Raw genomic sequence first — 57,671 nt, forward strand, 5'->3', positions numbered from 1 at the left:
ATGCTATTTTCTTCATCTATTCGATTTAATAGTTCTCTTTTTACTTTCGCTTTGTTCTTCACAGTCACCACCCCCCTAACGTGCGTAATTTTGAAAAAAACCTGACAGTTAACCCCCTCCTCCGGTGCCCCTTAGAGCATTTTTTGATGAAATATTTTAAGGGGGGGGTGTTATTATCGAATCATTTTTACCACTTTTCATCGTGTTCCCATTTGTTGATTTTCTTTTTGAATGTTCTACCGTGTTCTTTATTGTGGCAATCCACACAGACTGTTTCTAAATTATCTATTTCTAATGCAAGTGCTGGATGATGCTCAAGCTCTTTGATATGATGGACAACGAGTTGAATCTTCTTACGCTTTGCACTCTCACTGTATTCATTGGTGTCCACACGAACGCTACCATTGCGCTTACACTCTTGGCATTCATAGTTGTCTCTCTTCTTTACTTGTTCACGTATGCTCTTCCACTCACCACTGTCATAGAACTTACGCTTTTGTTGTTTTGTTTTATATTCTTTCATTCCCCTTTTACCACTCTACTTTCGAACTACTCCTCTGAACAACCATCTATCAACCCTTCTTTTTAATCTTATAAAAAAAGAAGGATTGAATTGCTTTTGATTCTTTTCATCATTCTTTACTAATTCTTCGATTGTCGAATCCGCAAGATGAGTCATTGAATAGAACATAGGTTGTTGCCCATACATTTTATAATATTTAAACTGAAGTTCATCCATTTCTACTACAGTTCGATTTTTAAAATATCTATGATAAATTATATCGTCCAAAGGACTTAGACCGAGCGCATCAATCTTCTTTTGTACCTCTGTTTCAATATTTTTCATCTTCTCCACTCCTCGTCTTATCTGTTCTCATTCACATACCATTTGGGCATTTGCTAATTTATATTCATTTTTATTGGTATATAAAACCAAAATTAACAAATAATAAAAGCGGATGAAGGACTTTCACTACGGCTTTGTACATTGAATGACCCCAACTAGCTATTCTACATCTTTGAAATGTATGAATATGTATGTGCTTCATCCTTTCAGTCACTTCATGAAGGATAAGGAACGTACTGTGTAATTCACATTAAAACTAAACCATATTTTCTTTTGTTACAATTATACAGTCGTTCTTTATTCCTTTTCCATTCTTTACATATTTAGGTTTCCTAACAGGAAATAGACTTCCATCCATACTGTAGTATCTTCTCTCATGTTGTCCTTGCCAAGGACATTTTTGTCAATTCCATTGTATATTCCTCATGTTATAATAATAATCTCTTAATCATATTTGATATCACATACAAGTTATATCAAACCTTCCTGTTTCTCTATTTGCACAGTTACTTATCATCCACAATTGATACGGTAACTGTGCTTTTTTTATTATTCCTTCAGAAGTTCATCTATAGTTTTATCTAACAAACTAACCATCGCTTCTCTTCTTTGCTTTGGTGTTGTGTTATCTTCCAATTCATTAAAAATGGGAATTACACTCTCTAGTTTCCGTTTATCAATACGCTCATTTACAAGCTCTTGCCCTAACAGTGAAATGAATGTACCAATCGCAACCGCCTGTTCCTGTTTAGTTAGTTTCATTTGTTCTCACTCCTTATCCAAAATAAAGCACCCGAATGGATGCTTTAACTCGTATACTTAATTGGTATAAAAACCCAAACCACTTCCTATACTAAGAGTACGAATGAAAAACATATGTAAAGATACTCTCTTTTTCATATTTCATTCTTACAACACCCTATGGCATCAAATACATATGTTCCCCTTCAGCTTTTCCATTTAGATGGATGACGAGCGTGCTTGTATCTCAATTCATAAAGTTCCTCTTTATCATCATACAGTCGCTCTTCATCCAACTTTATTTTACCCTTATTACATGCCATTTCTTAGATTACTTTATTAACAAATCCATGCTAGTATAAAATTACAGTCAAACATAATCCTTCCCCCTACGAAGGCATTTATGTTTTTCACTATCTATTCACACACTGAACAGCCAAATTATGTATCACAACATAATTTGGCTGTTCTTTTATTTTCCATACTCCATCCAAAATGAGCATGAATCTATTTAATTTAAAGAAAAAGAGAGCTACCAAAGAATGGCCGCTCTTACATAATCTATATCGAAAGGAAGGTTTCTAGAAAAAGCACCATCAATAGGTGTTGTCCTACACTTTAATATATGCTTATCCCTTTAAAAAGTTCTATATTTTTGGTAAATAAATAAAAAAATAAACGTGCAATTAACGTCATATGATAAGAATATCGATATTTTTTGGTTTTAAAAACCATATTTGTTTTGTCCTTTAGTTCCATTCCCAACTCATTTACATATATTATCTTGAACCCTTACTTTTCGAACTATTATTTGTTCATGACTCACACACATAACAGTAATAGTGACTGTAAATTCAAAAAAATGGGTACGCTGGCACACGTACTCGTTTTTTTACATAACCAAGGTTATAATATAGTATATGAACACGCTCTATTGCATTTCTTGGTACCCATGTAAAGAAGAAGCGATTTCATTCGCCTTTTTTTTATTGATTCATTTTTATTGGTATTAAAAACCCATTCAAAGTCCATAATACAAATGGAGGAAGAACCTACCATCAAATTGGTGCACTGCATGTGCTTATACCCACTCGTGTATCGTACCAAATGATATCCGTCATTCTTCCTCCCATTTCTATTCCGAAGGTTGAAGAATGCACAGGATACCTTACATCTAGATAGAATAAACCCACCACACTTTTTATTCTGGCATTCTTCATTCCTTCACCCGTTTTTACTTTTACAATTCATCATCCAGTCTTCAGACTTATTTCTTCTTTTGCTTCCATACCCCATTCTTTTTATAATACGTATCTTCTCTATTCATACAGTCAGCTGTACGACCCGAAATATTATATTTTTTATTCTTTTTCTTCCTTCTTTTTTCCTCTTGAATAGCCTGAAAATCTGCTTTCCATTGTGTTAACATATCCTTTTTCACTCGCATCAACTTCTGCCTCTCTTATACACATATACATAGAATTACTCTAACTGAAAAAAGAAAGAACAAGAATCATATATATTACCTGTACCAAGAGATAAATTCAGATGTACTAAAAAAGAGTAACTATACATCAGTTACTCTCTCGTCAAAATCTTATGTTATTACTATAATTCATATTTTCAATGGTTTATATAATGATACCTTACCTTAAGTAAATGTTAAGTTCTATTTGAGTACTCAACCTTCTCTCTCATAGCAGCATGTTTATTATAGATATATTGCGAACTGTAATTTAGATGTTCAGCAATCTTTTCTAATGTCATACCTTCCACATACTTATAATATGCAATTTTATTTTCCAATCCTTTAAATGTACGAATTAACTTTTTCAATGTATACATATCGTTCATCTTATGTGCTAGCTCATATTCAATTGATTCAATACGTTCCTCAACCTTTGCACCTTCCGATTCAGCAGTTAAACGTACTTCTCGCAAATCACCACTGATCCAGCGTTTTAATTCAGCTTTTGTTTTATCTAAGTTGTAATCTAAGTATGCGATTCGTTCCTCTAATTTCTGATAATCTTTCAGCCAGTCAAAAATGATGATTCACCTACTTTCCTTCAGCATTCCACAATCTATTTCAAAATACCAGCTTGTACAAAGATGTTTCTCCAAGCTTTATTAGTTCTGGATTTATCAAACTCTTTTGCACGTCTAGCAAGACGTTTCTTTAATTTCTTTTTCTTATGATTGTTCATCGCTATCACCATGCACTTTCAAATAGTTTTGAGCAAATCATAATTGTTGGCCAATATATTCATCATCCTCATTACCACCACTTACAATCCAATCTCTTATACGATTATTGATATCTTCCAGTACTGGTAAAGGTAATTTAGATGCTATTTCGTTAATTTGTTGTAAATAACTCACTTTATCGTCCCTCATTTCTACTAAGAAACTCTAAATCTCGTAAAACACGTTTATTTTCCTTTATAAGACGTTTTGCCATCTACCTGACCAAATATATTAAGAAAGAAAAACAACTTAGTTTTTTCTCAATCTGAAAAGCCGTTTTTTCGGCGAAATGAAAATTTTATTAATATCCAACCGCTAATCTATTAAAATTCTCTTCATTCTTTTCCTTATACATTCGAATCACGTCATCCCATGTAAACCCAGCAAATATAATTGTTTTATAGAATAAATCCATAATTCCTAATAACGGACCCTTTGCACCAGCTTTATCTTTGAACTCCACTTTTCCAATTAGATAATTAACGTTCTTATCCATATGGAAGAAAGCTTTATTAAAACCGTTAATTTTACTGCCTGTAATTCGAACTCTGTACATTATTTTTTCCAGTTTGAAATCCATTACAACAGATAACCAGAAATGAAGGATATCAACCATTTCTTCTAATAATGATTCTTTCGGCTGTTCAAATTTTGTTGACCACATCTTGAAAGCATTTGTTACGTTCCATGCTTCATTTACTTCATTTTTTAATGCATAAGCTTTATTAAACATCATGTCATAGCGAAGATAGTTCTTTTTATGTTTTGATTTAATATCATCATCAAGTGCCTTTTGCATTGTAAATAATTCAGTTAGATCCACCACAGTATTAGCCATTTTTAATTACATCCTTTCAATTTATAAGTGATATCCTGAGCCGAAGCCCAGGACAGTTATTTATTCAGCAACTTTTTCATCATCAACAATCTTCAACTGACCAGAAGCAACTTCCGTTGTTCCATCTGGTTTAACACTGTACTCTACGCCTTCATGTGGCTCTTCAAAACTCATTTGTCCTTCTGGAACATCATCACTTTGTGGACGACTCTCCATTACTTCTTTAGGAGTTTGATAAGCGAAAGTTAAATCAATCAAGAAATACTGACCGTATTTGTTAAATTTCTCTGCGATTTTGTGCATTTGAAGGTTGTCATTTTCTTTAGCAGTTGAAATAATTTCCTCCGCCTCTTCACGTGTATCTGCACAATGTTGTTCCTTTTGATTAAGTTGTACTTTTGCCATTGATAAATCCCCCTATTAATAATCGTTTTTTGTTGTTCAGTTTAAAATAAACCAATTAGACCTTATTGAATGTTCAATGTTATTTTTCGTTATTAATTACAGCGTTTCTAGCCTTAGAAAGTCTTTCAGCCGCTTTCTGTCTTTGTTCTTCTGTCATCACTCGTAAATTTTTCATTGCTACTTGTTTTTCTTGAAGAACACCTTTTACAGCCGTTGGCCTTCCATCCTCTTCTTCTAAGGTTTGTAATTCACATAGATTACTAAGTTTTCGAATGTGTTTAGAAACAGTAGAGTAAACGTTCCACTGACCTGTGCTATAGTCAAAAACCAATATGGTTTCTTGTTCTTCACGAGAATAAATCATTATTTATATGACTCCCTTCTTCAGATACTCACGAGCCATATATAAGAAATGATGATATATGTAGTTACCGGTTGTAGCAGGCTCAATAAACACTGTTGAAAAGCCATATCGCACTTCAAATGTTTTTAAACTACCAAGCAAGGCTTCTGGTTTGTATTGACTTATATACTCACCCTTCAATATTTTCTGGTATCCTTGTAAATCTTCCACAAGTAGAACAAATGGATGTTTAGCGGCACGAATCAATTCATTTTCAAATCTTGTACGATCTTTAATTGATTGAATTAATTCATCTATAACATTTTTACGCTCTACCCCAGCACTTAAATAAATATCTCGTGTAATGCCCATCTCAGGGTTCTTAGGAATTACCGCTGAATAGTCGGCAGTATCAATTTTTCTAAGTCTGAATGGAACATTCTTTTTGCGGAAATAATCAAGTACGTGTTGGTTTTTCTGTTCTCTTGTATCTACCATGATTTCCAATGTATCCAATATTTCCTTCAATTCTTTTTCTGAATATCGATAATGAATTGCTGGCATTTATTTCACCTTCCTAGAATGCAACATTGCACGATTGAATATTGCTTGTGAAAGCTCGTCCGTTACTTTATTTTCATAGTTGGCCACAGATTCTTTTACATATAACCAACCATTAAGCGAAAAGTTTAACGTTAACTCCATGACTAACCTTGCAGCCGCTTCATCATGATTGAACCAATCATTTATTTTTGGGTTCATGTCTTGCTCAACACCGATAAAAAAATTAATAAGTTTATCTATCGTTTGTTTTACTGCATAATCTTGGTCCGAATAATTACCTTGTAAATATTTAATAATCCGTAGCTTATATTCTTTAATAACTGATTCAATTTCAGGAGCAACCTTTTCATGGTTCTCAATATATAAATCATTCCCATCAAGAACGAGCTTCGCTCCCATCGATTGAACATCAGCACATATTTGTTTTGGATGCATATTACACCTCTTTTTTAACAAGTTACTAAATAGTTACTAAGTTATTTAAAAAGTAACTCGCTTAAATCCAGTCGTATCAAGGGTTTAAGCGTTATTTAGTTATCAAAGTTACTAAAGTTACCCGTTTTTCTATTAAAGTCCTATATATATATTATTTTTTTATTTATTTATTTTCTTAAGAGCCGATATAGGAAACTCAGTAACTTAAGTAACTATTTATCTACAAACATTGTTATATCAACGTTTATACGAGTTACTAAAAAAATAATTAAGTAACTCTTTAGTAACTCTGACTTAAAGTTTTTTCCTATTTATAGGAGTTACGTTGTTTTTATCTTCATTCTCAGTTGAAAATAAATTTGAACCAGCAAGTTTATTTAATGTAATTCCAATAATGAAGTTTTTATTTCCTGTACCTTTTTCTTTTTTAAACCCACGAACTTCTAATTGACGATAAAAAGCACGGTTTTTTAATTCCAATTCGTTATTTTGATAGCACCACTTGGTATAACTTTCATAAAGTGATTTCGCTTCAATTTGCGCCGTAGAATGAACCGTACAATTTTCATCAATAAATGGTCCTAATATATCCATGTCTTCACGATATTCAGCTGTTGCTGCCTTCACGGCTTCAGGAGCGCGCAACCCTTCAGCCTGCCACTTCATGCATCCTTCCACAGCCCACCGTAAAACGCCTGGCATTTCTTTTGCTAATTTATCAGGCAGATCATAATCAATCTTGTCTTTTGGTATCGTTACGGTAAATGGAATAAGCATAATCCTTCTCCATATACCTTCATCTGAACCTTTTACAATTGGTTTATGATTGGTAGTGAAAAACACTTTAAACTCTGGTGTAAATTCAAAGTATTCCTGACGTAAGAAGCGAGCTGACATTTTCTCTCCACCAGTGATTTGTTTAACCAGGGCTTCAGATAATTGTTGTCCCTCTTCACTTTCAACCGCTGATACAAAACGTGCTCCATCTAATCTAGCCACATCGTTATTGATTCCTGAATCATTTCTCTTTTTTAAGAAAGTGTCACTGTTTGTCTGTCTTCCATAATCACCAAGTAGATCCTGAATGATATTAATAAAAGTAGACTTACCATTACGGCCATTACCGAATAAGAAAAACATTACTTGCTCTTTCGTTACACCAGTTAATGAATAACCAATTGCTTTCTGCAGGTAATTAATTAATTCTTGATCCAGTTCACCTGCAGGTGTTTTAAAAATACTTTCCAAGAAAGCTTTCCAGTTTGGACACTCAGAATTTCTTTCATACTTGATTGGAGAAATCTTTGTTAATAACAAGTCACGGTCATGTGGTAATAATTCACCGGTCTTTAAATCGACAACTCCGTTATCACAGTTAAATAAAAAGTTATGAGCATCTAATTCTTTCTTTTTCACTGACACCATCGGTCTTACATCCAATATGCTATTTATTCTAATTGACCGTCTTTCACATTTCTTTGCCCAATCATGTAGTAACTTTGATTGATATTTATCTTCTGTAGCCTTTGCTTCCCCATATATGGCTCTCAACGTTTTGGCTGTGATAGCTTCAATTTGTCTCTTACTATCCTCATGCCAATGCTTACCGTTCCATATAAGCCATTCCAATTCATTACAATAGCGAACATTCTCGCCGTGATAATATGCAATACGTTCTGCGTTTCCTAACTCAGTTAAATGAAACTTTGGTACTTCATCGATAATTTCCTCAGTATCTTCAATTGAATTATCGGAAATATAAACCTCATACTTTTTCTCTTCGGGCGGTTCATAATCAGCTATTGTGGAAGGCGTAGAAAGAATTGCTGTATCAATTGTCATTTGACCATATGTACGACCATCACTTGAATGTGGTTTATCCCACTTCTCACGAAGTAAGGAAGACTCTCTAAACATTGAATCCATCTTTGTAGCATCTTTATCCGTCCAAAATGCTAAATGATTACATAAGGCCATATCAGTTGAAGAGTGGCCACCATTTATCAAAATCCCCTGGAATAAATCTTTAATAGCTGCACCGCTTTTACTATCAAACATTCGCTCCCATAATTCTGTATTCGATAAACTAGTAATATTTTCTCGTTCAAATGAAGTAGTACTTTGTTTCTTTTCAGGCTTTGGCTTTTCTTTCAAATACTTCTCAAATAAAACTTTTAATTCATCCGTTCTATCCTCCACAGGGACTTGATCCAGGCAATCACCGGTGAAAGTAAAATACCTTCCATGCCTGTATACTTCTAATCCGAGATCAACATTTTTCCGCCCTGTACCTGGTCCTTTTAATGGCAGCTTACCTTTTGCAATGATGTGGATACCATCACCACTTGGTGAGTATTCCGTGTAACTATTTACAATTTCAATAACATCCTCAGCTAAACTTGTAAGAGCACCTTCCTGCATACAATGGTCAATATCTATTCCAATGAATGGATCGTCCTTTGAAAACATGAATCCAATTCCATCATAATCTCCTTGTTCATAGAATTTTATGATCGTCGGAAACGTTGACCAGCTCCGTTTATTATTTGATTGAGCCATTTCCCCATTGATTTGATAAGGAACTTTTGTTTTCTTACCATTTCTTACTTCTGACCGCCATAAGATCCAATGAGGAGTGTTTTTAAGCTCTGCCGGTATTTGATTAAATTTATATCTCATTTGATTTTCTCCCTTTGGAAAAGGGAGCCGTTAGTAGCTCCCTCCTATTTGAATCTTGTTAATTAACTTTTAGAATGGGACATCCTCATTCGTAATTGTAAATGCAGTATTTGGAGCCGATGCTTCTGATTCTTTAAATCCATTTACTTGCGGATATTTTTTACCGTTATATTCACGCTCACCTACTACTACACGAAGATGTTTAGTTAAAAGTGTATCTGCCCATTCTTTATAAGAAGCAAATTTCATTCCTGTTGGAAAAGCTGCAGCTTTAGAAATCGCTTGTAATCTCCACATTGATTTTTCAGTTACAACAAAATTATCGAATAAGAGCTTTTGTCCTTGGAATTCTTGGTCTACATCACTACGAATTTCATAATCCACAACAATCATGTTGTTTCCTGATTCAGCTTTTTTTAATTCATAATTAACAACTGTTACCTCATATTCTCCTGGCTTAACTTGTTCAAATCCTTTAGCTTGTTCATGATCTACTGTAAACATTATTTTTCCTCCTTGTTGTTAAAAACTTGTAATCTATCTAAAGCAGCATTTAAATATTTAAGATTGAAATCTTGGAGTTTTTGTTTTGTTTTAAACTCAATTTCATCTAGCATCTTCGCTGCTTCATCACTGGATTCAACAATTTCTATAATTTTTGCAATAAGAGCATTTCTTTCATTCTCTTGTTCCGCTCTCACATCCACACCAAGTTCTAACCATTTATAAATGATTGCACCATGCTCTGGCTTAATTAATTCACCATTTTCATTTATTAAATTAGAATTATCCTTAGTTGGTGTAGCTGTATGATTTTGCTCCATACGTAGAACAATCATGAATTCGTACTCCAAATCATCTTTCTGAATTGGTTTTAATCCTAACTTACGAATTTGAAGCTTATCATTATCATCACGCTCAGCTTGATATTCTTGCTTAGTACGTAACGTAGCGATAATATGAACATCATTTTCTGTAAGTGATTTAATAAACTCTTTAATAACCGGCTTCATTGTTTTCCAATCTTGAAAACGGCCACCTAAATCTTGCTGCTGGTCCAAGATACCTCCGATACCTTCCCAAGCATGTGAAAGACTATCTGCAATAACAACCTCACAACCACTTTTCTTTAATAATTCAATCGCTTGTTGGTATCGCACTGTAGAATATGGTGCATCAAGTTCAACATATTTAAAGCTACCAATCTTGTAACCTTTAATTGTATTGTTTGCATAAAGAAGCGAACGTTTATGTTCCGTATCGATAACTCCAATCTTCTTCCACAATTCTTCTTCTGGTAACTCAGGATAAGCTTCTTTCATCATTCCATATGCCAGGATTAAAGAAGTTAATGTTTTACCTCCGCCACTTGCACCGAATAATGCTATACAAGCTTTCAGCTTTTCACGTTGTGCGTCTGTTACTTGCAACATATTTATACCTCCACACTATAAGAAATGGACTCAGGCTTAATCGTCACCCCTGGGACAATTTGTCCATCACCATCTACAACAACTTTTTCATCACCGATTTGAACAATTTTCAATGTCTTCTTTAAATCGGCCCATTTCACACTATTTTTGATGAACTCAGCAAGGTCATTTTGAATGACATAATCTAAAAGTAATGCTTCATCACCTTTATCCGGCGTTTCCTTACTCTTACGAGTTTTAGATTTACCATAAGGCGTACTAATCGTTTTCTGCTTTGGATCCGCTGCAAGTTGTTCCGCATGATAACGTTGAACATGGCTTTCAAAGAAGGTGATACTATTATGGACGGAAATTAATTCGCCTTTTTCCCATTCAGCAATACGATCACGTTCAACATTTGCTAATTGGTTAATTTCCTTTTCCTTTGATTTAAGAGCAGATAGTTTACGGAATGCCCAGTTCAGGCCATTAATATCCGTAATTTCAAATGGTTGCTCCGCATCTTGCAATTGGTCCACTTCTAATAATTCATTTTGTTGTAATGCATTCATCGATATTACCTCCAAATTTATTTTTCTTTTCCTGTGCGCTATACAGCGAATAATATGTAAAACCGTTATTATCAAAAGAAACTTCAAAAGGATAATCCTTAGATACGCGACTTACTATCATAGGTTGTACTTCCGCTTCCTGTAGCAAGAATTCAAATACCTTGTGAGTTACATGTACTTGCTTATCACGAACACTGATAATTCCTTTGTCATATGCATTGTGGATGGCTTGCACACTTTCAGTGATTATTTTAATATCCATCAATAAAACGCTCCTTTACATGAAATCAATTCATGCTATAATGACTGTGAATTTTGTTTTTCTAAATCACCTGTTGGCGCAGGTGGTTTTTCTTTTTATACAGCTCGAAAGCATTCAACATTTTGTTCCGCAATTAAGTAGTTTGTTAGATTCCCTTCAAGTACGGCATTCTGTCCGAACATAAAATACCTATCATCTTGCTTAATTTCACAACCATAGAAATCTTCAACTGGATGATCAGTTTTCTTAATCGATTCCTTTTTGGCGATGTCTTCCACAAATATTGCATCGATATTACTCACACTAATGTGTAATGGTACTGTCGGAGTTGCACCTTCATATTCAATTCCTGATAAAAATCCAAAGCTATTTTTAAATGTTTTAAATTGCTCTACTGTAAAACTTGCTTTGGCACCTGATTTAAAAACTAACGTTACTTCTTTCATTTAACTCACCTCCCTTCATATGCATCATTTAAACTGCTTACGTTCTCCCATTTTGCTGTAAATCTCAGCGATGATTAAACCTGTTTTAGTTAGTTCAGCATCGTTTGATATTAAATGATTCTGATTCATTCGAGTCAGTTGGGCCCTAGTAATTAATTGCAAGTTATCCAATATAATATTTTGTTTATTGCTGTCTAAAAAAATAAGGCAATGTTCTTTTGGTATGGGACCATGTTCCTTTTCCCACAAGACTCTGTGTTTGTGCCTCCACCGTTTGTGCCAAGGTCCTTTATCTGAAACCTTGACTAGTACATAACCATCACGATCGATTCGTTCACTACCGACTGGTTTATAATTTGTTGCTTGTTGTCCTTTTTTAAATTGCGTCTCAACTCCACCCCTCGTAAGGCCTTTTTTACCCTTATTAAAAGGAACATGACCTTTTTCAAAGTGGCCAGTTAAACTGCTGGAAATTTTATTATTTTCTTAAATGTTTTTATTTGTTTTATTGAAATACTCAAATCAAATTCTTTATTTATTAAGTTCGTTAGAGCCTGATTAGACAATCCTTTTGCATTTTCTCGAATAAAAGCCACTTGTTCATCGTTAAAAAGTTTCGCCATCCTTTAACCCTCCAACATTTTTGGTTTGGTAAGATCCTTTGATTTGTATTCTGTATGAAACTTTTGAGCGTTTAACACTAAAGTTCCATTCGAAATGATTTGATTAGCTACGCTTGTTATAGAACGAGCCCTTTCTATTTCCTCGACTAATTTATCTCCCACTAAGTCCTCATCACTTAAACGCTCGAGTTGAGCAAATAAATGATTATTCAAGTCACCTAGCGTATTTCTCATTTAACTCACATCCCTTCGAATTGAAGCCTTACGGTTCATTTCCCTTAGCTCACACTTTGCTTCTAATTCAGTAATAAGTAATAACGCTGGACTATTTCTCATTTCTGCACATCTTTTTACAACATCTGATGCTTTCATTAATTTACTTGAGGATAATACTCCGTTCATGATTGGTCACCTTCCTTTTTCTCTTGTTCAGCCTTACGAGCTGCTAAAATACGAGGGACTGAAGTTTTCATAAAAAACTCGGCCATCTTTAACGCCGTTTCTTCACTTGGCGGATTATCCAATATAGTTCGTTCCATTTATCTCACCATCCACTTCAAAAACTTCATGTTTTATGAAGTTAGTTGGTAAAAAAATTTCTTCAATTCCTTTTCCAAACTTTTGAGCGATTAAAAACATTTCATTCGCTTTAAATTGAGTAACTCCATGTTCCTTGTTGATATATGTTCTTTTATCAACTCCTATTAAATTTGCCATATCCTGTTGATTTAGCATATTATACATACGTAGCCTTACTAGTTTGTCTTGCAATGTTCCCACCTCCTCGCTAACGATTTTCATATTACATGAAGTTTTGACATAATTCAACATATTTTTTCATGTTTTATGAAATTTATTTATTTTTTCTTGTTTCATGAAACTTCCAGTTTAAAACTTCATGAAATATGATATAATAGAACCAGAAAGGAGATGAAACTTCATGAAACAAGATATCTCTAAATATGTTGGTCAACAAATTAAAAACTTTAGGAAACTAAAGAAAATGACCCAAAAAGAATTAGGATTACGAATAGGAAAAAAACATAATACAATTTCATCTTATGAAAATGGGACAAACGAACCTGAACAAGATGTATTATTTGCAATAGCACAAGCATTGGATATATCAATTAATGATTTGTTCCCACCAACAAATGAAGTGTATAAGCCAAATACTCCAACTATTTCTTTAGTACGTGAATCTTCATATACTTATGTTCCAACTGCAATTTCAGCTGGTTTACCTCTAGAAATTGATGGAATGACAGAAATGGATTTGGAAACTATACATATTCCTGATTCATTAATGGGGAAGTGGGCAGGCAGAGAAGATATTTTTATGACCCGTGTTAATGGTGACTCGATGAATAAAGTTATACCACATACCTCTTTGATTGCCGTAAAAGAAGTTACTTTAGAGGAACTTTATGATAATGACATAGTTGTTTTTAGTAATGGCTGTGATTATTCTGTAAAACGTTTCTTTAATGATAAGCAAAATAAACGATTAATATTCCGACCGGATTCATATGACAATCGTTTCTTTGATTACACAGTTCCTTATGAAGATGCTGCGAATATAAAAATACATGGTAAAGTAGTAATGTACGTAGCTACATTAAACTAATACCTATATCAATTAAATCTTTAGCGCTAGGAATTTAATGGACAGCCCGTACAGCTGTCCTCTTTTTAAAAGGAGAGATAAATAGTGACTGTTGGAATTTATATAAGAGTAAGCACTGAAGAACAAGTACGAGATGGTTTCTCGATTTCAGCTCAACGTGAAAAGCTAAAAGCATATTGCGTGGCACAAGACTGGGATAATTTTAAATTTTATGTAGATGAAGGCGTATCAGCAAAGGATACGAATCGCCCACAATTAAGCATAATGTTAGAACATATCAAAAAAGGATTAATTAATACTGTTTTAGTTTATCGTCTAGATCGTCTAACACGTTCTGTTATGGACCTATACAAACTACTAGATACATTTGATAAATACAATTGTGCTTTTAAATCAGCAACAGAAGTTTATGATACTTCCACGGCTATGGGGAGAATGTTTATTACAATTGTAGCTGCATTAGCTCAATGGGAAAGAGAAAATTTAGGTGAACGTGTAAGAATGGGACAATTAGAAAAGGCTCGCCAAGGAGAATATTCAGCAAAGGCCCCATTTGGATTTGATAAAAATGAGTATAGCAAATTAATTATAAATCTAGAAGAAAGCAAAGTAGTTTTAGATATGGTAAGAAAAATTGAAGAGGGTTATTCCATCAGACAACTCGCCGACCATTTAGACGGCTATATTAAGCCCATAAGAGGTTATAAATGGCATATACGCAACCATATTAGATATTCTCTCTAATCACGCCATGTACGGAGCGATAAGGTGGTCTAATGAGATAATAGAGAATGCTCACCAAGGAATTATTACGAAAGATAGATTTATGAAGGTTCAACAACTACTATCTAGTCGCCAAAATTTTAAAAAACGTAAAACCACTTCTATCTTCATTTTTCAAATGAAATTACTTTGCCCCAATTGCGGAAATCATTTAACTTGTGAAAGAGTAATGTATCATAGAAAAAAAGATAATCAAGATATTGAGCATAATCGATATCGTTGTCAGGCTTGTGTTCTAAATAAGAAAAAGGCTACCTCTATTTTTTCCTCTAGTGAGAAAAAAATAGAGGTAGCCTTTTTAGATTACATTGAAAAATATAGATTCAAACAGGTACCGAAATTCCAAACAGAAGACAATGAAATTGATATCTTAAAGAAACAATTATCTAAAGTAGAACGACAAAGAGAAAAGTTTCAAAAAGCATGGTCAAACGATCTACTGACAGATGAAGAGTTTGCCAATCGAATGAAAGAAACGAAACAAGAGCTAGAATCGATAAAAGAAAAGTTGAAATCTTTAAGTTCCAATGAAAACGAAAATATAGATGATAATGCTATAAAAGAAATTATAAATAATATTAAAAGTAATTGGTCATATTTATCATCTAATGAGAAAAAACAATTTATGAATATGTTCATAGAGAATATCAAAATTGATAAAAAAGGCGGAGTTACAGAAGTATTAGATATAGAATTTTATTAGTGTTTATGTTACATTTACACAAACAAAATGCTCTTGTTGTAAAAAGCGCATTTCTTCCATCATGTATTTTGCACAATCTTCTGGACTTCGAATACTATATCTATTTTGATATTCTAAACGTACCATTCTTCTGCCTAGCTCAAAGGCTGCCATAAGTTGCGATGCCTTTGAAATCCCAATACCATGTATACTAATTAGCTCTTCTAATGTTGCATCTTTCAACATACGTAAGCCATCAAATTGGTGTAAAATTTTATCTGACAACTTTAAAACTGTTTCTTCTTTAGAACCTGTTCTGAGTAACACTGCGAGGAGCTCTCGATTTGATAAACTTCCAGCACCTTCTAACAATAAACGCTCCCGTGGTTGTTCTTCTCTTACAACATCACGAATACCGTTCATCTCTCCACCCCTTTATTTGTTCTCTCAAAGAAAACCCCATGCAATTTTACGCATGGGTTACATCAATATCAAATTGTTTTAATTCTCGAACGAGACGTGCAATTGGTAAGCCAACTACACTATAGTAGTCCCCTTGAATATGTTGAACGAAAATAGACCCTTTACCTTGAATCCCATAACTACCTGCTTTATCAAGAGGTTCTTTTGACGCGACGTATGTATCAATTTCCTCTTCTGTTAATTCCCAAAACGTAACTTCTGTACGCTCATAAAAAGTAACCGTTTTTTCTTTTGATATAATCGCAACACCTGTATACACTTCATGTGTTTTCCCAGATAGTAATTGTAACATCTCTTTCGCCTCATCCTTATTAGAAGGCTTACCAAGGATACGCGACTCATATGTAACAATTGTATCTGCACCTAACACAATGTAATCACTATTGTTTTCTGCAACCGCTGATGCTTTTTGCAAGGCAAGCGACATTACAATATCAGAAGGCGATGAATATGCACCAATTGTTTCCTCTACTTCACTTACAACGATTTCAAATGGTACGCTAGCTAACTCAAGCAATTCCTTCCTCCGAGGTGACCCTGAAGCTAAAATTATTTTTTTCATATTTTCTCCTTCCTTTCTCACATGAAGCAGAACAATTTATATCAATCGTATCAAAGGAATAGTTTGCCCACAAATGAAAGAAATATTAATTTCTCTAACTAAAAATAACACTTCTTTATTGCATACGATTATATTCCTGTCATAGAGAAAGCACTTTGCTCTAAATTCAAAAGAAAAGAAAGAAGTACATGTACTTCTTTCTTACTCATTTTATTATCCTATCATTTCACTTTCTACGAAACAATTTTTTCATACGAGAGTAAGCCATCAATAATAACTTGATTTAATTTCGCCAAAGATTCCTTATCCATTTTCCCATCTTTTACTGTTTGTACAGCTACCGACGTATACATATACAGTTTCTTTGCTTCTTCTCGCTTCATACTTTTCCCTTCTTTTTCAATCGCTTTCCATTCTTTTTCAATCACTTCTATATCTTTTGCGCTGCTTTTTCCACCAACTTGTACGCTAGAAGCATATTTTGCTAAATGAGTATATAATGGCTGCACTTTTGTTAAAAATGTTCCTACTTCTTTATCATCTTTCAGCAATGCTTTATCTGTTATATCCCAGTTCTTTTTTAAAACGGAGACACCATCATTTTTATATTTAGTCATTAATTGATTTATAGCCTGTTCATCGCTAGCAATACCAACAACTATTGCATACTTATCCCCGCTCGGTCTCAAAGCACCAATGCCCCCATTGCCTTTCCATTCTTCAAGAGCTGCCTGTCCCTTTTCTTCAGAAGAATAAAGCCCCCCTTGAACAAAAAATAATTTCATCGGATCCAATGACGTTCCTGTCTGCGCCTTTTGTTTTTCTTCTTTCGGTGCTGGTGTTTGTTCTGCCGTTCCACCCACCTTTGATTCTCCATTTCCAGTCGGCCTTGAAGCAGTTACTTCACTTCCTCCTGTTGTTCCTTGTCCAGTAAGTAAATGAAGCATCCCCATTCCAAACGCCGTACCGATAATAATTGCGGTTGCAACGATTGCAATTAATGTATTACTCCACTTCTTTCGGTATTTTTCCACAGACACTGATTTCGCTTTTTGAAACGGAACAACATTTTTAGGTCGTTCACTTTCTACTACCATCCATTCAAATTCATCTTTCTTCTTTTCCTCATACTTCGCTTCTGTTCCATTCACTTTCACTGAGATCGTTCGTGATTGCTTGTCCATACACTCACACCTCACCTCTTATCGTTGTCCGCATCATATCATATTCATTTCACAAAAAAACGAGATATTTGTCAGAGGAATTCGTCAAATAACCCTATATATTTATCTTATATGTATGCATTTGACTTCATTTGTAGAACAAAAAAACTAGATAGTAAAGACTATCTAGTTTTTCTCTCGAATATATTTTCGAACTTCAGAAATGAAATAAAGAGAACCTGTTATGATAAAAACATCATTTTCCCCTATCATTTCAACTTTTGTATCAATTGCCTCTTTCCAATTTTCAAAAACTAATTTTGATTCTTTTTGTGAATATGATGCAAGCTTGTCTGCAGAAATAGCACGATCAAAGGCGAATGTTGTAAAAATCATTTCATCTGCAATGGTTTCTAATCGGCCTACCATGTTATGCAATTGTTTATCACCAAGGGCAGTAAATAAAACTATTACATTTTTATCTTTGTAATGCGCTTCTACTGTCTTCACAAGGCTTTCGATACCTTCTGGATTATGAGCACCATCTATAATAATATCCGGGTTACTTTGTAGCTTTTCAAAGCGCCCAATCCAATACGCTTCCCGTAATCCCGTTCTTATTCCCTCTTCCTCAATTAAAAATGATAAATATGTTTTTACATACATTACTGCCATAAGTGCTAGCGCTGCATTTCCTACTTGATGAATACCTTTCATTGAGATTTGCAAATCTTCAAATGCGGTAAAAGGACAAGTAAAATCAAACTGTTCCCCATCTTCGTTAGACTGTTTATGTAACGCTGTAAAATGCTTGCCAAGTTCGTATAAGTTTGCATGGTTTTCCTTTGCAACATTTTGAATGACTTGCAAAGCTTCTTCATCTTTTACACCAGTAATTACCGGCACACCAGACTTAATAATCCCCGCCTTTTCATATGCAATTTCTCCTAGTGTATTCCCTAAAATATGCATATGATCGTGACCGATATTCGTAATAATCGTGAGAACAGGGTGTATAACATTGGTAGAATCAAAACGTCCACCGAGCCCTGTTTCAAATAAAACAACATCACAGAAATTGACTTTACCGAAATAGCAAATTGCCATAACAGTAATAATTTCAAACTCAGTCGCTTCCCCTAAATCCGTTTCATCTAGTTTTTCCACGACTGGTTTTACCATCTTTACGAGTTCAGTAATCTCTTCATCTGCAATTGGTGTTCCATTCACACTAATGCGTTCATTAAATGTTTCGATGTAAGGGGAGGTAAACGTTCCTACCTTATATTTCGCGCCTTCTAACATGTAACGCATATATGTTAACGTTGAACCTTTTCCATTTGTACCAGCAAGATGAACACATTTTATATGACGCTCTGGATTTCCGAGCTCTTCTAGCATCCAATTCATTCTTTCTAATCCTGGTTTAATACCAAATTTCAATCGGCTATGAATCCACCCTATCGCTTCTTCGTATGTATGTATCACGTATGCTTTTCCCCTTTCAAAAGACAACTTTCATAGTTCTATTATACGCAAAGAAAAGAGACTCACCAATATAGTGAGTCTCTAAAAATATTTTTACTTTTCAAGATCTGCTAGACGTTGACGAACTGCTTCGCGTTTTTCTAGGTAATCTTGCTCTTTCGCACGCTCTCCTTCAATAACCGCTGCAGGAGCTTTCGCTACGAAACCTTGGTTAGAAAGTTTCTTCTGTACACGTTCTACTTCTTTATCGAACTTCTCAAGTTCTTTCTCAAGACGAGCTCTCTCTTCATCAAGATTGATAAGATCAGCTAACGGTAAGAATAACTCTGCACCTGATACGATTGCAGTCATTGCTTTTTCTGGCGCTTGTAAGTCCGTTTGAATTGTTAATTCGCTTGGGTTACAGAAACGCTCAATGTAAGAGCTATTTTTCGTAAGTTGAGCAAGTACAGCCTCATCTTTTGCTTTAATTTGCATTTGAACTTTTTTGCTCATTGGTGTATTTACTTCTGCACGAATGTTACGAACAGAGCGAATGATATCAACTAGAAGGTGCATTTCTGCCGCAGCTTCCGTATCTTGTAAATCTTCGCGAACTGTTGGCCACGCAGCTACTGTAATAGACTCGCCTTCATGCGGTAAATGTTGCCAAATCTTCTCTGTTACGAATGGCATGAATGGGTGTAATAGACGCATTGTTTGATCTAATACGTAAGCTAAAATAGAACGAGTCGTTTTCTTAGCTGCTTCATCTTCACCGTATAGTGGAAGTTTCGCCATCTCAATGTACCAGTCACAGAAATCATCCCAAATGAAGTTGTATAATGAACGACCAGCTTCACCGAACTCATATTTATCCATATTACGTGTTACACTCTCGATTGTTTCGTTTAAGCGAGTTAAGATCCACTTATCTGCAACTGATTTTTCACCAGTTAAATCGATTTCTTCATACTTCATATCATCCATGTTCATTAATACGAAACGTGATGCGTTCCAAATTTTATTAATGAAGTTCCAAGTAGATTCTACTTTTTCCATGCTGAAACGTAAATCTTGACCTGGCGCACTTCCTGTTGATAAGAAATAGCGCATTGCATCTGCACCGTACTTCTCGATAACATCCATTGGGTCAATACCGTTACCAAGAGATTTACTCATCTTACGACCTTGCTCATCACGAACTAAACCGTGAATTAATACATCTTTAAATGGACGCTCGCCTGTAAACTCTAAACCTTGGAAAATCATACGAGATACCCAGAAGAAGATGATGTCATAACCCGTTACTAGTGCATCTGTTGAATAGTAACGTTTGAAGTCTGCTGAATCTTCATTTGGCCAACCAAGTGTTGAGAATGGCCATAGCGCTGAACTGAACCATGTATCAAGTACGTCGTTATCTTGATTCCAGTTTTCAATATCTGCTGGTGCTTCTGTACCTACGTATACTTCACCAGTTTCTTTATGGTACCAAGCTGGAATACGGTGTCCCCACCATAATTGACGAGAAATACACCAGTCATGAATATTTTCCATCCAACGTAAATATGTGTTTTCAAAACGCTCTGGTACGAACGTTACTTTTTCTTCTTCTTTTTGTTGAAGCGCTACTGCTTTTTCAGCAAGTGGAGCCATTTTTACGAACCATTGTGTTGATAAGTAAGGCTCAACAACTGCACCGCTACGCTCACTATGACCTACTGAATGCATATGTGGCTCGATTTCTACTAATACGCCAGCTTCTTGTAAGTCTTTCACTAATTCTTTACGGCATTCGAAACGATCCATACCGTTATATTTACCAGCTTTTTCGTTCATCGATCCATCTTCGTTCATTACTAAGATGCGTGGTAAGTCATGACGGTTACCTACTTCAAAGTCGTTCGGGTCATGAGCTGGTGTAATTTTTACAACGCCTGTTCCGAAGTCTTTTTCTACATACTCATCAGCAATAATCGGAATCTCACGGCCTACGATTGGAAGTGTAACTGTTTTTCCGATTAAATGTTTGTAACGATCATCTTCTGGATGAACTGCTACCGCTGTATCACCAAGCATCGTTTCTGGACGAGTAGTAGCAAGGCGAATGTAACCTGAACCGTCCGTTAACGGATAGTTCATATGGTAGAATGCACCTTGAACTTCTTTATGAATTACTTCAATATCAGAAAGAGCTGTGCGTGTTGCTGGATCCCAGTTGATAATATATTCACCGCGGTAAATTAAGCCTTTTTCGTATAATTGAACGAATACTTTATTAACCGCATCAGATAAACCTTCGTCTAATGTGAAACGTTCGCGAGAATAGTCTAGTCCTAAACCAACTTTCCCCCATTGTTGACGAATGTGAGAAGCGTACTCTTCTTTCCACTCCCAAGCTTTTTCAAGGAATTTCTCACGGCCAAGATCGTAACGTGAAATACCTTCTTCACGAAGTTTTCCTTCTACTTTCGCTTGTGTTGCGATGCCAGCATGGTCCATTCCTGGAAGCCATAACACATCGTAACCTTGCATACGCTTCGTACGAGTTAAAATATCTTGAAGAGTTGTATCCCAAGCATGACCTAAGTGTAACTTACCAGTTACGTTCGGAGGTGGAATTACAATTGTATACGGTTGTTTCTTCTCGTCTCCTGTTGCTTCAAAATATTTGCCTTCAAGCCACCATTGATAAAGGCCTTCTTCAACGGACATATGATCATATTTAGTTGGTAAATTCTTTTCCGTGTTTGACATTATTTTCCCTCCTTAAAATAAAAAATGTCCCTCATCCAAAAAGGACGAGGGACATCGCGGTACCACCTTTATTTACAAACAAATTCATAATTTGCTTATACTCTTAATTTGATAACGGACAAATCCGTCTTTTCCTAATGAGAACTATTCTGTTCAGAAAAGATGCTCCAGGGCTACCTTCTAACATAACTATCTAGAGAATCTCCCAGCTACTGATTCTCCTCTCTGAAGACGTTTCATGTTATACTCTTCCCCTTCAAGGCATTTATATGATTGTTAATTATTATATACAATAGTGTAAAAAACGAAACCTTATTCGTCAAGATAAATTTAAAACTATGACTTTTCGGGTGAATATAAAGAAGATAAGTAGCATTCTCTACTTATCTTCTTTATCCCGCTATTTGCGGGCAATAAGACCCCACCTCAAAATTCAGCTAAAACAAAGAAGTTAGGTTGGAGCCACCCGCTGATTAAAGTTTTACTTTACCCGTTCCCTTGCTGGGCAGCTTGTAATTGTGACAGGAAATATTCTATATTGCTAACGAGCCAATGCGATTGTTGCAAACTCTTTACTCCGCGCAGTTCATTTTCCTCGTTGCGATTATCTCTTCTTTTCTTATAAGACTGGATTTGCCGAATAAATTGCGATGGATACGTCATATACGCAAACATAAGTAGTTGCTCTTCTTTCGTAAAAGGGAAATTTTTTTGATACATTTGAAACCATTCAAACCGATCACTTCTTGCGATTGGATATGTGTTTAAAGACCGTGAATAAAAACCTACTATATCTTGCACAGGCGTTGCAAACTTCGATTTTTCCAAACTAATAAAATAGCCATTTCGCTCATAGTCAAATAAAAAATGATTAAGTGACACGTTACCATGCACAAAAGTAATACGTGTTTTCTCTTTTTCTTTCATCGCATCGTTCCACTCATTTAATTGCTTCGTTGCAAATTCACGCGCTCTCATTACATGATGATAGTACGTACAATATTGTAATTCAAACGGGGACATATACCATTTTGATTCAGATTCTACGAGAAACTCTTCTAACATCTCACCATCATTTTCCCAGCGATCGGATATAGTTGTATAATGTTTTTCTAAATCTTCTTCCGTATATGTTTCTTCCTTCACAGTTTTTTGATGCAACGTTCCAAGTGTCTGAAACATTTTATGGTATTGATCATTATCCTCGCCGTTTCCTTCTGCACGTTCTAACCAAGGCATTAAATAATAATTATACGTCCCGTCACTTAAAATATAATTTCCATCCGTCGCGTGGTATATAGGTACATAATTTGAAAAACCTTTCTCCTTCAAATATTGAATATGATGCAGAAAATTATTCCGCTCTAACTTTCTGCCTTCTATTTTCTTGAGTGCATATGGACCTTGATTCGTATAAATTTTCATTACGCTTCCGTGCTCTTCCATATGCTGCGTATCCAATCTATATTGCCTCACGATAGGTTCATAGTGATTTCGTAATTCAATATCCATACGAATAACCCTTTCTATTCAAAACATAGCCTCTAAGAAAAGAAGCGAATGAAAACACTCACTTCCTTATTTCGCCTTTACCCTTGAAACGGGAATATAAATAATTTGCCCCGTATTTAAAAATATATCTTCTGTTTGATTGACACGGCACACATTTTGCACAGACGTTTCATAACGTTCTGCAATAGATTCAATTGTATCCCCTTCTTGCACGAAATACATTCTTAACTTTGTAAATTCTTCTTCCGGTTCTTTCGTAAATAGTTTTGTTAAATAAAGCGCATTTTCATCTCGCTGTGAGTACTCTTCTTCTTGTTCTTCCTGCTTTTTCGCTTTTTCTTTCTTGAAATCTTTTCGCCCAAACAATTCAAATTGCGGCGTTGTTTCTTGCTCCTCTTCACGCTCCACAAATTCATGTTCCTCTATCTTCTCTTCTTCTAATTCCTGCTCTTTTCTTTCCTCTAATTGGAACGGTTCAAATGCGTAATCTTCCCACTCATCTGATTCCTTATATGCTGGTTCTTCTACATGCGGCGCCGGTCTATTTTCATCCTCTTGCGCTGAATCTTCTTCTAACTCGGCATACACCGTTTCTTCCTCTTCAGCTTCATCCTCGTTTCTCTCTTCATCACACAAACCGGTAATAGATATATCCGCTAATAATTGTAAGCAACCATTTTCCTTTAATTCATAATCAAATTCCTCAATTGATACATATAGCTCTTCAATTACTTTCACTCGATTTCTCGGAATTGATATTTCAAGCGGAAAGGAATGAACAAGTTCATTAACCCCATCTTCCCTTGTTTCTACATAATCAATTGACTTTGCTGGCGATAGTTCTCTTAATGAATACGCCGAATCATCTTTTCGTGCAACATACTCTCCCGTTAAATCTAATTGCCCTCTCACGATTACTTCATGATCAAGCTCTTCTATCTCAACGTCTGGATCTAACGAAATTGACAAAAGTTCATCGACTTCCTGTCCCTTTTGGAACCAAACAGATTCTTTTAATGAAAATCGTAACGAATGATCTGCAGCCACTTCTTTTCCCCCTCCCAAACTATATGTCATTACAGATTTATGTAGGGAAAGCTTACTTTATGAATAAAAAAAAATCGCTCCCCTTATGGAGAGCGATTTTTCTCTAATACATTATTTTAATTTTGACATTGCAATTTCAGCTGCTGCAATCGTCGCCTCAATATCTGCGTCACTATGTGCTGTCGATAAGAATAAACCTTCGAATTGAGATGGCGGTAAGAATACACCTTGTTCTACCATTTCACGATAGTAAGCCGCAAAGAATTCTAAGTTTGAAGATTTTGCTGCATCGTAATTAATAACGGGCTCATCTGTAAAGAAAATACCAATCATAGAACCTGCACGGTTAATACGATGTGGAATGCCATGTTTTTCAGCTGCTTTACGTAATCCAGCTTCCAACATTTCAGCTTTACGCTCAAATTCTACATATGATTCTGGCGTTAACTGTACTAACGTTTCATAACCTGCTGCCATTGCAAGTGGATTACCTGATAAAGTACCAGCTTGGTAAATCGGTCCGCTTGGTGCAACTTGGCGCATAATTTCTGCTTTACCACCGTATGCTCCTACTGGTAAACCACCACCGATTACTTTACCTAAGCATGTTAAATCAGGTGTTACGCCATAATAACCTTGGCCACAATTATAAGCTACTCGGAACCCTGTCATTACTTCATCAAAAATAAGCAATGCACCGTTTTGTTCTGTTACTTCACGAAGACCTTCTAAAAATCCAGGCTGCGGAGGAACAACCCCCATATTTCCTGCTACTGGTTCTACAATTACACAAGCAATATCATCACCGAATTGTTCAAACGCGTATTTTACGCTTTCTAAATCGTTATAAGCTACTGTAATCGTATTTTTCGCTACACCTTCTGGTACACCAGGACTATCTGGTAAACCTAAAGTCGCCACACCAGAACCAGCTTTAATTAATAGCGAATCACCATGACCGTGGTAACAACCAATAAATTTCAAGATTTTATTACGACCTGTATAACCACGAGCTAAACGTAGTGCACTCATTGTTGCTTCCGTTCCAGAGTTAACCATACGCACAATCTCAATTGATGGCACGCGCTCAATAACAAGTTTTGCTAATTTATTTTCAATTTCTGTTGGTGCACCGAAGCTTGTACCTCTTTCAGCAACAGATTTTAACGCTTCTACAACACGATCATTTGCATGACCATGAATTAAAGGCCCCCATGATAATACGTAGTCGATGTATTCATTCCCATCAATATCATATACTTTAGAGCCTTTTCCACGCTCCATAAACAACGGATTCATCCCAACAGATTTAAAAGCACGAACCGGGCTATTTACGCCACCAGGCATTAAGTCTTGTGCCTCTTCAAACGCCGCAATCGATTTATCAAACTTTTTCATTATTTAGCCCCTCCTTCTTGTAACCATTTTGCTGCATCTTTCGCATGATACGTAATAATTAAGTCTGCTCCTGCACGTTTCATACTAATTAATTTTTCAAGAACAACTTCTTTTTCATTAATCCAGCCATTTTGCGCTGCCGCTTTAATCATCGAATATTCACCACTTACATTATAAGCGACAACTGGTAAATTAAAGTTATTTTTCACATCACGAACGATATCTAAGTAAGAAAGAGCTGGTTTTACGATTAAGAAATCTGCACCTTCCATTACATCTGATTCTGCTTCACGGAATGCTTCCATACGGTTTGCCGGATCCATTTGATATGTTTTACGGTCACCAAATTGCGGTGCACCGTGCGCAGCATCACGGAATGGTCCATAAAATGCTGATGAATATTTCACAGCGTACGACATAACTGGCACGTGTCCAAAACCATTTTCGTCTAATGCATGGCGAATTGCTGTTACGAAGCCGTCCATCATGTTTGATGGCGCAATAATGTCCGCTCCTGCTTTCGCTTGACTTACAGCTGTTTTCGCAAGAACTGCAAGAGACTCGTCATTTAAAATAATACCATCTTCAATTACACCGCAATGACCATGGCTTGTAAATTGACATAAACATGTGTCTGCAACTACTACTAGCTCAGGGAAATCACCTTTAATTTGCTGAATAGCACGTTGTACAATTCCATGATCACAATATGCTGATGATCCAACTTCATCCTTTTCAGCAGGTAAACCAAATACAATAACAGAACGAATACCTAAATCAACAACTTCTTGCATTTCAGCTTGCAATAAATCTAAAGACATTTGATATACGCCTGGCATAGAAGGAACTTCATTACGAACATTTTCACCTTCTAATACAAAAATAGGGTAAATAAAATCTCCCGTATGTAAAAACGTTTCACGCACAAGCGCACGCATGCCCCCGCTTTGTCTTAAACGACGATGACGATTAAATTGTAAAGAGTTCATAGATTTCTATCCCCATTCTTTCATTTTATAGATTCACAAACACATTGTAGTAATGCTTCTACAGTGTACTCTTTCGGCACAATAACAGACGGAAAATAACGACTTGCCTCTTTTTCCGTAATAGGTCCTATACAAGCAATTGTACATTTTTTTGTCCATTCTCTCCAGTTTGCACCCTCAAGTAAACGAACAAAACTAGTAACAGTTGAAGGACTCGTAAATGTAATAATGTCTACTTCTCCTAACTTCAACGCTGCTATAAGCTCTTGCTTTTTTTCTACATTCACTTTCGTACCGTATACGATCAACTCATCTAGAGAAACACCAATTTCACGCAGTTTAACTGGTATTACATCTCTTGCTAAATTGCCTTTTGGAAATAAAATGCGTTCGTTTCCATTTAATTCTTTTAGAAGCTCTTCGGCAAATGCTTCTGCAACAAATGAAGTCGGAACAAAATGAACTTGATAGCCCCTTTTTTCTAACTCTAATTTTGTTTTCACACCTACCGCAGCGATTTTAATGGTTAGTGGTAGTTTCTTTTTTAAACTATCTAGAAAAAAAGCTACACCATTTCTGCTCGTAAAAATAACCCAGTCGTATGAATGTAGCTGCTCTTCAATATGTTGAATTTGCCTATGAGACATACCTTCCATACGCAAAAGCGGAATTTCCAATGGAATTCCGCTCTTTTCTTTCACTGCTACACTCATTTGTTTCGCTTGATGCTGGGCACGTGTAATCAATACCGTTTTTCCAGCGAGAGCGTTCATATTTATTGTTGCTCCTTATTTGCAGCAAGAATGAGTTCTTTGGCGCCTTGTTTAATTAAACGGTCCGCGGCCTCTAATCCTACTTCTTCAGGATTAGTACCCACTACTGTCTCTTTTAATAAAACAGAGCCATCCATAGAGCCGACAAGAGCTGTTAATTCGATTGCATCGTTTTCTGTAAGGGTTGCATATCCAGCGATTGGAACTTGGCATCCACCTTCAAGTTTATGAAGAAATACTCGCTCCGCTGCCACTGTTCTTTCTGTTAGCGCATCATTAATATGCGCTAACAATTGCAATAAATCCTTATCATCCTCACGACACTCAATCGCTAATGCACCTTGTCCTACAGCAGGTACACATAACGCTTCATCTAAATGTTCTGTAATAACTTCATCATCCCAGCCCATTCTTTGTAATCCAGCTGTCGCTAAAATAATCGCATCGTAATCTTCTTCTTTTAATTTACGTAAACGTGTATCGATATTCCCGCGAATCCACTTCACTTGTAAATCTGGTCTCGCAGCGAGTAGCTGTGCACTACGTCTTAAACTACTCGTACCTAAAATAGCACCTTCCGCTAACTCTTTAAACGATGCTCCATTTTTTGAGATAAAAGCATCCCGAGGGTCAACACGCTTTGGTGTACAGCCAATCATTAAACCTTCTGGAAGTACGGCCGGCATATCTTTCATACTATGTACAGCCATATCGATTTCTTTCGTAAGTAACGCATGCTCAATTTCTTTAACGAACAAGCCTTTTCCGCCTACTTTTGAAAGAGTAACATCTAAAATAACATCACCTTTTGTGACAATTTCTTTCACTTCAAATTCATATGGTAGACCTAGCGCTTTTAACTGATCAATAAACCAGTTTGTTTGCGTTAATGCTAGTTTACTCTTTCGTGACCCTACAATAATTTTGCGCATAATTCTCTCTCCTCATTATAAATACCAAAAGTGGAAATTGGATAAACTGCTTAATAGAAAAATGTTTACTAGCATTACGAGAAACGATCCGATATTCCACTGTACAATTTTCTTACCTTGCAACACATCTGCCGCTCGTAAATATAAACCTGTGCAATACACAAATAGAACGACAAAAGATCCGATTACTTTCGTATCATACCAATGGAAATTGTCCAATTTTGTATATCCCCATATACACCCCAATAAAATTGCTAGTAAGAAAAATGGAACAGAAAATAAATTTAATCCGTAAGACGTAGATTCAAGCTTCGGTAAATTCCCTAACCTTCTTAATCTCGCATTCCACTTTTTCTTTTTTAATAGGCGATATTGCAGTAAATACATAATAGAAAAAATAAACGATACCGTAAACGTTGCATAAGAAATAATCGCCATTCCAACATGCACGTATACAAGTTCTGAAACTAATTGCTCTGCAAGTACTGGCGACATCTTTCCGAGCGGTGTAAAAATAGAAAAAGCGCTTACGCCAAATGCAACAACATTTGTAAAGAAGACTAAAAAGTCAACGCGCATAAATCGATTTATGACTAACGACATCGTAATCAATAACCAAACATAAAAATAAATCCCTGATAATAAAGTTAAAATGGGATTCGTTTCTGAATCTGTCGCCCTAAGCAACATAAAAATAGACTGCAATACCCATACAATCGAAAGTAACCAAAAAGCAAATCGGTTCGCCTTTCGGTTACTTTGGAAATAATCTATAAAATATAAACTAATGCTACAAGCATATAAAATAATTGCAATATGATAAATAATACTGTTATTTAAAAAACTCATCCGATCATCCTTCCAAATTATAAAGATGGAACGGATGGTGTCCACACTCTTTTATGTTCTACTTCTTCCGCACGACTCTCTACTTCTTCCGTTTCTAAATCAAAAATCTTTGCAAATAACGCTAGTTTTTCGCTCGCTCCCTCTTCAGCAGCTATTTCTTTTGCTACTAAAATTGGGTCTTTTAATAATTGATTAATAATACTTTTCGTATGCTTACTAATAACTTTTTTCTCACGATCACTAAGGTTTGGTATTTTCCGCTCTAGGCTTACCATCGTTTCACTTTGGATTGCAAGTGCCTTATCACGAAGAGCTGATATTAATGGAACAACACCAAGTGTACTTAACCACGTTTTAAATAGAACAATTTCCTCTTCAATCATAAATTGAATTTTCTCTGCTTCTTTCAAACGCTCAGCACGGTTTGCCTCCACTACTCCTTGCAGATCATCAATGTCATACAAGAAAGAACCTTCTAGCTCATCAATCGCTGGATCAATATCACGTGGCACTGCAATGTCAACCATAAACAAAGGACGACCAGAGCGCATTTTCTCCACCTTTGTCATCATCTCTTTCGTAATGACATACTCTGATGCACCAGTTGAACTAATTAAAATATCTGCTTCTAATAATGCACATTGTAATTCGCTTAACGATTTTGCATGTCCCATATATTTCTCAGCCATTACTTCTGCTTTCGAAAGCGTCCTATTCATAACTGTTACTTTACGAGCACCACTTCCATATAAGTTTTGCAATGCAAGTTCGCCCATTTTACCAGCACCAAGAATAAGCACATGACAATCTGTTAACTCGCCAAATATTTTCTTTCCAAGCTCAACAGCAGCATAACTAACAGACATCGCACTTTCACCAATTGTTGTTTCTGAGTGGGCACGTTTTGCTAATGTAATGACTTGCTTAAACAATTCATTAAAAATTGTGCCTGTTGCTTTAACTTGTTGTGCTTCTAAAAAGCTATCTTTTATTTGGCCTAAAATCTGTGTTTCTCCCACTACCATAGAATCTAAACCGCACGTTACGCGGAATAAATGGTCTATTGCACCATCTTGTTCAAAAATAGTTAAATATGGTGCGACTTCTTCTATTTCAAGCTGAAACCAATCAGCTAAAAATTTCTTAATATAATACCGTCCCGTGTGTAATTGATCTACAACAGCATAAATCTCAGTGCGATTACAAGTTGATACAATGACATTCTCTAACACGCTCTTTTGATTTTGTAATGTAGTCATCGCTCGCTCTAGCTCTGCTGCCTGAAATGTGAGTTTCTCACGAAATTCTACAGGGGCTGTTCGATAATTTACACTAACAACAAGAATATGCACGCAGCATGTCCCCCTTCACCCGTTTTATCACTTTATCTACTATCATAATACAACTTTCCTCTTATGAATCTGACAATCGTGTGAACAACCGATTATTTTTTAATTATTCTCCGTATGTAATAAAGGAGATTCAGCAAACTAATAAAAAAATTCTACTTTATAATGATTATAAATTAATAACTCTATTTGTACGTTACCAAAAAAAGTCCTCATAATCAAGTGATGGAAACTATTCCATATAAATTATAACATCATCTTTCCTATCTTCTTTCATCATGAAGGAAAATATGTATGATTGTTCCAAAATGTAGCAGACACTTTCTCAATACAATGTATTTGACATTTTATTTATTTTTCGTTATATTGATTTTACAAAATTAAATTGTGCACAACTTAATAAGAAGGGAGTTATGTATGACAGAGGACTCTTTGCATCTAGATAACCAACTTTGTTTTTCTATTTATGCCTGCTCTAGAGAGGTTACTCGTTTTTATCGACCTTATTTAGAAGAGATGGGTATTACGTATCCCCAGTACATTACTTTACTCGTACTATGGGAGCAAGATGGACTAACAGTAAAAGAAATTGGAGAACGTCTATTTTTAGATTCCGGTACGTTAACACCTATGTTAAAACGAATGGAATCATTAACACTTGTAAAACGTGTTCGTTCCAAAGAAGACGAGCGAAAAGTTTGTATTGAATTAACAGAACAAGGCAAAGCTTTAAAGGAAAAGGCTTGTTCATTACCGACAACGATGGCTACAAACTTAGGAATTACAGAGCAAGAATATCGCTCTTTATTAATTCAACTAAATAAACTAATTGAAACAATGAAAACAATTAATGATGGAAAAGGGGAATAAATATGGATAAATTATATACTGCTTCAGTAACAGCAACAGGTGGAAGAAATGGGAAAGTAGTTTCAGATGATGGCATATTAAATCTTGATGTGAAAATGCCGAAAGCACTAGGTGGTGCAGGTGGAGAAGCAACAAATCCAGAACAACTATTTGCAGCTGGTTATGCAGCTTGTTTCGATAGTGCATTACAACTTGTCATTCGTACAAAACGTATGAAAGTAGAAAGTACAGAAGTAACCGCTCACGTTTCTATCGGAAAAGATACAGATGGTGGTTTTGGCCTATCTGCCGTGCTTGATGTACATGTCGCTGGCGTTTCACATAGCGAAGCACAAGAACTTGTAGAAGCGGCTCACGGTGTATGTCCTTACTCTAAAGCAACACGAGGTAATATTGAAGTTACATTAAACGTACGTTAACAGCTTATATAAAGAAAAAAACGCGCGACATTCGTCACGCGTTTTTTGTTTTTGTCATTTTATGAATTGCCTTCCACGCTTCTTCTTTTCCAAGTCCTGTTTCAGAAGAGAATAGAACGATTTCATCGCCAATTTCAACAGCAAGCGTTTCTTTTACAACTTTTAAATGCTTTTGCCATTTCCCTTTCGGGATTTTATCAGCTTTCGTCGCAATAATAATTGTTGGGATTTCATAATGCTTTAAGAAATCATACATCATCACGTCATCACTTGTCGGTTGGTGACGTAAATCAACTACTAATACAGCTGCGTCTAATTGCTTACGCGTTGTAAAGTACGTTTCAATCATTTTCCCCCATGCCGCGCGCTCCGATTTAGACACTTTCGCATATCCATAACCTGGAACGTCAACAAAATGCATCATCTCATTGATCAAGAAAAAGTTCAGCGTTTGTGTTTTTCCTGGTTTAGAAGAAATACGCACTAACTTTTTACGATTTAAAATTTTATTAATAAAGGAAGACTTCCCGACATTTGAACGACCTGCTAATGCAATTTCTGGTAAATCACTGTCTGGATATTGTTCTGGTTTAACAGCACTAATTACAATATCTGCTTTTGTTACTTTCATTGTTTCACTCCTACTAATGCGTGCTCCAATACTTCATCTAAATGAGATGCAAGCACAAACGTAAGGTTTTCTTTTACGCTCTCTGGAATATCATCTAAATCTTTCTCGTTTTCTGCTGGCAAAATAATTTTTGTTAAGCCTGCGCGGTGAGCACTTAATGTTTTTTCTTTTAAGCCACCAATTGGTAATACACGACCACGAAGTGTAATTTCACCTGTCATACCTACTTCTTTACTTACAGGAATACCTGTTAGTGCAGAAATAAGTGCCGTTGCCATCGTAATACCTGCTGACGGTCCATCTTTCGGAACTGCTCCTTCTGGAACATGAATATGAATATCATTTTTCTCATGGAAATTCGGATCAATCTGAAGCTCTTCTGCACGAGAACGTATATAACTAAACGCAGCTTGTGCTGATTCTTTCATAACATCCCCAAGTTTCCCTGTTAAAATTAGTTTCCCTTTTCCTGGCGCTACAGAAACTTCAATTGCAAGTGTATCGCCGCCTGCTGCTGTGTAAGCTAGACCTGTTGCCATACCAACTTGGTCTGTTTTTTCAGCTTGCCCATAACGGAATATGTGTTTACCAAGTAAATCAACAATCTTTTTCTCTGTCACAACGATACGTTTACGTTCTGCTGTAACGATAATTTTCGCTACTTTACGGCAAACTTTTGCAATTTGGCGTTCTAGCGTACGAACACCAGCCTCACGTGTATAATAACGAATAATTTCAAGAAGCGCTTCATCACGTACTTGTAAATTACCTTTTCGTAAGCCATGCTCTTTTAATTGTTTCGGCAATAAATGCTCACGAGCAATGTGTACTTTTTCAAGTTCTGTATAGCCAGCAATCGAAATGATTTCCATACGGTCAAGTAATGGACCTGGAATACTTGAAAGTGTATTAGCAGTTGCTACAAACATAACTTTCGATAGATCATATGGTTCTTCAATGTAATGATCACTGAAGTTATGGTTTTGTTCTGGATCTAATACTTCAAGTAATGCTGCTGATGGATCTCCACGGAAATCGTTAGACATTTTATCAATCTCATCTAATAAGAAGACTGGATTAACTGTTTTCGCCTTTTTCATACCTTGAATAATGCGTCCTGGCATTGCTCCAACATATGTACGGCGGTGACCACGAATTTCAGATTCATCACGCACACCACCAAGAGATACACGGACAAAGTTACGATTCAATGATGTTGCAATTGAACGCGCTAACGAAGTTTTTCCGACCCCAGGAGGGCCTACTAAACAAAGGATAGGTCCTTTTAATGAATTCGTTAACTTCTGTACAGCTAAATATTCAAGTACACGCTCTTTCACTTTTTCAAGACCGTAATGATCGTTATTTAAAATCTCTTCCGAATGAGCAAGATCAATTATATCTTCTGTTGCCTCTGTCCACGGAAGCGCTAATAACCAATCAATATAATTGCGAATAACACCACTCTCCGCAGAACTTGCTGGTAACTTTTCATAACGATCTAATTCTTTCAGCGCAGCCTTCATTGTTTCTTCAGGCATTCCTGACTGTTCAATTTTTTCACGAAGTTCTTCTACTTCTCCGCCCTTACCTTCTTTGTCGCCAAGTTCAGTTTGAATCGCCTTCATTTGCTCACGTAAGAAATATTCTTTTTGCGTGCGCTCCATTGAACGTTTCACTTGTTGCCCAATTTTCTTTTCTAGGCTAAGTAACTCTTGTTCATCTTGAATAATTGAAATAAGTGTATGTAATCGTTCTTTTACAGATACAATCTCTAGAATCTCTTGTTTCTGCTTCGTTTTAATCGGCAAGTGAGAAGCAATTAAATCAGCTAATCTCCCTGGTTCCTCTACATCAGCTACCGTTGCAAATGTTTCATTTGAAACTTTTTTCGAAACTTTAATATATTGTTCGAAATGCTCCAGTAACGTACGCATAAGAGCTTTCTCTTCTAAATCATCTTCTACTTCTTCAGTTACCGTTTTAATAGACACTTGTACTACATTTTCTTCTTCCATAAACTCTATTACTTCTGCTCTATGTAAACCTTCCACAAGGACACGAAGCGTACCGTTCGGCAATTTTAGCATTTGCTTTACTTTCGCCACTGTACCTACACTATATATGTCATCTTCTTTCGGATCATCGATATTCATTTCTTTTTGCATTGCTAAAAAGATGATATTTTCATCCATTGCCGCCTGCTCTAGTGCTTGTATCGATTTATCACGTCCTACATCAAGATGCAAAACCATCGTTGGATATACGAGAACGCCTCTTAATGGTAGGAGGGGCACGATTCTTTCGTTCGTATTCATACTAGACATAGCACCTCCATAATAAATTAAACTCCTGTTCAACTATTTTATATTACAATACACCTAGATGCAATTGCTGAGATTCCTCGCAATTGTAAATAGCTTGTTTTTCTACCTCACGAAAAGAAAAAAGACTCCGATTAAGCATACAAACTTAAACGAAGTCTGGCAAATTTTATTATTGTTTATTTTTACATAGATTGTGCATCTGTTTCGTCTACGTTAGTATGTACATCTAGCTCTCTATGCATATTTTCTTGCATAAACGTTAACTCAAATACTTCTTTTAATTTACGGACAGGAATAATTTCGATTCCCTTTATCGTATACAAAAATGGTTGCATATTTTCAGCAGGAATAATGACTTTCTTAGCTCCCGCTTTTTTCGCAGCTTTTATTTTTGCGTACACGCCACCAATAGGCTTTACTTCTCCGTGTATACTTATTTCACCTGTCATCGCTACTTCATTATTTACATATGTGCGATGCACCGCAGAATATACACCTGTTGCCATAGCGATTCCTGCAGAAGGTCCATCAATTGGGATACCACCTGGAAAATTAATATGTATATCGTATCCTTCTGGCAACACATCTAAAGAACGAAGTACTGTTAATACATTATCAACAGAGCCTTTTGCCATACTTTTACGGCGAATCGATTTCGTTTGACTACCAATACTTTCTTCTTCTACAATTCCGGTAACATTTACCGATCCTTTATCTTTCGCCGGAATTGCTGTTACTTCAATTTCTAATAACGCACCTGTATTTGGTCCGTATACAGCAAGACCATTTACAAGACCAATCCTTGGAATCGGATAAATGTGCTTTTCGTATTTCGGCGTAAGCTGACTTGAGTGAACAACCCACTCTATATCTTCATCTTTAATAAAAGAACGTTCTTCATTTATCGCCATACCAGCAGAAATTTGTACGAGATTAATCGCCTCTCGTCCATTTCTTGCATACATCCCAATCATTTCAATACCATTTTCACCTATTTGCATTTCCACTTTTTCCGCGGCGTTTTTCGCTACTTTTTGAATCTCTTCCGTATCTAATTCACGGAAAAATACTTCTAAGCAACGTGACCGAATAGCAGGAGGAATTTCCTCTGGCGAACGTGTCGTTGCTCCAACTAAGCGAAAATCTGCCGGTAAGCCTTTTTGGAAAATATCATGTATATATGTTGGGATCATCGTATTTTCTTCACTATAGTACGCACTTTCTAAAAATACTTTTCGATCTTCTAACACCTTTAACATTTTGTTCATTTGAATCGGATGGAGTTCGCCAATCTCATCAATAAACAAAATACCACCATGCGCATCTGTTACAGCACCTTTTTTCGGTTGCGGAATACCTGCTTGCCCCATCGCCCCAGCACCTTGATAAATCGGATCATGCACCGAACCAATTAAAGGGTCTGCGATACCACGTTCATCAAACCGAGCTGTCGTCGCATCAAGTTCAATAAATGTTGCATTCGTACGAAATGGAGATTTAGGATTTCGTTTCGCTTCTTCTAATACAAGACGTGCTGCCGCTGTTTTCCCAACACCTGGTGGGCCATATATGATTACATGTTGCGGATTCGGACCACAAAGAGCCGCTTTTAAGGACTTAATCCCGTCCTCTTGCCCTACAATATCTAAAAAGGTTGTAGGACGCACCTTTTCTGCTAGCGGCTCTGTTAAAGAAATCTCACGCATTTTACGAAGCTGTTCTAATTCTTTTTTCGATTCTCGATCAATTGAAACTTTTTGTGTTCGTTGATTTCGAAGTAAATGCCAGAAATATAATCCGACAATTACACCAAAAACAAGTTGAACAACTAAAAATATATTTGTCCAGCTCATTATTTATTTCCTCCCGCAATATTTTATCTCTTAGTATTTCCGCGGAGGAACGTAGCTAAACATAAAGAAAAACAGCAATTATAAAAATTGCTGTTTCCCTTTCGCATTATGCAGATGTTTTTGTATCAAGTACAGTACCGTCTTGTAACACCAATTTTGGCGGTTCATTATCAGCTACTGTTTCTTTTGTAAGAATACACTTCTCGATATCTTTACGAGATGGAAGTTCGAACATTACATCAAGCATTAAGCCTTCAATAATAGAACGAAGTCCACGAGCACCCGTTTTACGTTCAATTGCTTTTTTCGCAATTTCGATTAGTGCACCTTCTTCAAACTCTAACTCAACATCGTCAAGCTCCAATAGTTTTTGGAATTGCTTAACAAGTGCATTTTTCGGTTTCGTTAAAATATCAACAAGAGCATCTTCATCAAGTGGCTCTAGGTTCGCAATAACTGGAAGACGACCGATAAACTCTGGAATTAAACCAAATCTTAAAAGATCCTCTGGTAATACGTGAGATAAAACATGCTTCTCATTTACATCAGCATTTTTCTTCTCAGAACCAAATCCAATTACTTTCTCACCAAGGCGACGTTTAATAATCGGCTCAATGCCATCAAACGCTCCACCACAAATGAATAAGATGTTCGTTGTATCAATTTGAATAAACTCTTGGTGCGGATGCTTACGACCACCTTGAGGTGGAACGCTTGCTACAGTACCTTCTAAAATTTTCAGAAGTGCCTGCTGCACACCTTCACCAGATACATCACGTGTAATTGATGGATTTTCGGACTTACGTGCCACTTTATCAATCTCATCAATATAAATGATTCCTTTTTCCGCTTTCTCTACATCATAATCAGCTGCTTGAATTAATTTTAGTAAGATATTTTCTACATCTTCCCCAACATATCCAGCTTCTGTTAAAGATGTTGCGTCCGCGATTGCAAATGGAACATTTAGAATACGCGCTAACGTTTGTGCAAGTAATGTTTTACCACTACCTGTTGGCCCGATAAGTGCGATATTACTCTTCGCTAATTCTACATCATCAATTTTGCTGTTAGAATTAATGCGTTTGTAATGGTTATATACCGCTACCGCTAGTGCTTTTTTCGCGCTATCTTGCCCGATGACATACTCATCTAAGATTTCACGAATTTCTACCGGTTTCGGTACATCTTTGAATTCTACTTCTTCGTCCTTCGCAAGCTCCTCTTGTACAATTTCAGTACAAAGTTCGATACACTCGTCACAAATGTAAACACCTGGACCTGCCACTAACTTTCGAACTTGCGTTTGTGTTTTACCACAGAAAGAACATTTTAATTGCCCTTTTTCATCATTAAATTTAAACATATTTTCACACCCCTTACAAAGTGCTAACCTCTTGCCTTCGTATGTACACGATAAATGTATCGTATGTAAATACATATTATGTCACTACGTGGCGAGAAATACAAATAATATGACTAGTTATGTACAAATAAAAAAATTTTAAAACTTTTGAAATATGTATATTCGACTTGTAAAGGAACTTTTCCTTCTCCATCGAAAAGTTTTATAAATATATTTCTATATTTATAAAACAAGGCACGATTAAAATCGTGCCTTGTTATTTTATTATGCAGCGTTTTCTACTAAGAAGTCTACAGCTTTACGCACTTTAAGATCTTCAGCTAAAGCGTCTACGCTTCCAAGAGCTTGCTTGATAGCGTCTACTGGCATACCGTACATTTCAGCCATTTTTTCAACTTCTGCAGTTACTTCTTCTTCAGTAACTTCGATGTTTTCAGCTTCAATGATAGCTTCAAGAACAAGATTGATTCTTACACGTTTTTGTGCATCTTCTTTCATTTGCTCTTTTAATTTGTCAGCGTCAGTACCTGTGAATTGGTAGTAAAGCTCAAGGTTCATACCTTGTTGGCTTAAACGTTGCTCGAATTCACGAACCATACGATCTAACTCAGTGTTGATCATAGCTTCTGGAATTTCGATTTCAGCGTTAGCAGCAGCTAATTCTACTACTTCGTCACGTACTTTGTGCTCAGCTTCGTGCTTTTTGCCTTCTTCTAAGTTTGTGCGAAGTTTTGCTTTTAATTCATCAAGAGTTGCAACCGCTTCGTCTGCTTCTTTAGCGAACTCGTCGTTTAACTCAGGAAGTTCTTTTGTTTTGATTTCGTGAATTGTTACTTTGAATGTTGCTGGTTTGCCAGCTAATTCAGCAGCATGGTACTCTTCTGGGAATGATACTTCAACGTCTTTAGACTCACCAGATTTAAGACCGATTACTTGCTCTTCGAAACCTGGGATGAATGTACCAGAACCGATTGCTAGAGAGTAGTTTTCGCCTTTTCCGCCTTCAAATGCTTCGCCATCAACGAAACCTTCGAAGTCGATTACAGCTGTATCACCGTTTTCAACAGTTCCTTCTTCTTTAACAACTAGTTCAGCTTGACGCTCTTGTAAAGATTTTAATTCGTTCTCTACATCTTCGTCAGTTACAGTTGTTTCAACTTTTTCTACTGCTAAACCTTTGTACTCACCTAATTTAACTTCAGGTTTCACTGTAACTTTTGCAGTGAAGATAAGGTTAGCATTTTTTTCGAACTTCTCGATGTCGATTTCAGGATGATCAACTGGGAAGATACCAGCTTCTTCAATCGCTTCACCGTATGCTTTTGGTAAAATAATATCTAAAGCATCTTGGTATAAAGATTCAATACCAAAGCGTTGTTCGAATAATGGACGAGGCATTTTTCCTTTACGGAAACCTGGTACGTTAATTGTTTTTACTACTTTTTTGAACGCAGCGTCGATAGAGTTGTTTACTTCTTTAGCATCAACTTCGATTGTTAAAACGCCAACGTTACCTTCTAATTTTTCCCATTTTGTAGACATTTATTCTTTCCCTCCAACTATAATAATGTATGCACATACCTCTATAGATTAAGATCTTCATTATCTCTTTTTTGAAATAACAAATACACAAATAATCCTCTAGCAAAAGCTTTCAGATATAATGTTCCAATCTACTAATTGCCCAGAAGACAACTACGGTATATTTTGTTCGAGAATAATATGAAACATATTAAGTAAGAGAATTACACTTCTCTTCTCTTACAAACAGGCAGATTTCTGCCTTTTGCAACCCTTACATTATAACATAGAATATGCTCGTTTCAAGAACTGAACGATTCTTTTTCATAATTATACGGGCAAATATCCTTCTCTTTCAACACGTAATAACCATTGATAGGCAATATGAAACTCTTCCAATTCGATATTATATGCTGCCATAAGCTCTTCTTCATCTATAGCCAATCCGAAACGCTTTCTTCCAATTCTCTCTAAAACAGCTGACCAAATCTCTTCTTTATCCATTAATAGAGCGAATGGGAAAACGCTAATTTGCAACTCTTTCCAATATGTAACCATTGCTTCAAATATATCGGGATAATTTTGCTCTAATCGGCTTGATAATTTATGTATAATGTTATTGGATTGCTCCTCATTATGACCTGTAAATGCTGGAATCACCTTAATCGTATTTCCAAACTTTTCTACCTCTATTTCTTCTTCTACCTGACTTTCTATCATTTTATACAAAATAGAAGTTTTCAAATAGGGGTGCTGCTCTTCGTCTATTAAAAATTTCTTTAAAACAGGTAATGCAAGATCTAAGTCTTTTAACGAAAGTCGCTGAATCGCTCTTAGCTTCTGTCCAAAGTTTTCTCCAAAAATTTCATTAGTAAACTCATCCAATTCAAAATTTGAATCCACTAGCGATGCGTCTCCCTCATTTAGCATACCTTCTGCAAATAAAGCAAGCTGCGCTAATTTTTCCTTTTGATCAGGCATTATATCTTTCGTTTGTAAAACCTTTTCAACAGTTTCAATAACACCTTCATAATCATTTGTTTGAACTAAAATAGTTACGTACGTTTCAAGAATATCACCAAATAAGACAACTCCTGTTTTAAGCAACTGTTCACATTTGCCTTTCGCTTCTTCCATACGTTTTAATTCGAGTAAACAAATAACTGAAGCTAATTCCGTTTGTTCCGTTTCCGCATTATACTGACGTAATATTTCAAAGCAACGCAATGCATCTTCGAATTCCCGCTCTTTCAGCGCTAAAAAACCTTCATCAATATAGCGCTCTGATAGTTGTGGAAACAATACGACCGTATTTTCTTTTTTATCCATACGTCCGCCTCTTTTTCTTGATTTTAATTATGTTCAAAGTAAATATATCAAATGCGTAATGAGAACACAACATCCCTAAACTATTTGTTTTAAATATGAAAATATTTAATTTTTACATTCCAATACGAATAAATTTCTACTAAAAATTAAAATTGTACAAATAAAAATCCCCAGCAACAAGCGCAGAGGATTCATCATTAATGGAAAGCTTTTATAATTGTGGGGTATATTACAAGGGTAATAATTTGGAGAACAATAATTGCCATAACAATCATGCTAAAATAGAAGATTGGTTTACTTCGCTTCATTAAAAACATAATAATAAGCATCGTACAAGCAAACAAACTTAAGAAGAACAAACTTGTTGTCGAACTAAGTATACCACTTGGGACAAAGAACAATAACACTACACTACAAGTACCTATAATTCCAAATAACCATTCCATTCATTCACTCATTCCCTTTCCCTCTCATGGCTGTTTTCTCTAAGCGATCAAATGTTTCACAACATCAACTACATACGTTAATTTCTCATACGCTACAAATCCAAAAGCAACCGTTAAGCCCGTTACAACTAACCCTTTCATCATTTCTGCCTCCTCGTTTTATCGTTGTTATCTTCATTATAAAAGATTAGCAATTTCTTACCATCGAACTACCTTACAGTTACCTTACAGAATTGTAAGATTCCAAAAAGAGATTGAAAAACACCTCATATCGCTTGATGTGCTTTCACGGAATTTCTCTATAATCACTTGCAAAATTAACTTTTTTCTCTTGGTTATTTTTCAGCGAATAGACTCTTAAACTAATAGATTTACTAAATAATTTAGAATCAAAATAATTATTCGTTACTTTTCTTAACTTACCTTCAGATATTTTCGTATTACAAGAAAACAACGGGTGAAAATCGTGTTAATATATTTTTGTACAATTAAGAATTTAATTTACAAGGGGGATTATATATGTTTAAAAAAATGGCGGCAGATGTATTAGGACTAAGCGATGTAGGTTCTGTCATTACACCTAAAGACTATGATAAGGTCGATGCTGATGATTATGTGATGCATGAAGATGGGGAGAAAATTTATTTTCTAATTAAATCCAAATCAGATGAATATTGCTTCACAAACAAAGGGTTAATTCACTTAGACGGTACAAGCGCAACAAGCAAAAAACGTACACTGCGCCGCTATAGCTATAGCAAATATCAAATTAAAAACGTAGCACTTGAAACTGCAGGAACGATTGATTTAGATGTAGAAATTAAGTTTCAAATGGGCGATGAACATTACTCAATTGATGTTCATAAAAAACATATTGAAGAATTAAAAGATTTATATAAGGCTTTACTTAAAATCGAAGAAATTTCATACGACAACGATATTACATTACAATATGCACATAAAAGTTTAGATATGGCATCTAATGCCTTTAGCCGCATTTCAAACGCACAAGTAAATTTAGCAGAGCAATTTAAAGAAATGAACGAGATTGCCTTTAACTGGCTTGTTGATACGAAGAAACAATATAATGTGAAAGATTATGGTTTTGTCTTTGACAAGTTTATTAACAACTAATTTAAAATACACAAAAAACCTTGTTATCAAAAGATAACAAGGTTTTCTTAGCACCCCAGGAGAGATTCGAACTCCCACTCCGGCCATTTCCATACTATTTTATATATTTTGATCGCAGTCTTAATATATCTTCGCCCTCGCGAATGCCTGCCGATCCCTTCCTCACATTTTTTACAACAGTCCAATTCGGGTTAGTTTCATCACCAATGTTCTGTACTGTAAAGTTGCCGTCACCATATTTTCGGTGACCTTCTGCCAATTTCTCCGTTAAATCATTCTCATTTGATCTCGCCATCTTTGCGCCATCTCCCTTTTTTATACGACCTTCTTAAACCCTCTAACCAATCACAGGTCCAGTCAATTGGAGATTCTCGTTTTCCGCTTCTATTAATTGTAACACACTGCCGGGGATAAGTTCCGATAACTGCTGCTCAATCGTACTAGAATGGTAAAAGTTTTAGAACATTCTAAGTAAAAAATTAGGATAATACGGATATGGATTTGAGTTCCATCATAAGCCTATTGATTCTTTAAATTAAATACTATGAGGAACAGGGCGCATAAACGGCGCTCCTTTTATTTAAGAAAAAGAATTACATATACAACTGCTTAATATCGAAGGAACGGTTACAGATATTAAGAATGAGCTACAATTATAACCCAAACTAGACGCGAAACTTATAAGTAATCACTTCTTGTGAAAATATTATAGGAGAAGCAGGGATGGTATGGTACAAATAAAAGTAACACCTGAACGTCTAGAGCAAGTAGCCAAGACGGTAAAGAACGTACGGTACACCTTAGAACAAATACATAATGATTTATACAATCAAACAGAACATATTGCCGCAAACTGGGCAGGAGCAACTAGCCAACATTTCTATCAAATGTTTAACGAAGCTAAACCAAAAATGTTCACAGTTTTAATGGAATTCGATAAAATAGCTACCGAATTAGAAAGAGTTGCGGAAAAATTCCGCACGGCAGATGCTGAGTACGACGGCAATCTAGTTGAAAGTGAGATTATAGCTAATACTCCTTCTTCAGAAAATAACAACACATCACCTGGTGCATCTTCTTCGAAAAAAGATGGTGAAAGTTTAGAGAAAGTTACTAGAGACCTAGTGGGCGAGTTATCGGGAGAATACGATGTACGACGTGTTATAGAAGGTGTTGATCCCGATACTGGCGAAAAACTTTCATGGTGGGAACGCACTGGTGCTGGTGTCATGGTTTTTGCGGGGCTTACGCCTGTTGGTAAGGGAATAAAAGTAGTCAAAGGCGCAAAAAAGTTTCCAATGCAATAGATGCAGCAGCCACACTAGAAAAACAACGGAAAACTTTAAAAGCTAATAGCTTAGCAGGTAAAGAATACGAAACAAAAATGTTCGAGGTTATAAAACAACAAAAACCTAAATCTGAATTGAATGAACAAATAACCGTACAAACAAAATCGGGCGTACGCACTCGTATAGATATAGGAGGCAAGGACGCAAATGGCGAGATTGACTTAGTAGAGTTAAAATCTTCACCTACTGCACCTCTTACTAAAAATCAGAAAAAAGCCTTCCCTGAAATTGCGGAATCAGGTGCAATAGTTAAAAGTAGGAACAAACCACCATTTGAACATTTAGAAGAGATCCCACCAACGAAAATAAATGTAATAAGAAAAGAAGAATAAGGAGGCTTTTATATGGCATTACATGATACGGATCAAGTCGATTTAGTTTTAATAGATGAGGATAATAAAGATAATGTATACTTAACAATCTTTGATGCTTTAGAGTGGAATAAAAGCGAAGAACTTGACGATGAACACATTTTACTTTTACAAGACAAAATCAATACATATTTAGGATTCATTGAAAGTGATGAAATCTACGAAAAAGTTCCAAGTACAATAGGAAGAACACATTTCATTATACAAGTGTATTCGCAGAATGAACCTAGTTTTTACGGGAAAAAGTTTTATAATATTGTAAGTGAACAATTAGGAGAATCTGGATATGGATTTGAGTTCCATCATAAACCTATTGATTCTTTAAATTAAATAAGAGGAATAGGGCGCATAAATGGCGCTCTTTTCTTAATGTACTTCCATCCATAATAAATAATAATTATCATATATTGCGTTATATTTTACACTTCTTGCACATACATCAATTTGTAGACAAACAAAAAACCTTGTTATCAAAAGATAACAAGGTTTTTTTAGCGTCCCAGGAGAGATTCGAACTCCCGACCGTACGCTTAGAAGGCGTATGCTCTATCCGGCTGAGCTACTGGGACATGGAGCGGGTGAAGAGAATCGAACTCTCGACCAGAGCTTGGAAGGCTCTTGTTTTACCACTAAACTACACCCGCATATGTTATTTTCTTTTCTTCGTTAGCGCCGTTGCCCTATCGACAATATTTATTATATGTATAACCACACATAAAGTCAACACCTTTTTTAAAAGAGGATAAATTTTCTTATCCTCTTTTAAAAACTGCTTGTTCAACTAGTTGTCCGTCTAACGTTTCAAAACGAACTTCCATTTGATTTTCATCCATTTTTAATAAAGCAAATGTCTTTTCTACACGCTGACGTGGTAATAAAATACTGCCTGGATTAATAAATAAAACGCCCTCGATTAATTCCGCACCTAATACGTGAGAATGTCCGAAGCATGCAACTTGCGCTCCCACTTCTTCAGCATGGTACGCTAGCGTTTGTAATGTCATTTTCACATTATGGCGATGTCCATGCACTACTAAGAAGCGAATTCCATCTACATCAGTTACAATTTCATCTTGAAAGTTAGCATAATCACAGTTTCCTTTTACAACATGGAAACCTTGCAGTTCTTCATGAGCAGGCGTTAGCTCTGAATCACCGCAATGAATCATGATATCTACTTTCCCTTCATATTTCTCTTTCAACTGCTGTAATTCCTTCACAGAGCTATGACTATCGCTTACGATTAAAGCTTTCATCATTCTCTCTCCCTTATTCTCCTAAAAACCATTCCGGGATTTTTTCTTCTAACTTACGAAGAGCACGGCCACGATGGCTAATAGCATTTTTTTCATCTGAACTTAATTCCGCCATTGCTTTTTTGTATTCTTCCACATAAAAAATCGGATCGTATCCAAAGCCATTTTCTCCGCGGCGTTGTTCTAAGATAAATCCTTCACATGTCCCATTTACAATGACAGGATTTTTATCACCTTCAGGGAAAGCAACTGCTAATGCACAATAGAAACGAGCTTTACGCTTTTCAAAGTCAACGCCATTTAATTCTTGTAACACTTTATCGATATTTGCTTGGTCATTTTTCGGTTCACCAGCAAAACGCGCTGAATACACTCCTGGTTTTCCATTTAAAGCATCTACAATAAGACCCGAATCATCCGCAATTACGATAGAATTCAACTGTCTACTCAAACTATCCGCTTTTAAGATCGCATTTTCTTCAAATGTTTCACCAGTTTCTTCGACTTCTTCAATATGAGGAAAATCGTGTAATGATTTCACTTCTAAATCAAATCGCTCAAATAACTCAGCAAACTCACGTACTTTTCCCATATTTTTTGTCGCTACAACAACTTGTTTCATACTTTCCACCTCTACTCTATATGAGATACGATGTCACCTAAAGCTTCTTTTTGTATATCAATCAGTTGGAAAATGCCTTTTTCCGCAGCATCAAGTAGTTCATTTAACTGCGCTCTACTAAACGTCGCTTCTTCTCCAGTTCCTTGCACTTCAACAAATTGGCCTTTTCCAGTCATAATTACGTTCATATCAACGTCTGCTTTAGAATCTTCTGGATAGTTTAAATCTAAAACAACACCTTGCTCTTCAACAATTCCTACTGACGTTGCTGCTAAATAATCTTTTACTGGAATTTTAGATACTTTTTCTGCTTGTAATAATTTCTCGAAAGCTAATACCATCGCTACATATGCACCTGTAATAGACGCTGTTCTCGTTCCACCATCTGCTTGGATAACATCACAGTCAATCCAAACTGTTCTCTCGCCAAGCGCTTCTAAATCAACTACCGCACGTAATGCTCGTCCAATTAGACGTTGAATTTCCATTGTACGTCCTGTTACTTTTCCTTTGCTTGACTCCCTAATTGTACGTTGTTCTGTTGCACGCGGAATCATCGCGTATTCAGCTGTTACCCATCCTTTTCCTTCTCCACGCATAAACGGTGGTACACGCTCTTCAATTGTTGCTGAGCAAATCACCTTTGTATCCCCAACTTCAATTAATACAGATCCCTCTGGATGTTTTAAATAATTCGTATGAATATGTATATGGCGTAATTCTGTTTTCTCTCTACCATCTACTCGCATAAAAATAACCTCCTCTTAATTACTACTCGTTAGTATAGCCAAATTTAAATGTATGATATGTATACAATAAAAGAAGGAGAACCCAAAAAGCAATTCTCCTTTCTTACTTAAGTATATCAAATTATTCAAGATTAAAAACTACCTGTATTCACGTTTTCTGGACGATCTACAGGTTTTATTAACTTTCCGCCCTTTTCATCTATAAGATTTGCTTTTCCATTCACTTCAATAGAAATATTTTTCACACCTTTCTTTTCTGTTAAAGATAAAACTAACGACTTCAATACGTAATTTGAGATCATATTTTTATCTGGGTTTACAAATATATTTTCATTAAAGTTTAATGTAAGATTTCCGTCTTGTAATTTCGGATTCGTAATAAGCTTAACGCCTGGATTAAAATCATTCAGGAGCGATTGATGAATCGGACCTTTTACAAGTTCATCTATAATTGCTGCATAATCATTTTCTTTTCCTTCCGCAACGCGGCGTGTGACTGGTACGTAGTATTGCTGTTTATTATTATTTTGCGCCATGAAATATAGTGTGACTGGTTTTGTATTCGTTACATCTGCTACTTGTTCATCATCGAAGTTAATACCATTTGCACGGCTCACTCCTTCACCAAGCGGTGTACCAGCAACCGGCATCTTCGCCAATTTCTCACCATTTATTTGGAACTGCACTTGTTTTATCTCTGTAAATTGCGTCAACGTCCACGCTATAGATTCAATGATTTGACGCTCTTCTTCTTTCGCATAGTTTTTCATTTCTTTAGAGAAATCAATAACTGCCGTCCCGTCCTTTTTCAAATCTAAAGTCATCGTTGTATTCGCCGGAATGACTGCACGAAACCCATTCGGTAATAAATTCGTTACCGGTCCATCTTTCACAAGGTATTCTAACGTTTGCTTCACAGTCTCATTTGCTTTCGGGGTAGGTATAGCTAACGTTTGTGGTACAACATAACCATTTTTATCAACAAGGTATAGTTCTCTATTTACCATTTGCCCTTGCTTATCTTTTTTAGCTACTTCTTTCTTCCCACCCTCTGTATACGTAACTTGTTTTGGCGGATCAATTTGTTCAGTTGCTTTCTCCTGATTTATAAAGCCACACCCTGTTAGTAAAACAGCGCTCACAGTAGCACCAACAACCCATTTAAAAGTGGATTTAGGCATGCCATTCCCCCCTAAAATCTAAGTTTGTACTATTATGTATACGAGCCGTTTCACATTTTAGAACAAGCTGTGCCTCTTATAAAGTGAAACTTTAATCAGTGGAGGGTCTAACTGCCCAGCAAATAGCAAGATAAAACAAAAAACTCCTGATTTCTCAGGAGCTCACCTATATGAATTCTACTATTATTCTTTTTCTAAATGAATATGCTTCACATTTTCAATCGGTTGACCGAACCATTTTGATGCAATTTCTTTAAACAAGCCTATTTTTCCCGTTGTTAAGAAGAGATGATCGCTTTGTTCTTCTCCTTCATTCAACATTTTACTATGATATAAGATTGTACTTACTTCACGTGCTGTTTCATCACCAGAACTAATTAGTTGTACTTTATTTCCCATTACTTTTTTAATAACAGGTCCTAAAATTGGATAGTGTGTACACCCTAATATAAGTGTATCAATATCGGTACTTTTCAGTGGTTGCAGCGTTTCTCTTACAACTTCATACGCCATTTCACTTTCGAAATTCCCACTCTCTACAAGTTCAACGAAAGGTGGACAAGCTAAACTTTCTACCATAACACGGTTATTAATAGACTTTAACGCCTCTTCGTATGCACCACTTTTCACCGTTCCAATCGTTCCAATAATCCCAACGTGATACGTGTTTGTCACTTTTAAAGCTGTACGTGATCCTGGGTGAATAACTCCTACTACTGGAATTGGTAATTGTTTTTGCATCTCTTCTAATACAACTGCAGTTGCTGTATTACACGCAATAACTAACATTTTAATATTTAAATCTAGTAAATGCTCCGTCATTTCCCACGTAAATTGACGCACTTCTTCTCGAGAACGTGGACCATAAGGACAACGTGCTGTATCTCCTAAATATATGATACGCTCTTTCGGCAACTGACGAATTAATTCCTTCGCTACTGTTAAACCGCCAACTCCTGAATCGATAACACCGATTGCTCTATTCAACTTCATCACCCGTTTTCTCATTCATCATCTTTTATGTTTATCATTATATTTTACACACTTTAAGTTCGCTCACTTCAAATGCTTCTGTATGAAAATTTTCATTTGCCCATGTATAGACTAGGACCTTTTTTATTTTGCTCCTTTTTTTCATAATTTGCAAGATAGAAAAATAACCGACCTTCTATAAGAAAGTCGGTTTCTTCTATATAAAATGCATATTCATTGCTCCATCTTTTTTTGAAAAGAAGACATTCCCATTAATAAGACGAAATGAACAGAAATTAAAATGACGATCAAAATAAAATTCAATCGATAACTATTTGTAGATTCCATAATTTTGCTTGCTACAGCTGGTCCGAATGCCATACCGAAAAAGTTAATTAAATTATATAAACCAAGGCCGACTCCAACTTTAGCTGGATTTAATGTTTTCGGAATAAATGTGTTTAATGATACTTGAATTGCCGAATAACTCATAAATGTTAAAATAACCGCAAATAAAATAAAGAGTAAGTTCCCGTCTGGAATAATCCCTAAAATTAAAAAGCCAATGATCATAACTACAGACGCTACATACATCATCCTCACATTCCCAAACGCAGGAATAATCTTTCCGGTAATAAAACTAGATACAATACCAAAGAGAGATGCAACAAACAATACAATTCCAATAACGAACGGAGACAATCCGTGCCCTCTTCCTAACAGTAATGGTAATAATAATAAACTAGCACATAACGCCACATTAATGATAAATCCGACCGCTATTAAACGCAGTAATGGTTTATTTGTAAACAACTCAATATCAATAAACGGCGACTCTGCTCTCTTCATATGAGCCTTGAATAAAAATAGGAAAGCAACAGATAACACAAAAAGCCAACTATTAATGTTCACTCCTAATAAAACGGTCGTAATCAATACAAATAATAAAAATGCTCCAATGAAATCAAAGTGGAACACTTCATCGGTATGTTGCACCTCTTCTGGCATAAATTTTACGAGCAAGAAAATACCAACCATTGAAATAACCATAAATAAAAATAAATACGGCCACCCTAACGTATTTGTAATTGCCCCACCAACTAAAGGTCCAATACCAACCGCTAATGCAATAGAAGAACTAATCATTGCTAACGCACCCGGTTTTTTAGCTGGAGCAACTAATTTAGCCACCGCAATCATACTAAGCGCAATAAACGCTGCTCCTCCGCTCGCCTGCACTAGCCTTGCGAAAATGATAATCTCATAAGATTGATTTACAAACCCAACAATAGAACCAGCTACAAATATGATAATAGAAATAATTAATAGCCTTTTTACACTGTAACGATCAGCCAGTTTTCCATATATCATCGAACCGATACCGACGACTAAAGAATACCCTACTACAACCCAACTTACTTTCGATTGACTAATTGATAAATCATTAGCAATATCCTCTAGCGCTACATTAAATAACACAGCGTTCATCGGTCCTAACAAAACAATAAAACATAATGTAAAAACAAACCATTTCGAATGGTTACTTATATCTTTCCCCATGTGTAACACTCTCCTGATTGCAATTTTAAAACTGTCAAACTATAGATAAAAAAATGAAGTTATTTAAATGTTGTATCACCACTAAACAACTTCATTAAATGTATAAATGGTGCTAATTTATCGCGCGATAAATTGGATTCGAAACGAAACACATATGTTGTTCGATATTCATGGAACTATCATAGTTTCAGCATTACAGTTTGTCAACGAAAAACATACAAAATAAACTAATTTAGTATTTTTAGTTTACTTTGTTCAAAAGTTATTATACACTAATTTCGAAGCTGATATAAGGAGGACTGGCATGATTATTCAAATTTGCATTTTTTAACTTAATAAAATGAAACGAATACAGAACTTTTATATAGAAGAGACATTATAGGAGGATTATGATGAAGAAAAAAATGTTAGTTGTATTAACAAGCGTAGAAAAATACCCAAATTTAAATAGGGCTACCGGACTTTGGCTCGGTGAAGCTGTACATTTCGTAAAAAAAGTAGAAGAAGCGGGTTACGAAGTTGATTACGTCAGTCCACAAGGCGGTTATACACCAATTGATCCACATAGTTTAGCAATGGCGGAGAGCATCGATTGGGAATGGTACCAAAAGAAAGAGTTTATGAATCGCCTCGGTTCTACAATGAAACCAAGTGAAGTGAATCCAGAAGACTACGCTGTTATTTATTACGCAGGTGGTCACGGGGTTATTTGGGACTTCCCAGAAAATAAAGAACTTCAAAATATTAGCCGCAATATTTATGAAAACGGCGGTATTGTTTCTTCCGTTTGTCATGGAGCTGCTGGTTTATTTCATATTACATTAAGTAATGGGGATCGTTTAATTAGCGGTAAGAAGGTAACAGGCTTTTCAAATGAAGAAGAAAAATTAGCTGAATTAGATCAATTCGTTCCATTTTTAACAGAAGATGAACTCATTAAAAATGGAGGACTTTACGAAAAAGCTGCACAGCCTTGGGAAGCTTTTGCTCTAGAAGATAATCGTGTTATCACTGGTCAAAACCCAGCTTCAGGTGGTCCAGTAGCCGAATTAGTATTAAAACAGTTGCAAAAATAATATGTACTAAAAAAAGCAGATTTCCCTCTATTAAGGGAGATCTGCTTTTTTACGAAATCATTTGCAAAATAGCAATAACTTCTTTTTCAATTTCAGAATCATCAATTGCTTCTATATACTCTGGTTTAAAAAGTTGATACTTCTTTAATTGATAAAAATCAAGTATTGCTTTCTTTAAAGTAATATCGTACTGAATACAAAAAGAATGATCTATAATACGTCGTAACATCACATCATCTTGTACCATAAATAATTGTGCATTCATTTTATTAAAATAACCTTGTTCCATACCCGCTTCAAAAAACATTTGCAAATTATGATTACGATTTTGTTGTGCAGCGACTAATTGATCTGACAAATGCGGATATGCTTCTTTCAAATCTTGCAAAAAAACATCGGAAATATATGTCACACATTTTAAAGAGTGGATAAACGTCTTTTGGAAACGTTCTGCAAAAGACATGCTTTCATCTTGATTATCCGCATCACCTTCGAGTAGATAATTCATAAAATCCTCTACTACCGCCTCAATAATTTCATCTTTCGAAGAAAAACGTTTATATAAAGTAGCTTTACTAATATCCATATATTTCGCAATTTCATCTATTTTCAATTGGCTAAAACTCGTCTTTCTAATAACGGGCTTTATTTTATTAATATAAGTATTTGCACATGCGACTTTTCTCATTTAAAAGAGCCTCCCCTTTTGTCCATACAAAATAGTATAGCAAATTCACGAATGATTATAAATGAAGTTATTATACTCATTATGCTTTTTTAGTTTATTACATTTTCATATACTATACATAAAGAACTAGAATCCATTATCACCAACTGGACGGTTACAAACCAATTCTGAGGGGGGAATTTTAGGATAAAAATACCCACTACCTTTGTTAGTAGCGGGTACTTTTTCTATAATTTATTTACAGCCCTTTTTATAGCCTTACCTATTTCCACGCTCGACTGTGGATTTTGCCCTGTAATTAAATGCCCATCTACTACCACATGCGGCGTAAAATTAGGCGCTACATAAAACAAAGCTCCTTCTTCTTTCAACTTACTTTCTAACAAAAACGGAACGCGCTTTTCTAAATGTACAGCTTTTTCTTCATCGTTTGTATAACCTGTTATACGCTTACCGGCAACAAAAAACGAGCTATCCTTATTTTTCACACCGACTAAGGAGCTTACTCCGTGACAAACAGCCGCTACAATCCGGTTATTGTTATACATATTCTCAATCAAATTTGCTACATATGGATTACCTGGAAAATCTACAATCGCCCCGTGCCCACCACCAAATAAAACCGCATCATAATCCGAAAAATGAACATTTGAAATCGGCCTTGTATTTTGCAATAAAGAAGCTACGTACTTGAATTCACGAGGTATACCATTCGGAATAGACACTCTATCTATAGGTACTCTCCCGCCTTTTATTGACACAATATCAACATCAAACTTAGCCTTTTTAAATAAATGATAAGGAGCTGCGAGCTCTTCAAGCCACAAACCAGTCGGGTGTCCATTCATATCATGAGCACTTGTTGAAACTAACAGTATCCTTTTCAACTTATCCCCTCCTTATTACCTATTTATGTATGGAGTGTTCTTATCATTCATATAGCAAGTGAAGCAAACAAAAAAATAGCCGACTCTTTGTATAAAAGTCGGCTGCTTTCTTATAGTTCGAGCTCTCCCATACGAAGAAGCTCCACAACTGCTTGTGAACGTCCTTTAACCCCTAGCTTTTGCATTGCGTTTGAGATGTGGTTGCGAACTGTCTTTTCACTTATAAAAAGTTCACCTGCAATTTCCTTCGTTGTTTTATCTTGAACCAGTAATTCAAATACTTCTCTTTCTCTCTTTGTGAGTAAAGGTTTAGATTGATACGCTTTTTCCTTCAACTGGTATAACCCTCCTTGCTTAAGCCAGAGCTGTGTATGTGTAAGTTGGGTGTTTATTTAGTCAAGATATTGTATGAACGAAATGTGCAGGTGGTGAATGAAAATGGGCTTTATTTCCTATGTTATTTTAGACTTTTATACAGTGCGTACACTCCTTTTATCCACTTACTTTCCAACGCGCCATATTTGTTCTAGCAATATACTTACAACCGTACCTACAAATAAACCATTACCGAATATATATTGCATAACAGACGGCAAGGATTGAAGTGCTCCAGACGGTAAAAACATAACGCCGCTGCCAAATAATACTGCAACGCCTAAAATCGTTACATTCCTTTCACTCATCGGCACTTGTTTTATATTATTAAATCCAATTCCAATTAACTGTACGAACGAAGCCATTAAAACAGCCGATGCGACAGCAGATGGTAAAGATGCTAAGTAACGAATAATACTTGGAAAAAGAGACATTACGACTAGTAACGCACATGCCATTAAGAACGATCGTATATACTTTTGTTTTGTTAAACGTATAAATCCTGCCGTTGCTGGTAACGGAACGACACCTACAGTTGAAAATACAGCAGAGATGATATGTGAAATCCCCCCAACCCATGTTCCATCTTTCAACTGTTTTTGTTCAATAGTCGCTTTATGAATAGTTGCTTGATTAATTGCTATAATAGCTGCCACCGTATTCGAAACTAAAATACATACCATAACGAAACTTGACACAGCCATACCTGTATTCCATTTTGGAAGTCCCCAAGCAAATATATGTGGAAGTTGCACAAAATGAGTTACTTGAGATGGGATTGTCACTTTTCCTGCAATGAGAAAAATAATCCACCCACTAATTAATCCTATTAAAACTGCATAACTTTTGACAAAGCCTTTTCCGAAATTAGATAGTATAATAACGAACAAAAATATACTAAACGCGATCATTGCTGTAAATCCGTCGATTTGAGAAATAGTAGCTGTAATTCCTAACATTCCTTTTAAAAATACACCACTTAATTGTAAACATAATAAAAGTAAAAACGTCCCTGTCACAAGCGGCGTAAATAAAAATAAAATACGTCCTATAAAACCAGTTACTCCTAATCCTATTAAAATAACACCGGAGATTATCATTCCTAATTCTAAAATTTGCAGTGTACTATGTAATTGATCCTGTCCGGCCGTTGCATAAGCAAGTACGGTAAATACACCAACCCAAGACCCAGCCGGCCCATCCGCAATTGGCAGTCTATGCCCAAGCCAGCCTTGTAAAAAAGAAGATATACCAACTACAAAAAACGTACGCTGCATTAAATAAAATATTTCTTCCGTCGTAAGATGAAATAATCCGCCAACGACAATTGGTAGTGCGATTGAATTTGCTAATAAAAATATAAACCATTGCAAAGTTCCCATAATATGATTTTGGTTATGTTGATTGTCCAAAATTTTCATCCCTTCTAGCTTTCCTATAAAAAATATATTGTAAGAATAAAAAAGAAGAGTTCTAGACTTACCATTAGAACCCCCCTCAAAATATTTAAACGATTCTTCTACACAAGATTATTTAATTCCACCTCATTTAAAATTCCAACAACAATATTTCCTTTATACACGACTAAACGTTTTTCTGTTTGACGCGCTACTGCTTCAGCAGCGCATGTCGCATTTGTCAAAACAAAACTCGCTTCATCCCCTACATTCGGCCATACTCGCTTCCCTTTATTATTTAACGTTTCTTTTCCTCCTGTAATAAAGCGAAGTGCTTTTCCTAAAGACCTTTCGTCACTCCACCCAAAACGCTCTGCTAATCGATTCGCCTTTTGAAGCATATCACCTGTTCCAAACGGTGACCAATGATCTGTAATACTATCATTTCCTAATGAAACCTTAACACCTTTTTTATCTAATAACGGAATTGGGATTACTTGTTTACCAATTGGTACCGTTGAAGTAATATCAATATTTACATTTGCGAGTCTTTCTGCCACTTCTTCAGCCTCTTTATCAGTAACACCACCAAGTCCAAGTGCATGACTAATTGTTACACGACCTTGCCATCCTGCTTCTTCTGTTAAACTTGCCAATCTCTTCATCGTAAAGGTTCCAAGATTATTCGCATCATGCAAATGAATATCAACATCCGCATTAAATTCTACTGCGATATCCATAATTGTATGTAATGATTTTTCAATGTCATTATCCACTGTAGCTGGATCTACGCCTCCGACTAGATGAGCACCCATACGCATCGCATCTTTCACGAGTTGCACAGAATTACTGCGCAATAATCCATGTTGCGGAAACGCAACAATTCTACTAGACACTCGATTTTTATATGTTTCTAATGCCGCTAACGTCGCCTCCAAATTACCAAGCCCAATAATTGGATCAACATTACAATGCGTTCTAATATTCGTTGCACCATTTTGCAGTAGTAACTCTAGCATATTTTCCGCTCTATTTTGGGCAGTCGCTAATTGCTTTGGTAAAATTTTTTCTTCTTCATTAAAACGTGTAAAAATACTTTCTGCTGGCATACAAGCTTTCCAAGGACCACTATAATATGTCTTATCAATGTGAATATGCATCTCTTCGAAAGCGGGCAAAATTAATAAACGATTAGCATCAAGAATGAGTACCCCTTCCTCTTGAACAGTCCCTACTATAATTTTTTTAATTCGTCCCTCTTCAATAAGTAAACTACATAACTCTGTTTCTGTTTTTGAAATTCTCCCCTCTTCATATGTATACCCCGATTCAAGCGTTACATTAGTCAACCAATATACCGTCATCTCTATTTCCCCACCCTTTATTAAAAGTTACCTCTTACTATAATTTTAATATCAACTGAAAATTAAGACAATTAATATGACTGTTCCCTAAAAAAATGTCATACAACCTCATAGTCTCCTCATAGATTTCCATATAGAATAGAAGTATAGAGTTTGCTATAAAAAGGAGTGTATTGGAAGATGTCAAAAAGATTATGTAAATCCGAAACTGATAAAATGCTATTTGGTATATGCGGTGGTTTAGGAGAATATTTTGATATTAGCTCTACTCTCATTCGCATACTTTGGGTCATTGCAGTTTTATGTTTTGGGACGGGGTTTTTAGTTTATTTTATTTGTTTATTACTTATGCCACGCTCTTACTAATAACATTCTTTCATATATTTGAGCATAGTGTATACAAAATCCCCTATAGATTTTTCTATAGGGGATTTTTTCATGAAGAATATTTCATCGTTAAATGTAATACCGCCACTTCTTCTTCTTCATTTTTATAAATATGCTTCTTATTCGCTTCAAATTGAATGGAATCAAACTCATTTAATTCATATACATCATTCTCCACTTGAATAGACACTTTCCCTTTCATTACCGTTACAAGCTCAATCGCACCTTCATGATGAGCTTCTGGTTCATATATACTATTTGATCGTAAACAAGCACGGTGCATTTCCATCCCTGTTTCTTTCGTATAACGGAACATCGTTTCTAAATGCCATGCTTGTCCTACATCTACTGCAAATCCTTCTCCACAGCGCGCGACGGCTACTGGTTCTCCAAAAACCATTAATCTAGATAAAGGAATTGATAACCCTTTCGTTATTTTCCAAATGACAGCTAGCGTCGGATTTGTTTCCCCTCTTTCGATCTTTCCTAATGTTAATTTACTAACTCCTGTTTTATGAGCTAATTCTTCTAAACTTAATTTCTGTTCATTTCGAATTTGTCTCAATAACTGTCCAACTTGTTGAATGACTTCTTTCGTTTGCATATCTTCATTTTCTTTCATATATAAAACCACCTCAAAGTATAAAATAGTTTACTTTTATTAAATTAAAGTATATCATACTATACATAATTATTTATTTTCGAAAGGAGTGCTATACTTCATGCGCGCAATTTTATTAGGTCTTTTATC

Annotated in this window: 66 protein-coding genes, 2 tRNA genes, 2 pseudogenes and 1 other annotated feature (1 of these 71 running past the window's edge); of the genes and pseudogenes, 11 read left to right on the top strand and 59 right to left on the bottom strand. The window is 35.8% G+C overall.

Annotated elements, in window-relative coordinates; all coding sequences use genetic code 11:
* Positions 1-187 precede the first annotated feature (187 nt).
* The 24 genes from ACQRBL_RS22190 to ACQRBL_RS22305 all read right to left on the bottom strand — a co-directional run bounded on the left by ACQRBL_RS22190 (position 188) and on the right by ACQRBL_RS22305 (position 13,185).
* The gene (locus ACQRBL_RS22190; protein WP_144641254.1) at positions 188-523 is read right to left on the bottom strand and encodes an HNH endonuclease; all 336 of its coding nucleotides are present in this window, start codon (positions 521-523) and stop codon (positions 188-190) included.
* Positions 524-538: 15 nt separating this feature from the next.
* Positions 539-847, bottom strand: a complete 309-nt coding sequence (locus ACQRBL_RS22195; RefSeq protein ID WP_144641257.1) for a hydrolase — start codon at positions 845-847, stop codon at positions 539-541.
* 549 nt (positions 848-1,396) lie between these two features.
* Positions 1,397-1,609, bottom strand: a complete 213-nt coding sequence (locus tag ACQRBL_RS22200; RefSeq protein ID WP_144641261.1) for a hypothetical protein — start codon at positions 1,607-1,609, stop codon at positions 1,397-1,399.
* Positions 1,610-2,855: 1,246 nt separating this feature from the next.
* The gene (locus ACQRBL_RS22205; RefSeq protein WP_144641264.1) at positions 2,856-3,035 is read right to left on the bottom strand and encodes a hypothetical protein; all 180 of its coding nucleotides are present in this window, start codon (positions 3,033-3,035) and stop codon (positions 2,856-2,858) included.
* A gap of 215 nt (positions 3,036-3,250) precedes the next feature.
* A complete protein-coding gene (locus ACQRBL_RS22210) occupies positions 3,251-3,637 on the bottom strand; it encodes a hypothetical protein (protein WP_144641267.1) in 387 nt (128 codons plus the stop codon).
* A gap of 35 nt (positions 3,638-3,672) precedes the next feature.
* Positions 3,673-3,795 (bottom strand): DUF3983 domain-containing protein, encoded by a 123-nt coding sequence (locus tag ACQRBL_RS22215; RefSeq protein ID WP_144641270.1) that lies wholly within the window; start codon positions 3,793-3,795, stop codon positions 3,673-3,675.
* Positions 3,796-3,832: 37 nt separating this feature from the next.
* Positions 3,833-3,970, bottom strand: coding sequence for a DUF6877 family protein (locus ACQRBL_RS22220; protein WP_392389084.1), 138 nt, complete (start codon positions 3,968-3,970; stop codon positions 3,833-3,835).
* A gap of 166 nt (positions 3,971-4,136) precedes the next feature.
* On the bottom strand, positions 4,137-4,673 hold the full coding sequence (locus ACQRBL_RS22225; RefSeq protein ID WP_144641273.1) for a dUTP diphosphatase: 537 nt from the start codon (positions 4,671-4,673) through the stop codon (positions 4,137-4,139).
* 60 nt (positions 4,674-4,733) lie between these two features.
* On the bottom strand, positions 4,734-5,078 hold the full coding sequence (locus ACQRBL_RS22230; protein WP_144641276.1) for an organic solvent tolerance protein OstA: 345 nt from the start codon (positions 5,076-5,078) through the stop codon (positions 4,734-4,736).
* Between the two features lie 79 nt (positions 5,079-5,157).
* Positions 5,158-5,442, bottom strand: a complete 285-nt coding sequence (locus ACQRBL_RS22235; RefSeq protein WP_144641279.1) for a hypothetical protein — start codon at positions 5,440-5,442, stop codon at positions 5,158-5,160.
* Between the two features lie 3 nt (positions 5,443-5,445).
* Complete coding sequence (locus tag ACQRBL_RS22240; protein ID WP_411996236.1) at positions 5,446-5,985, bottom strand: ERCC4 domain-containing protein; 540 nt, start codon at positions 5,983-5,985, stop codon at positions 5,446-5,448.
* On the bottom strand, positions 5,986-6,420 hold the full coding sequence (locus tag ACQRBL_RS22245) for a hypothetical protein (protein WP_144641285.1): 435 nt from the start codon (positions 6,418-6,420) through the stop codon (positions 5,986-5,988). It lies immediately after the preceding gene.
* A 294-nt stretch (positions 6,421-6,714) separates the two neighbouring features.
* Complete coding sequence (locus ACQRBL_RS22250; protein ID WP_411996237.1) at positions 6,715-9,099, bottom strand: phage/plasmid primase, P4 family; 2,385 nt, start codon at positions 9,097-9,099, stop codon at positions 6,715-6,717.
* A gap of 69 nt (positions 9,100-9,168) precedes the next feature.
* Positions 9,169-9,603, bottom strand: a complete 435-nt coding sequence (locus tag ACQRBL_RS22255; protein WP_411996238.1) for a DUF669 domain-containing protein — start codon at positions 9,601-9,603, stop codon at positions 9,169-9,171.
* On the bottom strand, positions 9,603-10,532 hold the full coding sequence (locus ACQRBL_RS22260; protein WP_411996239.1) for an AAA family ATPase: 930 nt from the start codon (positions 10,530-10,532) through the stop codon (positions 9,603-9,605). Before ACQRBL_RS22260 ends, ACQRBL_RS22255 begins: the two co-directional genes overlap by 1 nt.
* 2 nt (positions 10,533-10,534) lie before the next feature.
* Positions 10,535-11,083, bottom strand: coding sequence for a host-nuclease inhibitor Gam family protein (locus tag ACQRBL_RS22265; RefSeq protein WP_411996240.1), 549 nt, complete (start codon positions 11,081-11,083; stop codon positions 10,535-10,537).
* Positions 11,061-11,345 carry a hypothetical protein gene (locus ACQRBL_RS22270; RefSeq protein ID WP_411996241.1) on the bottom strand — a complete coding sequence of 95 codons (285 nt, stop codon included), beginning with the start codon at positions 11,343-11,345 and terminating at the stop codon, positions 11,061-11,063. The genes ACQRBL_RS22265 and ACQRBL_RS22270 overlap by 23 nt, the downstream gene beginning before the upstream one ends.
* 95 nt (positions 11,346-11,440) lie before the next feature.
* Complete coding sequence (locus tag ACQRBL_RS22275; protein WP_411996242.1) at positions 11,441-11,791, bottom strand: YqaI family protein; 351 nt, start codon at positions 11,789-11,791, stop codon at positions 11,441-11,443.
* A 24-nt stretch (positions 11,792-11,815) separates the two neighbouring features.
* Positions 11,816-12,040, bottom strand: a complete 225-nt coding sequence (locus ACQRBL_RS22280) for an HNH endonuclease signature motif containing protein (RefSeq protein ID WP_411996243.1) — start codon at positions 12,038-12,040, stop codon at positions 11,816-11,818.
* Between the two features lie 209 nt (positions 12,041-12,249).
* Complete coding sequence (locus tag ACQRBL_RS22285) at positions 12,250-12,414, bottom strand: hypothetical protein (RefSeq protein WP_411996244.1); 165 nt, start codon at positions 12,412-12,414, stop codon at positions 12,250-12,252.
* A gap of 3 nt (positions 12,415-12,417) precedes the next feature.
* On the bottom strand, positions 12,418-12,648 hold the full coding sequence (locus ACQRBL_RS22290) for a hypothetical protein (RefSeq protein WP_098213900.1): 231 nt from the start codon (positions 12,646-12,648) through the stop codon (positions 12,418-12,420).
* Complete coding sequence (locus tag ACQRBL_RS22295) at positions 12,649-12,816, bottom strand: hypothetical protein (RefSeq protein WP_411996245.1); 168 nt, start codon at positions 12,814-12,816, stop codon at positions 12,649-12,651.
* A complete protein-coding gene (locus ACQRBL_RS22300) occupies positions 12,813-12,953 on the bottom strand; it encodes a hypothetical protein (protein WP_002145541.1) in 141 nt (46 codons plus the stop codon). The genes ACQRBL_RS22295 and ACQRBL_RS22300 overlap by 4 nt, the downstream gene beginning before the upstream one ends.
* Entirely contained in the window at positions 12,931-13,185 is a 255-nt protein-coding gene (locus tag ACQRBL_RS22305) for a helix-turn-helix transcriptional regulator (RefSeq protein ID WP_411996246.1), read from the bottom strand. The genes ACQRBL_RS22300 and ACQRBL_RS22305 overlap by 23 nt, the downstream gene beginning before the upstream one ends.
* A 169-nt stretch (positions 13,186-13,354) precedes the next feature.
* Between ACQRBL_RS22305 and ACQRBL_RS22310 the strand changes: the two genes are divergently transcribed.
* Together ACQRBL_RS22310 and ACQRBL_RS22315 are read left to right on the top strand one after the other, a co-directional pair.
* Entirely contained in the window at positions 13,355-14,041 is a 687-nt protein-coding gene (locus tag ACQRBL_RS22310; protein WP_411996247.1) for a helix-turn-helix domain-containing protein, read from the top strand.
* 84 nt (positions 14,042-14,125) lie between these two features.
* A pseudogene (locus ACQRBL_RS22315) lies at positions 14,126-15,527 on the top strand (recombinase family protein).
* Between the two features lie 15 nt (positions 15,528-15,542).
* Here the strand turns inward: ACQRBL_RS22315 and ACQRBL_RS22320 are convergent.
* The 13 genes and pseudogenes from ACQRBL_RS22320 to hemA all read right to left on the bottom strand — a co-directional run.
* A pseudogene (locus ACQRBL_RS22320) lies at positions 15,543-15,929 on the bottom strand (UPF0758 domain-containing protein); the annotation flags it as partial.
* 46 nt (positions 15,930-15,975) lie between these two features.
* A complete protein-coding gene (locus ACQRBL_RS22325) occupies positions 15,976-16,551 on the bottom strand; it encodes a Maf family protein (RefSeq protein WP_000720495.1) in 576 nt (191 codons plus the stop codon).
* Between the two features lie 233 nt (positions 16,552-16,784).
* A complete protein-coding gene (locus ACQRBL_RS22330; RefSeq protein ID WP_000361016.1) occupies positions 16,785-17,735 on the bottom strand; it encodes a hypothetical protein in 951 nt (316 codons plus the stop codon).
* A 165-nt stretch (positions 17,736-17,900) separates the two neighbouring features.
* Entirely contained in the window at positions 17,901-19,202 is a 1,302-nt protein-coding gene (locus ACQRBL_RS22335) for a bifunctional folylpolyglutamate synthase/dihydrofolate synthase (protein WP_053563604.1), read from the bottom strand.
* 93 nt (positions 19,203-19,295) lie between these two features.
* The gene (locus tag ACQRBL_RS22340) at positions 19,296-21,941 is read right to left on the bottom strand and encodes a valine--tRNA ligase (RefSeq protein WP_153592562.1); all 2,646 of its coding nucleotides are present in this window, start codon (positions 21,939-21,941) and stop codon (positions 19,296-19,298) included.
* A gap of 37 nt (positions 21,942-21,978) precedes the next feature.
* Positions 21,979-22,210: a binding site (T-box leader), on the bottom strand.
* A 217-nt stretch (positions 22,211-22,427) separates the two neighbouring features.
* Positions 22,428-23,453, bottom strand: coding sequence for a spore coat protein YsxE (ysxE, locus tag ACQRBL_RS22345; protein WP_000350660.1), 1,026 nt, complete (start codon positions 23,451-23,453; stop codon positions 22,428-22,430).
* 66 nt (positions 23,454-23,519) lie between these two features.
* Positions 23,520-24,530, bottom strand: coding sequence for a stage VI sporulation protein D (gene spoVID / locus ACQRBL_RS22350; RefSeq protein ID WP_003271973.1), 1,011 nt, complete (start codon positions 24,528-24,530; stop codon positions 23,520-23,522).
* Positions 24,531-24,611: 81 nt separating this feature from the next.
* Positions 24,612-25,898 (bottom strand): glutamate-1-semialdehyde 2,1-aminomutase, encoded by a 1,287-nt coding sequence (gene hemL / locus ACQRBL_RS22355; protein WP_000712946.1) that lies wholly within the window; start codon positions 25,896-25,898, stop codon positions 24,612-24,614.
* Positions 25,898-26,887 carry a porphobilinogen synthase gene (hemB, locus tag ACQRBL_RS22360; protein ID WP_411996248.1) on the bottom strand — a complete coding sequence of 330 codons (990 nt, stop codon included), beginning with the start codon at positions 26,885-26,887 and terminating at the stop codon, positions 25,898-25,900. The genes hemL and hemB overlap by 1 nt, the downstream gene beginning before the upstream one ends.
* A 20-nt stretch (positions 26,888-26,907) precedes the next feature.
* Positions 26,908-27,660, bottom strand: a complete 753-nt coding sequence (hemD, locus tag ACQRBL_RS22365) for a uroporphyrinogen-III synthase (RefSeq protein WP_023523117.1) — start codon at positions 27,658-27,660, stop codon at positions 26,908-26,910.
* A gap of 2 nt (positions 27,661-27,662) precedes the next feature.
* Positions 27,663-28,592: a hydroxymethylbilane synthase gene (gene hemC, locus ACQRBL_RS22370; protein WP_023523118.1), complete on the bottom strand. Its 930-nt coding sequence runs from the start codon at positions 28,590-28,592 to the stop codon at positions 27,663-27,665.
* Positions 28,593-28,607: 15 nt separating this feature from the next.
* Complete coding sequence (locus tag ACQRBL_RS22375; protein ID WP_000009005.1) at positions 28,608-29,441, bottom strand: cytochrome c biogenesis protein; 834 nt, start codon at positions 29,439-29,441, stop codon at positions 28,608-28,610.
* A gap of 17 nt (positions 29,442-29,458) precedes the next feature.
* Entirely contained in the window at positions 29,459-30,793 is a 1,335-nt protein-coding gene (gene hemA / locus ACQRBL_RS22380) for a glutamyl-tRNA reductase (protein WP_000547868.1), read from the bottom strand.
* 414 nt (positions 30,794-31,207) lie between these two features.
* Between hemA and ACQRBL_RS22385 the strand changes: the two genes are divergently transcribed.
* Positions 31,208-31,660 (top strand): MarR family winged helix-turn-helix transcriptional regulator, encoded by a 453-nt coding sequence (locus tag ACQRBL_RS22385; RefSeq protein WP_411996249.1) that lies wholly within the window; start codon positions 31,208-31,210, stop codon positions 31,658-31,660.
* A 2-nt stretch (positions 31,661-31,662) separates the two neighbouring features.
* On the top strand, positions 31,663-32,079 hold the full coding sequence (locus ACQRBL_RS22390; RefSeq protein WP_000359774.1) for an organic hydroperoxide resistance protein: 417 nt from the start codon (positions 31,663-31,665) through the stop codon (positions 32,077-32,079).
* A gap of 34 nt (positions 32,080-32,113) precedes the next feature.
* Here the strand turns inward: ACQRBL_RS22390 and ysxC are convergent, their stop codons facing one another.
* The 7 genes from ysxC to ACQRBL_RS22425 form a co-directional block, all read right to left on the bottom strand.
* The gene (gene ysxC / locus ACQRBL_RS22395; RefSeq protein ID WP_000869118.1) at positions 32,114-32,710 is read right to left on the bottom strand and encodes a ribosome biogenesis GTP-binding protein YsxC; all 597 of its coding nucleotides are present in this window, start codon (positions 32,708-32,710) and stop codon (positions 32,114-32,116) included.
* A complete protein-coding gene (gene lon / locus ACQRBL_RS22400; RefSeq protein ID WP_411996250.1) occupies positions 32,707-35,037 on the bottom strand; it encodes an endopeptidase La in 2,331 nt (776 codons plus the stop codon). The genes ysxC and lon overlap by 4 nt, the downstream gene beginning before the upstream one ends.
* Before the next feature lie 182 nt (positions 35,038-35,219).
* Positions 35,220-36,890, bottom strand: coding sequence for an ATP-dependent protease LonB (lonB, locus tag ACQRBL_RS22405; protein WP_000119173.1), 1,671 nt, complete (start codon positions 36,888-36,890; stop codon positions 35,220-35,222).
* A gap of 106 nt (positions 36,891-36,996) precedes the next feature.
* Entirely contained in the window at positions 36,997-38,256 is a 1,260-nt protein-coding gene (gene clpX, locus ACQRBL_RS22410) for an ATP-dependent protease ATP-binding subunit ClpX (RefSeq protein ID WP_000472289.1), read from the bottom strand.
* A gap of 264 nt (positions 38,257-38,520) precedes the next feature.
* A complete protein-coding gene (gene tig / locus ACQRBL_RS22415; protein WP_000105215.1) occupies positions 38,521-39,798 on the bottom strand; it encodes a trigger factor in 1,278 nt (425 codons plus the stop codon).
* 309 nt (positions 39,799-40,107) lie between these two features.
* Complete coding sequence (locus ACQRBL_RS22420; RefSeq protein WP_023523120.1) at positions 40,108-41,106, bottom strand: hypothetical protein; 999 nt, start codon at positions 41,104-41,106, stop codon at positions 40,108-40,110.
* A gap of 197 nt (positions 41,107-41,303) precedes the next feature.
* Complete coding sequence (locus tag ACQRBL_RS22425; protein WP_001983650.1) at positions 41,304-41,552, bottom strand: hypothetical protein; 249 nt, start codon at positions 41,550-41,552, stop codon at positions 41,304-41,306.
* A gap of 519 nt (positions 41,553-42,071) precedes the next feature.
* On the opposite strand from ACQRBL_RS22425, the gene ACQRBL_RS22430 reads away from it, so the two are divergent.
* Positions 42,072-42,686: a PH domain-containing protein gene (locus ACQRBL_RS22430; protein WP_000473872.1), complete on the top strand. Its 615-nt coding sequence runs from the start codon at positions 42,072-42,074 to the stop codon at positions 42,684-42,686.
* 94 nt (positions 42,687-42,780) lie between these two features.
* Here the strand turns inward: ACQRBL_RS22430 and ACQRBL_RS22435 are convergent, their stop codons facing one another.
* On the bottom strand, positions 42,781-42,981 hold the full coding sequence (locus ACQRBL_RS22435; protein WP_000124460.1) for a hypothetical protein: 201 nt from the start codon (positions 42,979-42,981) through the stop codon (positions 42,781-42,783).
* Between the two features lie 433 nt (positions 42,982-43,414).
* Between ACQRBL_RS22435 and ACQRBL_RS22440 the strand changes: the two genes are divergently transcribed.
* From ACQRBL_RS22440 to ACQRBL_RS22450, 3 genes are all read left to right on the top strand, one after another.
* Positions 43,415-43,993 (top strand): WXG100 family type VII secretion target, encoded by a 579-nt coding sequence (locus tag ACQRBL_RS22440; RefSeq protein WP_043924710.1) that lies wholly within the window; start codon positions 43,415-43,417, stop codon positions 43,991-43,993.
* Positions 43,994-44,070: 77 nt separating this feature from the next.
* Positions 44,071-44,367: a hypothetical protein gene (locus ACQRBL_RS22445; protein WP_043924711.1), complete on the top strand. Its 297-nt coding sequence runs from the start codon at positions 44,071-44,073 to the stop codon at positions 44,365-44,367.
* Positions 44,368-44,379: 12 nt separating this feature from the next.
* The gene (locus ACQRBL_RS22450) at positions 44,380-44,736 is read left to right on the top strand and encodes a DUF6572 domain-containing protein (RefSeq protein WP_001173693.1); all 357 of its coding nucleotides are present in this window, start codon (positions 44,380-44,382) and stop codon (positions 44,734-44,736) included.
* Between the two features lie 165 nt (positions 44,737-44,901).
* Here the strand turns inward: ACQRBL_RS22450 and ACQRBL_RS22455 are convergent.
* From ACQRBL_RS22455 to ACQRBL_RS22490, 8 genes are all read right to left on the bottom strand, one after another.
* Positions 44,902-44,975, bottom strand: a tRNA-Arg gene (locus tag ACQRBL_RS22455).
* A gap of 1 nt (position 44,976) precedes the next feature.
* Positions 44,977-45,050, bottom strand: a tRNA-Gly gene (locus ACQRBL_RS22460).
* Positions 45,051-45,158: 108 nt separating this feature from the next.
* Positions 45,159-45,662, bottom strand: a complete 504-nt coding sequence (locus ACQRBL_RS22465) for a metallophosphoesterase (protein ID WP_411996251.1) — start codon at positions 45,660-45,662, stop codon at positions 45,159-45,161.
* Between the two features lie 13 nt (positions 45,663-45,675).
* Positions 45,676-46,284, bottom strand: a complete 609-nt coding sequence (locus ACQRBL_RS22470; RefSeq protein ID WP_053563597.1) for an XTP/dITP diphosphatase — start codon at positions 46,282-46,284, stop codon at positions 45,676-45,678.
* Positions 46,285-46,295: 11 nt separating this feature from the next.
* Positions 46,296-47,033, bottom strand: coding sequence for a ribonuclease PH (gene rph, locus ACQRBL_RS22475; RefSeq protein WP_063548706.1), 738 nt, complete (start codon positions 47,031-47,033; stop codon positions 46,296-46,298).
* Between the two features lie 131 nt (positions 47,034-47,164).
* Positions 47,165-48,214, bottom strand: a complete 1,050-nt coding sequence (gerM, locus tag ACQRBL_RS22480) for a spore germination protein GerM (protein WP_001126743.1) — start codon at positions 48,212-48,214, stop codon at positions 47,165-47,167.
* Between the two features lie 183 nt (positions 48,215-48,397).
* Positions 48,398-49,207: a glutamate racemase gene (gene racE / locus ACQRBL_RS22485; protein ID WP_016512279.1), complete on the bottom strand. Its 810-nt coding sequence runs from the start codon at positions 49,205-49,207 to the stop codon at positions 48,398-48,400.
* Between the two features lie 213 nt (positions 49,208-49,420).
* A complete protein-coding gene (locus tag ACQRBL_RS22490; RefSeq protein WP_000513864.1) occupies positions 49,421-50,746 on the bottom strand; it encodes an MFS transporter in 1,326 nt (441 codons plus the stop codon).
* A gap of 392 nt (positions 50,747-51,138) precedes the next feature.
* Here ACQRBL_RS22490 and ACQRBL_RS22495 point away from each other — a divergent pair, with 392 nt between their 5' ends.
* On the top strand, positions 51,139-51,822 hold the full coding sequence (locus tag ACQRBL_RS22495; protein ID WP_000728514.1) for a type 1 glutamine amidotransferase domain-containing protein: 684 nt from the start codon (positions 51,139-51,141) through the stop codon (positions 51,820-51,822).
* Positions 51,823-51,871: 49 nt separating this feature from the next.
* Here the strand turns inward: ACQRBL_RS22495 and ACQRBL_RS22500 are convergent, their stop codons facing one another.
* From ACQRBL_RS22500 to ACQRBL_RS22520, 5 genes are all read right to left on the bottom strand, one after another.
* The gene (locus tag ACQRBL_RS22500) at positions 51,872-52,510 is read right to left on the bottom strand and encodes a TetR/AcrR family transcriptional regulator (RefSeq protein WP_029443378.1); all 639 of its coding nucleotides are present in this window, start codon (positions 52,508-52,510) and stop codon (positions 51,872-51,874) included.
* Positions 52,511-52,737: 227 nt separating this feature from the next.
* Positions 52,738-53,358, bottom strand: a complete 621-nt coding sequence (locus ACQRBL_RS22505; RefSeq protein ID WP_411996257.1) for a type 1 glutamine amidotransferase domain-containing protein — start codon at positions 53,356-53,358, stop codon at positions 52,738-52,740.
* Positions 53,359-53,507: 149 nt separating this feature from the next.
* Positions 53,508-53,732, bottom strand: a complete 225-nt coding sequence (gene gerE / locus ACQRBL_RS22510) for a spore germination transcription factor GerE (RefSeq protein ID WP_000659484.1) — start codon at positions 53,730-53,732, stop codon at positions 53,508-53,510.
* A 165-nt stretch (positions 53,733-53,897) separates the two neighbouring features.
* The gene (locus ACQRBL_RS22515) at positions 53,898-55,193 is read right to left on the bottom strand and encodes a purine/pyrimidine permease (RefSeq protein ID WP_000697130.1); all 1,296 of its coding nucleotides are present in this window, start codon (positions 55,191-55,193) and stop codon (positions 53,898-53,900) included.
* Between the two features lie 98 nt (positions 55,194-55,291).
* Positions 55,292-56,533, bottom strand: a complete 1,242-nt coding sequence (locus ACQRBL_RS22520) for an amidohydrolase family protein (protein ID WP_411996252.1) — start codon at positions 56,531-56,533, stop codon at positions 55,292-55,294.
* Positions 56,534-56,713: 180 nt separating this feature from the next.
* Between ACQRBL_RS22520 and ACQRBL_RS22525 the strand changes: the two genes are divergently transcribed.
* Positions 56,714-56,899 carry a PspC domain-containing protein gene (locus ACQRBL_RS22525; RefSeq protein WP_000044337.1) on the top strand — a complete coding sequence of 62 codons (186 nt, stop codon included), beginning with the start codon at positions 56,714-56,716 and terminating at the stop codon, positions 56,897-56,899.
* A gap of 70 nt (positions 56,900-56,969) precedes the next feature.
* Here the strand turns inward: ACQRBL_RS22525 and ACQRBL_RS22530 are convergent, their stop codons facing one another.
* Positions 56,970-57,542 carry a helix-turn-helix domain-containing protein gene (locus ACQRBL_RS22530; protein ID WP_000661921.1) on the bottom strand — a complete coding sequence of 191 codons (573 nt, stop codon included), beginning with the start codon at positions 57,540-57,542 and terminating at the stop codon, positions 56,970-56,972.
* Positions 57,543-57,642: 100 nt separating this feature from the next.
* Here ACQRBL_RS22530 and ACQRBL_RS22535 point away from each other — a divergent pair, with 100 nt between their 5' ends.
* Positions 57,643-57,671: the 5' portion of a DMT family transporter gene (locus ACQRBL_RS22535; RefSeq protein ID WP_001201639.1), read on the top strand. The gene runs 937 nt beyond the window's last position; only the first 29 of its 966 coding nucleotides appear in the window; the start codon lies at positions 57,643-57,645; its stop codon lies off the right edge, out of view.

The organism is Bacillus sp. AF62 (genome assembly GCF_050312695.1).
In the GTDB taxonomy this organism is placed as follows: domain Bacteria; phylum Bacillota; class Bacilli; order Bacillales; family Bacillaceae_G; genus Bacillus_A; species Bacillus_A cereus.

Bases quoted from the DNA above. Each gene is read 5' to 3' on its own strand.
- ACQRBL_RS22190 (WP_144641254.1), bottom strand. From the start codon at position 523: ATGAAAGAATATAAAACAAAACAACAAAAGCGTAAGTTCTATGACAGT.
- ACQRBL_RS22195 (WP_144641257.1), bottom strand. From the start codon at position 847: ATGAAAAATATTGAAACAGAGGTACAAAAGAAGATTGATGCGCTCGGT.
- ACQRBL_RS22200 (WP_144641261.1), bottom strand. From the start codon at position 1,609: ATGAAACTAACTAAACAGGAACAGGCGGTTGCGATTGGTACATTCATT.
- ACQRBL_RS22205 (WP_144641264.1), bottom strand. From the start codon at position 3,035: ATGCGAGTGAAAAAGGATATGTTAACACAATGGAAAGCAGATTTTCAG.
- ACQRBL_RS22215 (WP_144641270.1), bottom strand. From the start codon at position 3,795: ATGAACAATCATAAGAAAAAGAAATTAAAGAAACGTCTTGCTAGACGT.
- ACQRBL_RS22225 (WP_144641273.1), bottom strand. From the start codon at position 4,673: ATGGCTAATACTGTGGTGGATCTAACTGAATTATTTACAATGCAAAAG.
- ACQRBL_RS22230 (WP_144641276.1), bottom strand. From the start codon at position 5,078: ATGGCAAAAGTACAACTTAATCAAAAGGAACAACATTGTGCAGATACA.
- ACQRBL_RS22235 (WP_144641279.1), bottom strand. From the start codon at position 5,442: ATGATTTATTCTCGTGAAGAACAAGAAACCATATTGGTTTTTGACTAT.
- ACQRBL_RS22240 (WP_411996236.1), bottom strand. From the start codon at position 5,985: ATGCCAGCAATTCATTATCGATATTCAGAAAAAGAATTGAAGGAAATA.
- ACQRBL_RS22245 (WP_144641285.1), bottom strand. From the start codon at position 6,420: ATGCATCCAAAACAAATATGTGCTGATGTTCAATCGATGGGAGCGAAG.
- ACQRBL_RS22250 (WP_411996237.1), bottom strand. From the start codon at position 9,099: ATGAGATATAAATTTAATCAAATACCGGCAGAGCTTAAAAACACTCCT.
- ACQRBL_RS22255 (WP_411996238.1), bottom strand. From the start codon at position 9,603: ATGTTTACAGTAGATCATGAACAAGCTAAAGGATTTGAACAAGTTAAG.
- ACQRBL_RS22260 (WP_411996239.1), bottom strand. From the start codon at position 10,532: ATGTTGCAAGTAACAGACGCACAACGTGAAAAGCTGAAAGCTTGTATA.
- ACQRBL_RS22265 (WP_411996240.1), bottom strand. From the start codon at position 11,083: ATGAATGCATTACAACAAAATGAATTATTAGAAGTGGACCAATTGCAA.
- ACQRBL_RS22270 (WP_411996241.1), bottom strand. From the start codon at position 11,345: ATGGATATTAAAATAATCACTGAAAGTGTGCAAGCCATCCACAATGCA.
- ACQRBL_RS22275 (WP_411996242.1), bottom strand. From the start codon at position 11,791: ATGAAAGAAGTAACGTTAGTTTTTAAATCAGGTGCCAAAGCAAGTTTT.
- ACQRBL_RS22285 (WP_411996244.1), bottom strand. From the start codon at position 12,414: ATGGCGAAACTTTTTAACGATGAACAAGTGGCTTTTATTCGAGAAAAT.
- ACQRBL_RS22290 (WP_098213900.1), bottom strand. From the start codon at position 12,648: ATGAGAAATACGCTAGGTGACTTGAATAATCATTTATTTGCTCAACTC.
- ACQRBL_RS22295 (WP_411996245.1), bottom strand. From the start codon at position 12,816: ATGAACGGAGTATTATCCTCAAGTAAATTAATGAAAGCATCAGATGTT.
- ACQRBL_RS22300 (WP_002145541.1), bottom strand. From the start codon at position 12,953: ATGGAACGAACTATATTGGATAATCCGCCAAGTGAAGAAACGGCGTTA.
- ACQRBL_RS22310 (WP_411996247.1), top strand. From the start codon at position 13,355: ATGAAACAAGATATCTCTAAATATGTTGGTCAACAAATTAAAAACTTT.
- ACQRBL_RS22325 (WP_000720495.1), bottom strand. From the start codon at position 16,551: ATGAAAAAAATAATTTTAGCTTCAGGGTCACCTCGGAGGAAGGAATTG.
- ACQRBL_RS22330 (WP_000361016.1), bottom strand. From the start codon at position 17,735: ATGGACAAGCAATCACGAACGATCTCAGTGAAAGTGAATGGAACAGAA.
- ACQRBL_RS22340 (WP_153592562.1), bottom strand. From the start codon at position 21,941: ATGTCAAACACGGAAAAGAATTTACCAACTAAATATGATCATATGTCC.
- ysxE (WP_000350660.1), bottom strand. From the start codon at position 23,453: ATGGATATTGAATTACGAAATCACTATGAACCTATCGTGAGGCAATAT.
- spoVID (WP_003271973.1), bottom strand. From the start codon at position 24,530: ATGACATATAGTTTGGGAGGGGGAAAAGAAGTGGCTGCAGATCATTCG.
- hemL (WP_000712946.1), bottom strand. From the start codon at position 25,898: ATGAAAAAGTTTGATAAATCGATTGCGGCGTTTGAAGAGGCACAAGAC.
- hemB (WP_411996248.1), bottom strand. From the start codon at position 26,887: ATGAACTCTTTACAATTTAATCGTCATCGTCGTTTAAGACAAAGCGGG.
- hemD (WP_023523117.1), bottom strand. From the start codon at position 27,660: ATGAACGCTCTCGCTGGAAAAACGGTATTGATTACACGTGCCCAGCAT.
- hemC (WP_023523118.1), bottom strand. From the start codon at position 28,592: ATGCGCAAAATTATTGTAGGGTCACGAAAGAGTAAACTAGCATTAACG.
- ACQRBL_RS22375 (WP_000009005.1), bottom strand. From the start codon at position 29,441: ATGAGTTTTTTAAATAACAGTATTATTTATCATATTGCAATTATTTTA.
- ACQRBL_RS22385 (WP_411996249.1), top strand. From the start codon at position 31,208: ATGACAGAGGACTCTTTGCATCTAGATAACCAACTTTGTTTTTCTATT.
- ACQRBL_RS22390 (WP_000359774.1), top strand. From the start codon at position 31,663: ATGGATAAATTATATACTGCTTCAGTAACAGCAACAGGTGGAAGAAAT.
- ysxC (WP_000869118.1), bottom strand. From the start codon at position 32,710: ATGAAAGTAACAAAAGCAGATATTGTAATTAGTGCTGTTAAACCAGAA.
- lon (WP_411996250.1), bottom strand. From the start codon at position 35,037: ATGTCTAGTATGAATACGAACGAAAGAATCGTGCCCCTCCTACCATTA.
- lonB (WP_000119173.1), bottom strand. From the start codon at position 36,890: ATGAGCTGGACAAATATATTTTTAGTTGTTCAACTTGTTTTTGGTGTA.
- clpX (WP_000472289.1), bottom strand. From the start codon at position 38,256: ATGTTTAAATTTAATGATGAAAAAGGGCAATTAAAATGTTCTTTCTGT.
- tig (WP_000105215.1), bottom strand. From the start codon at position 39,798: ATGTCTACAAAATGGGAAAAATTAGAAGGTAACGTTGGCGTTTTAACA.
- ACQRBL_RS22420 (WP_023523120.1), bottom strand. From the start codon at position 41,106: ATGGATAAAAAAGAAAATACGGTCGTATTGTTTCCACAACTATCAGAG.
- ACQRBL_RS22425 (WP_001983650.1), bottom strand. From the start codon at position 41,552: ATGGAATGGTTATTTGGAATTATAGGTACTTGTAGTGTAGTGTTATTG.
- ACQRBL_RS22430 (WP_000473872.1), top strand. From the start codon at position 42,072: ATGTTTAAAAAAATGGCGGCAGATGTATTAGGACTAAGCGATGTAGGT.
- ACQRBL_RS22435 (WP_000124460.1), bottom strand. From the start codon at position 42,981: ATGGCGAGATCAAATGAGAATGATTTAACGGAGAAATTGGCAGAAGGT.
- ACQRBL_RS22440 (WP_043924710.1), top strand. From the start codon at position 43,415: ATGGTACAAATAAAAGTAACACCTGAACGTCTAGAGCAAGTAGCCAAG.
- ACQRBL_RS22445 (WP_043924711.1), top strand. From the start codon at position 44,071: ATGTTCGAGGTTATAAAACAACAAAAACCTAAATCTGAATTGAATGAA.
- ACQRBL_RS22450 (WP_001173693.1), top strand. From the start codon at position 44,380: ATGGCATTACATGATACGGATCAAGTCGATTTAGTTTTAATAGATGAG.
- ACQRBL_RS22465 (WP_411996251.1), bottom strand. From the start codon at position 45,662: ATGAAAGCTTTAATCGTAAGCGATAGTCATAGCTCTGTGAAGGAATTA.
- ACQRBL_RS22470 (WP_053563597.1), bottom strand. From the start codon at position 46,284: ATGAAACAAGTTGTTGTAGCGACAAAAAATATGGGAAAAGTACGTGAG.
- rph (WP_063548706.1), bottom strand. From the start codon at position 47,033: ATGCGAGTAGATGGTAGAGAGAAAACAGAATTACGCCATATACATATT.
- gerM (WP_001126743.1), bottom strand. From the start codon at position 48,214: ATGCCTAAATCCACTTTTAAATGGGTTGTTGGTGCTACTGTGAGCGCT.
- racE (WP_016512279.1), bottom strand. From the start codon at position 49,207: ATGAAGTTGAATAGAGCAATCGGTGTTATCGATTCAGGAGTTGGCGGT.
- ACQRBL_RS22490 (WP_000513864.1), bottom strand. From the start codon at position 50,746: ATGGGGAAAGATATAAGTAACCATTCGAAATGGTTTGTTTTTACATTA.
- ACQRBL_RS22495 (WP_000728514.1), top strand. From the start codon at position 51,139: ATGAAGAAAAAAATGTTAGTTGTATTAACAAGCGTAGAAAAATACCCA.
- ACQRBL_RS22500 (WP_029443378.1), bottom strand. From the start codon at position 52,510: ATGAGAAAAGTCGCATGTGCAAATACTTATATTAATAAAATAAAGCCC.
- ACQRBL_RS22505 (WP_411996257.1), bottom strand. From the start codon at position 53,358: ATGAATGGACACCCGACTGGTTTGTGGCTTGAAGAGCTCGCAGCTCCT.
- ACQRBL_RS22515 (WP_000697130.1), bottom strand. From the start codon at position 55,193: ATGAAAATTTTGGACAATCAACATAACCAAAATCATATTATGGGAACT.
- ACQRBL_RS22520 (WP_411996252.1), bottom strand. From the start codon at position 56,533: ATGACGGTATATTGGTTGACTAATGTAACGCTTGAATCGGGGTATACA.
- ACQRBL_RS22525 (WP_000044337.1), top strand. From the start codon at position 56,714: ATGTCAAAAAGATTATGTAAATCCGAAACTGATAAAATGCTATTTGGT.
- ACQRBL_RS22530 (WP_000661921.1), bottom strand. From the start codon at position 57,542: ATGAAAGAAAATGAAGATATGCAAACGAAAGAAGTCATTCAACAAGTT.